The following is a 57,671-nucleotide window of genomic DNA, read 5'->3' as shown; positions in this document are numbered from 1 at the left end:
GGGCCCCGGACAGCCGCCGGACCCGCTCGTCGAAGTCCGCCCAGGTCCACGCCCGGTCACCGAAGACGAGCGCGGTGTCCGCCGGGCGTTCCCGCGCCCAGTGCGCCAAGAGCTCGCCGAACAGCCGGATCCGCGGGCGGACGTCTTCGGGCATGGGGTTCCCTTCGGGCCGGCACTGGACCATAGGCCGCTCTATGGTGGGCCGCGGCCCGGCGGGCGTCAATACCGCTGACCGGGAAGTTTTTGACCGGCCTGGCGGCATATCGCATGTTGTACATGATGTATGACCGCCCAGTCAGGAGGACCGGATGACGAGTCGGCGTGACTTCCTCAAGGCCGCGGGCACGGCGGGCGGGCTCCTGGCCGCCGGCGCGGTGTTCGGTCCGGCGGGCGCGGCTGCGGAACCCGGCGATGTGGACGGACACCGGCGACGACGGCACGGTCGTCAAGTCCGGCCGCGACACCGACGGCCGCCGCGTCGGCGTGCCGAGCGAGGACATCGTCATCGAAGACAACGACTACCACGGCCGCTGGGGCGCGATCACCGTCGGCAGCGAGATGTCCGGCGGGGTGCGCAACGTTTTCGCGCAGGACAACCGGATCCACGCGGGTTCGTCGTACAAGCCGTTCTACGGCGTGTACCTCAAGACGAACCCGGCCCGATCGTGCAACCGGTGATCCGTGACATCGGCCTGAGCGACATCCACCTCGACGACTCGCCGTTCGCGCTGAAGATCAGCGGCGCCGAGGAGAGCCCGCTGACGGGCTTCCGGCTGGCCGACAGCACGTTCACGAAGATCGACGCGCCGGCACCGCAGATCAGCAACGCCCGGGACGTGACGATCTCGAACGTGACGGTGAACGGCCGGCCGATCTAGGCGAACAACGCCAGCAGCCCTTCGGCCGAGCGCACCACCACGTGCGCCGCCGTCCGCTCCGCGTGCGGACGGTCGGGGCGCTCGGCCTCGTGGCGCCAGCGCCGCAACGCGTCCAGGCCGGCCTCGTAGATCTCGTTCGGATCGGTGTCCGGCTCCAGGCCGAGGCGGTCGGCCGGGGCCGTGCCCTGCGCGCCCAGCAACCGGACCGCCTCTTCGGCGGGCTCGCCGGACAGCGCCGTGCGGCCGCCGCGGATGTCGGCGATCAGCCGCAGTTCGCGGAAGTCGTGCGCGGCCGCGGCGAAGCGCTCCACCCGGGAGACCAGCCGGTCACCGCCCGGGCGGGGCTGGGCCGCCAGCAGCGACTCCAGGCGGATGATCGCCGTGCGGGCCTTCAACGCCTCCGCGCGGGCGACGAAACACCCGGCGAGCGTGTCACGCAGCTCGCCCAGGCCACTGCGGCGCACCAGCTCCGCCGAGAGCTTGACCCGGTCGTCGCAGCCGGTGCGGATCAGCGTGAGGGCCAGCCGGACGCCGAACATCCCGAACCGCACCACCAGCGACCGCCGCGTCTCGACCGGGATCGGACCGGGGAACGCCGGATCGGTGAACGAATCCACCGACAGCACGTGCCGTTCCAGTTCCTCCCGCGGCACCGCGGCGAACGCCGCCAAGAGGTCGAACTCGTCGTCGCGCAGCGACCGGCCACCGTACGCGAGCTGCCCGGCGACGGCGATCACGCCCAGAAATCCCGTGCACAGCGGGTCTTCCCGCCACGCCCGGCGCGCCAGCTGCTTCGCGGTGAGCAGCGCGTCGATCCGGCCCGCGCCGACCTCGTCGGCCCGCGACAGCACCAATACCGAGTTGACCGCGCTCTGCCGCGCGAACGCCGAGCCGCCCGGCGGGTGCGCCGCCGCGAGCTCGTCCGGCTCGAGGTGGCGGACCAGCCGCACCGTCGCGTCCGGGACGTCGTCGGCCGGGCCGGGGTCGTCCAGGAGAACGAGGTCGCGCAGCGCGCGCGTCGGCCATTCGCCCAGCGCGGCGGCGAGCGTCGTCTTCCCCGACGAAGGCGCCCCGGTGAACGCGACGCGCAGCGGCTGCTCCAGCCGGTTCAGGCAGTCGTGCAGCAGGGCCGAAGCCCGCGGGTCGTCCCGGTAGAGCCCGGCCGCGGCGTGCAGCAGGTCGCGGACGTCCTGGGTCACGCCGAAAGCTCCCGCCGCTGCTGCCGTCCGGCGATCGTGCCGAGTTCCCCCGCGCGCTGGTGCAGGCCGGCCAGCCGGTCGATCTCGCGGCGGATGTGCCCGGTCCGCCGCTCCCGCTCGGCGGTGCCGGCCAGGATCGTTTCCCGCTCGCGCGTCAGCTCGTCGGCGAGTTCCTCGGCCAGCCCGGTGAAGTGGTCGCGCAGCCGCCGCTGCACGACGCGGATCGCGTCGCGGCATTCCTTGCTGAACCGCAGGAAGACGTCGTCGACGTGCCGTTGCGCTGTCTGCTTGGCGACGGCCTGGCGCCGCTGCAGCCGCATCCCGCCTTCGTCCTTGATCGTCTTCGCGGCGAACGCCGCACCGGCGCCGATCGAAACCGGGTTGATCAGCGGCAACCCGGCCAGGCTGGTCACCAGGCCGAACATCAGCACGCCGCCGTACGACCCGCGCAGCCCGGTGAAGGCCTGCTGGCCGACCTTGAACTTCTCGATCTTCGGCCGCCGGACGTCGTCGAGGCGGTCCACGCCCGAGCTGTCGAGCCGCAGGTCGGGCAGCGCGCGGTCGTACTGGGCGCCGAAGCACGCCGCGACCGCTTGGGCGATCCACTCCGCCCGGTCGGCCAGCCACGTGTAGTTGGTGTCGACGGCCTCGGCCAGCGCGTTGTCCAGCCACGGCGCGAATTCGTCCCACACCTTGGCCGGATCGCCTTCGTCGAAGGTCTGGTCGATGGTGTTGACGATCTTGCGGGTCCGCTCGCGCAGGTCGTACTCGGCGTCGGACAGCAGGTCGGTGATTTCGTCGGACAGCAGGTTCTGCCACCGGGTGTTCTGCCGCCGCAGGTCGTCGGCGCGGCGCTGGGCCCGCTGCAGCAGGGCGGCCTGGCCGAGCCCGGCGTCCTGCCCCGCCGCGTCGACGCGGTCGCGCAGCGACTCCACCAGTTCGGCGGCGGCGGCGCGCACGCCCACCGCGGCGAGCAGCGCGCGGGACTGCTCGGGCGGCCGCGCGGCCTGCTCGGCGATCCAGCCGAGCAGCTCCGGGAAACCCGAGCGGGCGTTGAGTTCCGCGTCACCGGTCTTCGCGGCGGCTTGGCGCACGACGGCCGAGACCGGCAGGACGGGCGCGTCGATCCCCGCCTCGCCGAGCATGGCGCGGTCCCGTTCGGCGACCGCGCGCCACCCGGGAGAGGCGTCGATCTTCGTCAGCGCCAACACGACGTGCGGGCACCAGGTGCGCACGTGCCGCGCGAGCGCGAGTTCGGCGGCGCTCAGCGGGGCGGTCGCGTCGGAGACGAGGATCACCGCGTCCGCTTCGTCGAGCAGGTCGAGCGCGGCCGCGGTGCGCGGTGACCGCGGGTCACCGACCGGCGGGGTGTCGACCAGGACGAGGCCGGCCGAAAGGAGTTCGCGGGGCACTCCGACCTCGACGCGGCTGAGCGTGCCGGCGGGCCGGGCGCCGAGTTCGCCGGTGAGCCGTTCGACCGCGACGGGGATCCGTTCGCGGGACCGGCCGACCAGGGTCGCGGCGGGTTGCGGGGCGTAGGTGATTTCCGTGGGCACGGCGGGGGTCGCGGCGTCGCCGACCGCGCACACCGGCGCGTTCAACACGGCGTTGAGCAGGTAACCCTTGCCCTGTTTGGGGAAGCCGAGCACGCCGAGCCGGGTCTGCCCGGCCGGGGCGTCCCGGCGTCTGCGCAGGCGCTCGGCGAGATCGGCGCGGCCGTGCGTGCGGCACGCGTCCAGCGTCTCGTTGAGCACTTCGAGCCAAGCCGGTGCGGTCACGATGGACGAGTGTCCCCGGTTCACTCCCCGTACGCACACCGGGTGCCCGTCCCGCGGCTGCACCCAGACCGCGGGACGGGCACCGGTGACCGGTTCGGGGATCAGTGCCCGAGGTGGATGTCGTTGTGACCGAGGTCGCCGACGTGGATGTTGCCCAGCGCGTTGTGGCTGAGGTTGTCGGTGACACCCGACACCACGTCGTGCACCGCGTCGACACCGTTGCTGCTGCCGATTTCGCCGACCCCGTTGTGGTCGACCCCGGCCGCCCCGGTCACCGTGGTGACGGTGTTGTGGGTGATGTCGCCGACGCTGTGCTGGACAGTGCTCGTCAGGTCGCCACCGACGTGCTTGACGTCGAGGTCGCCCACGTTCTTGAGCGTGCCGGTGAAGTCGCCGATGTGGTTGGTGACGTCGGTCGCGCCGGTCACGGCGCCGGTGACGGCACCGGTCAGGTCGCCGGCGTGCACCGGCGCGGCAACGTGGCCCGTGACGCCCGTGACGACGTCGTCGACCTGGCCGACGACGTTGCCGCTCTCGACCGCGCCGGTGACGGCACTGCCCAGGCCGCCCAGCGCACCCGCGTCGATGCTCTGCGCCAGGTCGCCGCCCAGGCCGAGGGAGCTGGTGGTGTCGCCGGCGAGCGCGGTCACGCTCGCCACGGTGTTGGTGACGTCGGTGACGCTGGTCACCGAGTGGCCGAGACCGCCGAGACCCGGCAGGCCGAGGCCGCCCACGCCGGGGAGCTCACCGACGAGGTCGCCGGCGCCCGGGAGGTCACCGACGGCCGGCAGGCCGAGGCCCGCGGTGAGGGCGGTGAGCTGGTCGATCGCACCCTGGATGCCCGTGGCGTCGGTGCCGATCGGGGACAGGTCGCCGACGACGGGGAGGCCGCCCACGGCCGGGAGGCTGTCGACCGGCACGTAGTCGAGCACCAGCGGGATGACCTCGTGCACGTCGGCGGCGCTGACGTCGCCGAGACCGGCGGCAGCGAGGCAGCCCTGCGGGTCCGTCCCGAAGGCCGCCAGCGCGGTCGGGTCGTTGAGCAGGTTGAGGGCGAAATCGTGCAACGTCTGCACGGAGTCCATGGGGTGTTCTCCAAATCCGGTGGTTCGGGGGACAGCAGCGGCCGCAGGGACCGGTGCTCCGTCATCAAGGTATGGAGACCGTCCCCCAGTGCACATCGGGGATCACTCCGAGTTGCAGTCCGGTCAGCCGATAGGGGATCGATATGTCATCGTTAGGGAGTTAGGGGCTCATCCGCGCCGCGCTCAGTTGGGTTAAATCCCTCCAGACCCTTGCCTGACTAACCCGTTTGGGTGAGGATGCCCCGAGCCCTAGGGGGATGCCCGGCCGCCGATCGGCCGCCACGAGGTGAGGAGGAAGCGCCGTTGCCCTACGTCCTCGGGATCGATGTGACCCAGGGCCGGACCCACGCCGCGACCTGCCGCCGCCAAGGCCCCGGCTGGGGCGCCCCCGAACCCCTCTGGCTGGGGATGAGGTCCCCGGCCGCGGCGTCCGCGCTGTTCCTCGACGACGAGGGGTACCTGCTCACCGGCGACGCCGCCGCGCAGGCGGGCGCCCAGGTACCGTCCCGGCTCCTCACCGGCTTCCACCGGCGGATCGGCGACGACGTGCCGGTGCTCGTCGAAGGGGAGCCGTTCCCGCCCGAGACGCTCACCACGGTGCTCGTCGAAGGGATCGCCGAGCACGCCGCGAACCTGTTCGGCGGCGCCCCGCACCACCTGGTGCTGACCCACCCCGGCGACTGGGGCGGCTACCGCCGTGACGTGCTGCGCCGGGCACTGGCCGACGCCGGGTTCACCGCCGTCACGCTGGTCCCCGGCTCGGTCGCCGCGCTCGCCGCGCACCTGCCCGTCCCCGGCCCCGGCGCGCAGGTCGCGGGGGTGTGCGAGTTCGGCGCCGACGGCGTGAACGTCACCCTGGCCACGGCGTCCGGCGCGAGCGGCTGGCAGCTCGGCACCAGCGCCGAGGGCGTCGCCCCGGCGGCCGCGCTCAGCACGCTGTTCGCCCTCGCCGGCGCGGCCTCGACGTCCCCCAAGAGCCTCGCCGGGGTGGTGTTCTGCGGTGACGTCCCGCCGCACGCGCTGCCGGCCCGGCCGCCGTGCCCGGTGTTCGCGGGACCGGTTCCGCCGGCGACCGCCGCACTCGGCGCGGCCGCCCTCGCGGCGCTGCGCGCCGACCACCGGGAGACGCCGCAGGAACCCCCCGCCGTCGAAACCACCTTGCTCCCCAAGGTGGACACGCTCGGTGAGCTCGGCGAGCGGCCGCCCCGGCCGCCGGTCGAGATCACGCCGTTCGAGCTGCCCGAGCGCACCGGCCCGCTGAACCTGTTCCGGCGGCGGCGTCCGCTCGCCGCCGCGGTCCTGGTGCTCGCCGCGGCCGTCTCGGCCCTGGTGATCACCGTCACCGCCCGCGAAGCCACCGCCGGCTCCAGCACTCCCCCCGCCCCGAGCCCCTGCGCCCACCCCGGCGCCCCCTCCGGTGAAGGTCACTGTTGAACACACTGCTCACGCAGGTTCCCCCGCGGCACACCGTCCCCGTGCACCCGGCGGCGCGGCAGCTGCTCGACCGCGTCGCCGCCGATCCGGCCGCCCCGCTGCGGCTCGCCGTCGTCGCCCCCGGCGGGTACGGCAAGAGCGTGCTGCTCGCCGCGCTCGACCGCCGCTACCGAGCGGCCGGTGTCGAGGCCGTGCTGGTCGACGACGCCGACCGGCTCGGCGCGGGCCAGCTCGAGGAGCTGCTCACCGGCGCGGACGGGCCCATCGTCGTCGCGCACCGGCCGGCCGCGGTGGCGCCCGGCTGGACGCTGCTGCAGCTCGGCCCGCTCGGCGTCGAGGACGTCGCGGTGCTGATGGAAACCCTGACCGGGGAGCCCGCCGACCCGGCGGCCGCGGCCGAGCTGCACGCCCGCAGCGGCGGCGTGCCGCGGCTGGCCGAGCGCGCCCTGCTCGGGCGGCTGGAGGAGTTCCGGCCGGAGCTCGACGAGCTCGACGACGACGTGCTCCGCTACCTGATCGCGGCCGAGGCCGGGGCCGAGCGCAACCTCGACCTGCTGTGCGCGCTGCTCGACCGCGACCCCGACCAGCTGCCCGCGATCGTGGAGGGTGTCCGCGCGACCGGCCTGCTCGCCCCCGACGACACGCTGCTGCCGCTGGCCGCGGCCGCCGTCCGCGGCTTCGGGCCGCCCGCGCGCCGGCTGGCGACGGTGCAGCGGCTGGTCGAACTGCAGCTGGCGAACGGCCTCCCGGTGCTCGACCTGGCGCGCTCCCTGCTCGGCACGGGCAGTTCCGGCGCGACCACGGCGGCCGCGTTCGCCGCGGCGGCGGGGGAAGCGCTGCCGACCGACGCGCGGCTGGCGACGCAGCTGTTCGAAGCCGCCGCCGAAGCGGGCGACCGCTCTCCCGCCGTCACGGCGGGCTGGGCGCGCGCGGCCGCGTTGTCCGGCGACCTCGACACCGCACTGCGGCTCGGCGACGGGATGCTCGGCGCGGCCGATGCGGAAACCCGCGCGGTGGGCGCGGAAATCGCGGCGACCGTGCTGGCGCACCGCGGCGAACTGGCCCGCAGCGCCGAGCTGTACCACTGGGCCGGCCGCGCCGACGCTTTCTCGGCGACGGCCTTGGTCGGCACCGGCGACCTCGATGGCGCCCGGCGCCACCTCGACTCCCCGGCTCCCGGCGTCGCGCCGACGCTGTTCGCGGGCGCGGCGACCCGGATGGCCCGTGGCATCGTGGATTCGGTGTCCGGCTGCGCGACGGAGACGTTGTCCACGCTGCTCGGCGCGGCCGCGATGCTGGAGCCCGCGCTGGGCGGCACGCTGCTGCCGGACAGCCCGGCGGCCCTGGCCGCGCTCGCCGCCCTGCACACCGGGGAGCTGGCGCTGGCGGAGTCCGTGCTGACCCGGGCGCTGAACGGCCGGATCGGCGGGGACCTCCTGGCCGTGCGGCACCGGTTGCTGCTCGGCTGGGTCGCGATGACGGCGGGCGACCTGGCGACGGCCGCGCAACACCGCGACGCCGTCGCGGGCCGGCCGTTGGAGGCCCGTGACGAGCTGTTCTTCGCGACGCTGGAGCTCGGCTTGGCGCGGCGGGCCAGCGACCTCGTCGGGCTGCAGCGGTCGTGGAACCGGGCGTACCAGGCGTCGATGCGGCAGCAGGCGGACCTGTTCACGCTGCTGCCGCTGGGCGAGCTGGCGATCGCCGCGGCCCGCACCGGCGCGTTCGCCAAGCTGGCCGGCCAGTTCGAACGCGCCCACGGCCTGCTGGCCCGGCTCGGCGAGCCTCCACTGTGGACGGTATCGCTGGTCTGGCACGAGCTGCACGCGGCGATCACGCTGGAGGACGCGGACGCGGCCAAGGCGCACCTGGCGACGTTGCTGACGCACGCCCACTGCGGCCGCCACCCCCGCGCACTGGCCACGGCGGCCCAGGGCTGGCTGGCGGTACTGGGCGGGACGTTCGACCCGGACGCGATTTCCGCGGCGGCGGCCGAGCTGCACGACCTGGGACTCCGCTGGGACGCGGCCCGGCTGGCCGGCCAGGCGGCGATCCGCACGTCCGACCGCAAGGCGATGGTCCAGCTCCTGGAAGCGGCCCGCCAGTTCCAGGGCACGGCGGCCCGCCGCGACCCGGGCACGGCGGAACCGGCGTCGGGCACGGGCCTGGCGGCGTTGAGCGAGCGCGAACTGGAAGTGGCCCGGCTGGTCGTGGAGGGGCTGACGTACAAGCAGGCGGGCAGCAAGCTGTTCATCTCGGGCAAGACGGTGGAGCACCACATGGCCCGGATCCGCGGGAAGCTGGGCGCGGCGGACCGGCGGGAGCTGCTGGCCACACTGCGGGAACTGCTGGCGCGCCCGGACGCCCCGTAGGCGGCCCCCGCCCCTCGGCGGTTTCCAGGGGTGGTGGTGTTGAGTAGGTGTGTCATGCGTTCGGCGGGGCTCCGCCGGCGCCGGCGGAGTCGCTGCAGCCTGGGCTGCCTCGGCGCGCCGGCGTTTCGCGGTCCAGAGGTGAACCCGACCTGCCGGGCCGCTTCTCTGCTGCCTGTTCCTGCTTCCACCAGGGCAAAGCAGGCCACCCGCTCGGCGGTTAACGCTCGATCAAGCCGATCCGGACTACACACGACGCTGCTCAAGGCCCGATCTCGATCCCGGCTGGACAACAGGTAGCCCCTGAAAACTCAGGTGTCGCAACCACCCCTGGAAACGACCCCCGCCCTCCCAGGGCAGGGTTCCGGCAAAGTCTTTTGTGCTGTTTGGGTGGGTATTCCGAGCAGGGTGAGGGCTCGGGTGGTGTTGCGGGCGGTGTGGCGGAGTGCTTGGGCGATGTTGGTGTGTCCGGTTTGTCGGTGTGCGCTGGTGGCGAGGTTGCGCAGGCTGGCCATGACTTGGGGTGCGGTCCCGGTGCGGGTTCGGGGTTGGTCTTCTTTGTCGGTGACGTCGCGGACCCAGTGGAGTTTGTTTTCGATGTGCCAGTGGCTGCGGACGCACTGTCCGATATGGGCGGGGTGAGCGTAGCGGCCGGTGAGGCTGGTGATGCCGAGCGCTGCGTGGGCGGAGCGTTTCTGGCTGGTGTGGTGGGTGATGTAGCGCTCGATGAGGAACGCGTGCGTGGCATGGGGAAGTCGATGGCCGGGTAGCCGAGGAACTCGCCCAGGGGTGCGAGCTGGATAGTGCGGCGTTCGCTGCGGCCGTGCCCGCGGCCGCTGGTGCGGTGGGTGGGCATCTCGCGCCGGGGCAGGGTGTTGAGCAGGCCGTGGAGACGGTGTTGGTTCTCCTTGACGGTGAACACGTAGTCCGTGCCGCGTTGATGCAGGTAGCGGGCATGTTCGGCAGTGGTGTGCAGGGCGTCGGCGGTGACGACCTTCCCGGTCAGGTCGACCTGGTCGAGCAGTGGCTGGAACCAGCTGACTTCGCTGCTTCCGACCGGGACCTGGCGTTGACCGACCACCGTTGCCGTCTCGTGGGTGATCGCGGCAAGCAAGTGCACTCCGGCGCCTCCGGTGCGGGCGAAGGTGCCGCGCAAGGACTTGCCGTCCACCGCGATCGCTACCGGCGCGGTCTCGGCCAGGTCGGTGTTACTGGTGTCGTGCTCGGCAAGCCAGCTGCTGATCACGTCGTCGAGGATGTCGCCGTCGACCCGTCCGGCCACGCGCCGCACGGTGGCCTCATCGGGTGCCGTGTACCGGTGTTGGCGGGGATCGAAACGCGTGCCCAGCGCAGCGAGCACCGACTGTGGCGCGTCGGCGGCCCATTCACCGATCGCGGTGAACGATTGAGCTCCCGCCACTACGGCTGCGGCGGCGAGCGCCAGAATCGACCCGATCGAATGTCGCACACCACGTCGATCTCGTGGATCGGGCACGTCAGCGAGTTGTTTGCGCAGGTCAGCGGCCCAGCATGGATCGGCGCCGGAATCGATAACCGGGGCCAGACGATCAAGTACGACAGGGATCAGGCACGATTGCGCAGCGGGCACGGCTCTCTCACACGATCATGGGACCTAGACAATCACATGATCAACGAGGGCCGTGTCTGCCCAGCAACCAGGCCAAAAGACTTTGCCGGAACCCTGACCCTCCCAGGGGGGCGTCCCCAAGTCCAGTCTATCGGGGGTGGGCGACGAAAAGCCGGGAAAGACGCTGACCGGGCCTCGTTGTCCACATCACCGCCAGACTGTGGACAAGGCTCAAGCAGCCGCCGTCGTTGCTGTGAATGTGGCTGCTGGGCCCGTTCCGGTTGCCGTGATCGCCGCGACCGTGAACGTGTACGCCGTTGCCGGTTTCAGGTTGTCCACCACTCTCGTCATGCCCTTGACCGTCGGCTGGGTGACCAGCGCGTCGCGGCCCTCCACCGGGATCGTGCGGCCGTCGGACACCGTGATCACGTAGCCCAGGACCGGGGTGTCGCCCGTAGCGGCCGGCGGGTTCCAGCGGATCGACGCCGCCGTCGAGGCCGGCAACGCCCGCGCGCTCGTCGGGATGCCCGGCAACGCAGCCGGCTTCGGACCGGGGGTCACCGGCGCCGACGGCAGCGACGGCTCGCTCGTGCCGAACGCGTTGCGCGCCGCGACTGTCACCGTGTACGCCGTCCCGTCCGCCAAGCCCGGTACTTCGGCGTACGCGCGCTTCGCGAAGTCGGCCGCGGTCACCGTCGTCGAGAACGTGCGCCCACCACCCGACGCCGTCACGACGTAGGCCTTGACCGGCGCGTTGTTGAAGGCGAACGTCGGGTTCCAGGTCGCGTACAGCTTCCCCGCGACGGCGAACGTGCCGACCCGCGACGGCGCCTCCGCGGGGGCCCGCCCGCCGACCTGCCGGGACAGCAGCCCGCGGTAGGCCGGTTCGAGGCCCGCGTTCGCGACGATCGCGGCCGGGGCGTCCGCCGGGTGGGCGAGGAGCTGGTTCCCGCGGGTGATCGCGCCCTTGTCGGTCTTGTCGCGGTCGCCCTGCTCCCAGTAGTTGCCCTCGATCAGCGTCGGGTCGTTGTTGCCGAGGTCGTCACGGTAGTCGACGTGCACCGTGCCGACGTTGAAGTACGCCGTGCGGTACAGGACGTTGCCGCGGATCGTCTCGTAGGTGTTGCCGTTGTCGGTGTAGACGCCCTTCCCGAGCCCCCACTGGTCGTGGATGACGTTGCCGGTGACCTTCTCGCCGTCGGCCAGGGAGCTGCCGGTGATGCCCTGGGTGTAGACGCCACCGCCGTCGTCGAGCATCTGCATGTAGTCGAAGATCAGGTTGTCCGAGACGACGTTGTCGTGCGACAGGTTCGGCGTCGCGGGGCGCTTGATCTTGTCCGGCCAGCCGCCCCAGCCCACCGAGATCGCCGAATAGCCGACGTGGTCGATCTGGTTGTGGGAGAGGGTGTTCCGCACGGTGTAGCCGTTGACGATCGGCACGCCGCCGTGGAATTCACGCGGCAGGCCGTAGAGGTGGTTGTCGGTGACCCGGACGTCCCGCACGACGTCGGCATCGGTGTCCGTGGTCGGTTTGCCGACCCCGCCGACCTGCACGCCGTTGCCGGAGATGTCGGTGAAGACGTCGCCGCGCACCTGCGATTCCTTGGTGCCTTCGATGAGATCGAGCCCGGCCCCGCCGAGGTGGGCGAACACGCTGTCGCTGAATTCGACGTGCCAGCCGTGGGAGACGGAGACGTTGGCGGGTTCCCGCGTCCACGACGCGTACGGGCAGGTGCCACCGGGGACGAACTGGCAGAGGCCCTGCACGGCCCAGCCGTCGGCGCCGGTGATCGTGTAACCCGCCTGGATCTCCGAGAAGCCCTCGGTCGACGACGGCGTCAGCCACGTCGCGTAGGAGTAGCGCAGCCCGCGGAAGGCGACGTCGTGGATCCCCCGGGCGTCGAGGAGTTTCTCCAGCACCGGCATTTCGACGTCCGCCCGGCGCAGGTCCTGGCCGGGCTTCGGCAGGTAGTAGACGACGTGGGCGGATCGGTCGAGGTACCACTCGCCCGGGGTGTCGAGCAGTTCGAAGGCGTTCTCGGCGTAGGTCGGGTGCCGTCCGTTGGTGAGGTCGGCCGGCCCGACCATGTTCACGCTGCGGCCGGGGATGTCGGGGAACAGCACGCGTTTCGTCGAGTTGTCCCAGCACGGCTGGGCCATCGTGATGGTCGTGCCTTCGGCGGCGGCGAGCGGGCAGCGCGGCTCGGTCCACTGGCCGAGGCCGTCGCGCTGGACGTTCCACAGCGCCTCGCCCGAGACGTACACGAACTCCACGTCCTTCGGGTTGCGCCAGTGCGCGAGCGTGTCCGCACTCGCGGTGTAGCCGTCGGCGGTGGCTTTGACGGTCACCGGCAGCGGCCCGCGGGCCCGCTGTTCACGGACGCCGTCGACGTAGAGCTGCCGGGTGTTGTCCAGCCCCGCCGGAGCAGGCGCGGCGAACAGCCCGGGACGGCCCACCACCGGCCGCCAGCCGGTGACCCGCACGCCGCCGTTCAGTTCGGTGTCGCCGCTGCCCTGCCAGATGACGCGGTGGCCGTTGCCGCCGGAATCCCCCGCGTCGAGCCGCAACGGCGCGGCCAGCCGGAAGACGCCGGGCGCGAGGTGCACGGTGAGGTCCCGGGTCAGGTGCGGAGCCCGTTGCCGCACGAGGTCGCGGGCCCGGTCGAGGGTCCGGACGGGATGACCGGCGGTACCGGAAGCCTGATCGGATCCGCCGGGCGAGACGTAGACGTCGACGTTGCGGCCGGCGGCCTCGGGATCGGCCGCGGCCACCGGGCCGGTCGTGGCGAGCAGTGCGCCCGCACCCAGGAGAGCGGCCACCGCAGTGCGCCGTCGCGTCGAGCCCCAGTTGGTCAGCATGAGAGGAAACATAGGATCTCTTGCCGACGATGTCGACAATTTCCCGTTCAGCGGGGCACGAGGTTACCTATTCATCGGATGCCTGCGCGGCCCGGTTGATCAGTCGCGGCTGGGACCGAACCGTTCCGTACGGATGCGGTGCGGGTCGTGGCCGAGGGCGACCAGGATGTCCGCGACCGTCTCCACAAACCCCGTCGGGCCGCAGACGAAGCAGGACGCGCCGAACTCCGCCGGCCAGCCCGCCGTGTTGAGCGTGGCCACGTCGATGCGCCGGGGAATGCCCGAGCGGCCGTCGGGCAGCTCGCGCGTGTAGACGTACGTGACGTCCACGCCCGCCACCGGCGTGCGCAACTCGTCGGCGTAGTACAGCTCGGCGGGGGTGCGCAGCGAGTAGATCAGCTTGAACGGCGTGCGGACACCCGCCGCGCGGCGGGCGCGGATCATCGCCATCAGGGGCACGATCCCCGAGCCGCCCGCCACGAGCAGCACCGGGGCCGGGTCCGCCGGCCGCCAGGCGAACCAGCCGCCGATCGGGCCACGGATCTCGACGGGGTCACCGATCGCGTACCGGCCGGCGAGGTGCTCGGACACCTCGCCGTCGGCGACACGCTGCACCGTCAGCTCGACCCGATCGCCGTCGGCGGGCGCAGCGAGCGAATAGCTGCGCTGCGCGCGATAGCCGTCCGCGGCTGTGAGCCGGACGTCGACGTGCTGCCCCGCGAGGTGCCCGGGCCAGCCCGGCAGGTCGAAGACGAGCGTGCGCGCCGTCGGTGTCTCGTCGCGGAAGCCGGCCAGGCGGGCGACCCGCCAGGCTAGTCGCCCTGATACCGCTGTTCGCGCCATGGATCCCCGTAGTCGTGGTAGCCCGCGTTTTCCCAGAAGCCCGGTTCGTCCCGGCTCTTGAGCTCCAGCCCGCGCACCCACTTCGCGGACTTCCAGAAGTACAGGTGCGGCACGAGCAGCCGCGCCGGGCCGCCGTGCTCCGGAGTCAGCGGCTTGCCGCCGTATTCGTAGGCGATCCAGGCCTGGCCGTCGAGCAGGTCGGCCAGCGGCAGGTTCGTCGTGTACCCGCCGTAGGCGTGCACCATGACGTAGTCGGCCTCGGTGCCGAGCCCGCCCACCAGCGTGTCGATCGAGACGCCCCGCCACCGGGTGTCCAGTTTGGACCACTGGGTGACGCAGTGGATGTCCACTGTGGGCTTCTCGCTGGGCAGGGCCATCAGTTCGGCCCAGTTCCAGGTGTGCTTGTCCCCCGTCTCGGTGGTGACGGTGAACTCCCACGTCTCGGTGCGCACGCGCGGGGTGGGGCCCGCCGACAGCACCGGGAAGTCTTCGGCCAGGTACTGCCCGGGCGGCAGACGCGGGTTGCCGCTGCGCGCCCGGCCGTGGAAACCCGGTGTCACGACACCCATGCGGCTCTCCCTTCCCGATCGCGACGAGCCTACGCCCGGACCCGCAGCCCCAGCGACGTGACGAGCACCGCAGCCTGTTCGGGTGACACGATCGCGCCGGCCAGCTCGGCGTTCAGCGGGTCGAGCGCCGAGAGGTCACTGCCCCGCAGCTCGGCGCGCGCCAGCTTGACGGCGTGCAACATCGCCCCGGACAGGTCGACGTCGGCGAACACCGCGCCGGCGCAGTCCGCCCCGGTGAGGTCGGCCTCCCGCATCCGCACCCCCTGGAAGGTGACCGAGCGCAGATCGGCGCCCGCCAGCCCGGCGAACGACCAGTCCCCGCCGGTGACCCGCAACGGCCGCAGCCCGCACTCGGTGAACGTGGCGCCGACGAGCTTGCACCCGGTGAACTCGGCGTCGAAGAAGTTGCACCGCTTGAAGGCGCAGCCGGTGTACGCCGAGTCCGTGTGCCGCGACGCGTTGAAGCGCACGTTGCCGAACACGCAGTCGGTGAACACGGAGTTCCGCGTGACCGCCTCCGAGAAGTCGACTTCGTGGAACTCGCACCGCACGTAGTGCCGCCCGGTGATCTCCTCTCCGTACCAGTCGTCGCGGGAGAACCGCTGCTCCTCGACGGGATTTTGCGTGGCCTCGGACATGTCGCCAGGCTAGCGGCAGATCCGACGCCCGGAGGGGCGGCGATGATCCTGGGCACGTTGGTGTGGAACACCGCCGAGGGCCAGTGGTCGCCGACGCGGTCGAGGTGACCAAGCTGCGCACCGGCGGCGCCACGGACCTGCCCGCCCCGGCCGAGGCGAGCCGCCTCGCCCTCCTCGGCACCGGTGTCCAGGCCGCCGACCGAGTGCGCCCGGTGCGCCGTGCGGCGGTGTTCGGCTGCGACCGCACACAGGCGGACCGGTTGAGCGCCGAGTTCCCGCAGATGGCGGTGCGGGTGACTCAGAGCGGAAGTGAGCAGGTTTTCGGCCACTCACCAACCGTGCCGGAGCGGTGCCGGAGAGCAACAGAAGCGGCCAAACGGCGCAATCTTGGGTCTGAAGCGTTTGATCAGTCACCCAATCCGGGAATTTTCGCGACATGTCTCCTTGGCGAACCACCACCAGACGGAACACGGCCGTGCGGGTCATCACGGCGATCGGCGCGCTTTTCGCGGGGATCGAAGTTCTCTACATGATCATGGTGCTTGCCGGTGCCAATGCCGGTAACGCCTTCTTCCAGTTCATCAAGTCACTGGCGGTTCCTCTCGCGTTGTTCTTCCCGGGCTTGTTCCCGGTGGACAGCCCCAGCCTGGCCGTGATCCTCGACTTCGGCCTGGCCGCGGTGTTCTGGCTGGTCGTGACCGGCATCATCGCCCGCTTCGCGGGCCGGTGACCGGAGGCGATCCGCTGACCCATCCGGGAACCACCCGCCGTCGCCGCCGCCGGTGTCCTTGGGCGACACTGGACGGATGAGCGACGGCAGGTGGTTCGACGGCTGGTCGCCCTGGCCCGAGCTGGCCGGCTTGGCCGCGGCCGGGCGTTCGCTGATTCCGAACGTCCCGGTCACGCCGGCCGCTTTGGTGCGCACGGTCACCGAGCAGCTCGTCGGGCGGAGGCTGACCACGAAGGTGGGCGACCGCGAAGTCGGCCTCACCCTCGCCGAACTCGATTACCCGGCCGACAGCCTCCGGCTGGCCACCGGACGGATCGGCGACGTTCGGATCGTCGCCGAGGACGTCGACTGGCCGGAGCCCGAAGCCGAAGACGGCGGCGAGCCCGGCAGCATCCCGTTGCGCCGCGTCACCGTGCTCGCCGAAGACGTGCGCCTCCGCTCGCTGCCCATGCCGGCCGCCAAGCCCGCGCGGGTACAGCTGGCGATCGCGGTCTCCGCCGACGTGCTGCAGGATCGGGTGGCGAAGGCCCGCCCCGGGATCGTCGCGACCCCCGCCGGCAACGGGCTGCTGCAGATCCACTGGGCCAAGCGGCCGCACTGGGGCCACCTGACCCTCCGCCCCCAGGTTGCGGACGACGCCGTGGTGCTCGTGCCGCAGACCCTCCACATCGGACAGCGGCAGCTGCGGCCGCCCCGCCGCTTCCGCCCCATCGAGTTTCCCCTGCCGGAACTCCCGCCCGGCTTGAAACTGACGAAAGTGGAGCCGCGGCACGACGAGCTCGTGTTGCACACCGTGGCGAAGGAATGGCCGGAACGCCTTTCCCGCATTCCCCTGACGGATCTGCTGAGCTGGCTGACCACCGCAGCCATGACGCTGACCCTGCCGATTCTCGGTGCGCTTCCATAGTTTCTCCTCCTTCGCTGCCATGAGCCGGAAGTGGCTCACAACAGCCAAGTTACTCGAACGCGCGTTCGATCTCATCACTCACACGGGTACACCGTGAAATACCTTGGCCCGTCAGGGAAAGAAGCAGTCCACACTAGACAGAGACGGGAAACCAAGTCCCCGAAGCCCATTCCACGTCGCCCCAGGCTTCGCGCTCGTCCGCCCGCGGATCGAGCACCAGGTCCGAGTCCTCCCGGAAAACCAGCACCGGCCGCAGTTCGGGGCCGTACAACGGCCATTCGGGGCCATCGGCGGACGCGACACCGTCCCGGACGAACCCCACCCAGCAGCGGTGGATGAGCAACGCCGCCCGCTCGCGCGCCGGATTCACGGCGGTCGCCTGCGCGGACAGCGGAAGGGGAACCTTCCACGCCATCGTGGTTTCGGTGCCGTGGCCGCCGTCGAGCTGCGCGGGCACACCGGGCGCGGCGATGTCGATCCGGTAGCGGTACACGGGAGCGTGCGCGGATTGGGCGTCGGCGAGCCGCTGCGTCGGAATGCCGTACCGTTCGTCACCCATCGCGGCGATCTTCGCGGCTTTCAGATCGGGAACGCGGCGTAGGTACGTCTCGAGAAGCCGCGAAGTGCCTTCGCCGCCGAGGATGCCGGAAAGGACGTCCTGAGCGGGAGCGGTCGCGACGTCGTCGCCGAGCATCATCGCGTACGTGCTGCCTTCGTTGCTGTTGCAGCCGACCAGCAGCGGAATCCCCGCCGCGCTCCCCCGCCGGATCGGCTCGATCGGCACCTCGGGCAGCACCCGCGGGTGCAGTGTCGGGCGCCAGAGCCACAGCGCCTGGAAGCCGCTCAGGATCCGTTCCTGCGCCTCGACGAACTCCTTCGCCGACAGCGCGCGCAACGCAGAGAGGTCGTGGCAGCCCACTTCGTCGAGCAGCCGCCGCGCCAGCGCCGTCCCGGCCTCCGGCGTCGCCACGTGGTCGGCGCCGCCGCTGCTGCTGATCGCCTGCGCGAACAGACCCGCGCCCAGCGGGCTGCCCATCAGGTTCCCGATGCTCTTGGCCCCCGCCGAAACGCCGTACAGGGTGATGCGCGCGGGGTCCCCGCCGAACGCGGAGATGTTGCGGCGCACCCACTTCAGCGCCTCGATCTGATCCAGCAGGCCGCACACGCCCGCGTCCGCTTCGGACTCGCCGAAGATCCCGGCGAGGTGCAGGAAGCCGAGCGAGCCGAGCCGGTAGTTGATCGTGACTACGACGATCCCGGCGCGCGCGAACTCCTCGCCGTCGCCCAGCTGCTCGCCGTGGCCGACGCGGTAGCCGCCGCCGTGCAGCCAGAACAGCACCGGCCACCCGCCCTCCGGCGGCGGCCCTTCGGGGGTGCAGACGTTGAGGTACAGGCAGTCTTCGTCGCACACGGCAGCGGGGTTCATCGGGTCCGGCGCCTGCATCGCGTGCGGCCCGTACTCGGTCGCCACGTGCACCCCGCCGGACAGCGACGGCGGCTGCGGCGCCTTCCACCGCAGCTCGCCGACCGGCGGACGCGCGTACGGGATCCCGCGCCAGACGCGGACGCCGTCGTTCGCCAGCCCGACCAGCGCCCCGAGTTCGGTCGTGACCGTCGGGACGGAAGCCATCAGAGCGAGGCCTGCTCGACCGTCGGCAGGCAGACCTCGAACCGGGTGTTCCCCGGCTCGGATTCGACGCGCAGGTCGCCCTGGTGCCGTTCGACGACGATCTTCCACGAGATGTCCAGGCCCAGCCCGGTGCCCTCGCCGACCGGCTTGGTCGTGAAGAACGGCTCGAAGATCCGCGGCTTGATGTCCGCGGGGATGCCGGGGCCGGTGTCACCGATCTCGACGCGGATCTGGTCGTCGACGCGCCACGTCCGCAGCGTCAGCGTGCCATCGCCGGCCATCGCGCCGAGGGCGTTGTCGATGACGTTCGTCCAGACCTGGTTCAGCTCGGCCGGGTACGCCGGGATCTTCGGCAGAGTGCGGTCGTATTCCTTGACGACGCGGACGCCGTCGCCGATCTTGCCGGACAGCATCACGAGCGTGGAGTCGAGGCCGTCGTGGACGTCGACCCACTGGTGCGGCGCCCGGTCCATCTGCGAGTACTGCTTGGCCTTGCCGACCAGCGCGGAGATGCGGGTCGTGGAGTCCTCGATCTCGCCCATCAGCATCTCGGTCTCGAGCGCGTAGGCGAGCCAGCGGACGGCGCCGTCCATGAAGGTGTCGCCGACCTGCTCCAGCACGTTGTCCAGGTCCGCCGTGGTCAGCCCGGCGCGGACGTAGATGTCGGCGAGGTCCCAGCCGCCGTCGATGCCGTGGTCGTCGAACCAGTCGCCGATCTCGTCCTCGCGGTCCGACTGCTGCATCGCGGTCAGCTTCTCCGCCTGCACGACCTGCTTGACCAGGCGTTCCTGGACGTCGATGAGCTGGTAGAGCAGCTCCGGGTCGATGTCCTTCTTGGCCAGGAAGGCGAGCTTGTGCCGCATGCCGGCGACGCGTTCGCGCAGGGCGGACGTCGCCCGGACCGCGGCCGCGGCCGGGTTGTTCAGCTCGTGCGTCAGGCCCGCCGACAGCTCGCCCAGCGCCAGCAGGCGACGCCGTGAGCCGATCACGGTGTCGCTGTTGCGCCAGCCGAGGTACATGCCTTCCAGCAGGTGCGTCGCCATCGGGAACCACTTGCGGAACTCGGTGGAGAACTCCTTCGACGGCAGCGTGAGCAGCGTCAGATCGCTCAGCGCCTGCACCGACGCCCCGTAGCGGTGTTCGGCTTCCTGGTGCACGAAGAACTGCGTCGCGCCGAAGTAGGCGCCGTGCTGGTCGGAGCGGTTGGTCTCGACCTCGGTGCCGCTGACCAGGCGCGTCATCCGGACCGCGCCGTTCAGGATCACGTAGAAGCAGGTCGCTTCGTCACCCTCGCGGATGACGAAGGTGTCGCCTGAGTACTGCTCGATCGCGCCGTTGGCGGCGACCCAGTCGAGCTGCGTCTCGGAAAGGTGTTCGAACAGGAAGAGCCCGCGAAGCTCCTCCCGCGGCAGTGCGCTCATTGTTCCTCCAGGTACCGGTGTACCAGCGTCACGGCCATCGCGCCCTCGCCGACCGCGGAGGCCACCCGCTTGACCGACTGGGAGCGCACGTCACCGGCCACGAACACGCCCGGGATCGACGACTCGAGGTAGTGCGGGTCACGGTCGAGCGGCCAGCCCGCCGGCCGCTGCCCGGCGGTCAGCAGGTCGGGGCCGGTGCGGACGAAGCCGTGGTCGTCGCGGTGGATCGCGTCGCCCAGCCAGTCGGTGCGCGGGGCGGCGCCGATGAAGATGAACAGGTGCCCGGTCTCGACCGTCTCGGTGACGCCGTTCTCGCACAGCGTGAGCCGCTCGAGGTGTCCGTCGCCGTGCACCTGCTTGACCGTGGTGTGCGTCCGGACGTGGATGTTCCCGATGCCGGCGATCTGCTCGATCAGGTAGTGCGACATCGACGCCTCCAGCGACGAGCCGCGCACCAGGATCGTGACGTCGCTGGCGTGCCGGGAGAAGAACACCGCGGCCTGCCCGGCGGAGTTCGCGCCGCCGACGATGTAGACGTGCTCGCCCTTGCACTCGGGGGCCTCGGTCGCGGCCGAGCCGTAGTAGACGCCGCGGCCGGAGAGCTCCTCGATGCCGTCGGCCTCCAGCGCGCGGTAGTTGACGCCGCTGGCGAGGATCACCGAGTGCGCGGCGATCTCGCTGCCGTCGCCGAAGGTGATCACCCGCGACGAGCCGCGGGCTTCCAGGCCGACGACGTCGCGCGCGGTCAGCACCTCGGCGCCGAACTTCTGCGCCTGGCGCCGGGCCCGGTCGGTCAGCTGCGCGCCCGAGACGCCGTCGGGGAAGCCGAGATAGTTCTCGATGCGCGAACTCGTGCCGGCCTGGCCGCCGGTGGCCTTCTTCTCGACGAGCACCGTGCGCAGGCCTTCGGACGCGCCGTACACCGCGGCGCCGAGGCCGGCGGGGCCACCGCCGATGACGACGAGGTCGTAGAACTCCTGCGCCGGCCGGGTCGACAAACCGACGGCGTCGGCGATCTCGCTGCCGGTCGGCTGCTTGAGGACGGTGCCGTCCGGCGTGACGATCACCGGGATGTCGGCCTCGGTGGCCTCGGCGGCCTGCAGCAGGCGCTTGCCCTCGTCCTCCTCGACGGAGTACCAGCGGTACGGCACGGCGTTGCGCGCGAGGAAGTCGCGCATGTGGAACGACGGCGACGAGTACTTGTGGCCGAGGAGCTTGACCTCCTCGACCGGCTTGTCGCCGACCGCCTTCCACGTCTCGACCAGCGCGTCGATCACCGGGTAGAGCTTCTCCTCCGGCGGGTCCCACGGCTTGAGCAGGTAGTGGTCGACGTCGACGACGTTGATCGCCTGGATCGCGGCGTCGGTGTCGGCGTAGGCGGTCAGCAGGGCGCGGCGGGCGTGCGGGAACAGGTCCATCGCCTTCTCCAGGAAGGCGATGCCGTCCATCTGCGGCATCCGGTAGTCGGCGAGGATGGCCGCGACGGCGTCACCGCGCAGCTTGATCTCGCGCAGGGCGTCGAGGGCGTCCTGGCCGGAGTCGGCGCGGATGACGCGGTAGTCCTTCCCGTAGCGCCGGCGCAGGTCACGGGCGACCGAGCGGGACACGGCGGGATCGTCGTCGACGGTCATCAGGATCGGCTGGCTCACGAGATGCAGCCTACGGCTCCCGGTGCCCGGCCGGGGAGGACCGCCGTTTCGGCACCTGGACCCGCTCCAGGTCCTCGGCCACCACGATCTCGCCGTCGAACTCGGCCTCGGCTTCCTCCAGGAACCGCGCGGGATCGGGGTAGCGCTGCGAGAAGTGGGTCAGCACGAGCTGCCGGACGCCCGACTCGGCCGCGACACGCGCGGCCTGCTGCGCGGTCAGGTGCCCGAAGTCACGGGCCAGGTGGGTGTCCTCGGCGAGGAACGTCGCCTCGATCACGAGCATGTCGGCGTCTTCGGCGAGCGCGTACACCGCGTCGCACAGCCGGGTGTCCATCACGAACGCGAACCGCTGGCCGCGCCGCGGCTCGCTGACGTCCGCGAGGCGGGTGTCCCCGAGCCGGCCCTCCCGCTGCAGCCGTCCGACGTCCGGGCCCTGGATGCCGCGCTCGCGCAGCCGCTCGGGCAGCATGGTCCGGCCGTCCGGCTCGACCAGGCGGTAGCCGAACGCCTCGACCGGGTGGCTCAGGCGCCGCGCCTCGAGGGTGGCCTTCCCGGTGGCGATCGGACCGTCCGCGTCGATCGGGTGTTCCCGCAGGTCAGCCTGCTCGTAGAACGCCGTCGCGTGCCGCATCCGCTCGAAGTAGTGCGCGCCGGACGCCGGGAAGTGGGCGTGCACCGGGTGCTGCACCTTGTCCAGCGAGAGCCGCTGGATCACCCCGGGCAGGCCGAGGCTGTGGTCGCCGTGGAAGTGCGTGACGCAGAGGCGCGTGATGTCCGTGGCGGCGACGCCGGCCCGCAGCATCTGCCGCTGGGTGCCCTCGCCGGGGTCGAAGAGGATGCCTTCGCCGTCCCAGCGCAGGAGGTAGCCGTTCTGGTTGCGGTGGCGCGTGGGCACCTGACTCGCGGTGCCCAGCACCACCAGTTCTCGGGTCGACACCCCCGAACGGTACTCAGGCGGCGAGCTTCCGCAGCCGGAAGGCCAGCACCAGCAGCATGATCCCGTACAGCAGCGCGTAGATCCCGACGAGCAGCGCGATGCCGTACGCGCCGGCGATCGGGTTGACCACGATGAGGATGCCGGCGAGCACGGAGATCGCGCCGGCCGCGATGAGGAACGCCTCGCCGTGGATCTGCTTGCGCAGCCGGATCGCCGCGGCGATCTCGGCGATGCCCGTGACGATCGCCCACAGGCCGACCAGCAGGGCCAGCAGCAGCACGGTGATCCCCGGCCAGACCAGCACGAGGACGCCGGCGACGATGCCGAGCGCGCCGAGGATCCCGTAGGCGACGCGGTGGCCGGTGTCGCCCGGGCGGAACGCCTGCACCAGGCCGCCGATGCCGTCGATGATCGCGTACACGCCGTACAGGACCGCCAGGACGAGCACGGTGGCGCCGGGCCAGATCAGCGCGAAGAGGCCGAAGAGCACGGCGAACGCACCGCGGACGGCGGCGATCGGCCAGGCCTTGCGGGGTTCGACGACGGTGAACGCTGCGAAAGAGGTCATCTGCCGCTCCCGGATCGATGGGGACCCCAGTATCGCGACGACTACCCCGGACGGCGCCCCGGACACCCCGTTCGGGCGTATCCACAAAGGACCGGCGTGCGCCGCGGCCGCCACCACGGCGCACGCCGGTTGCTCAGGGGTAACTCACCAGGTTGACGGCCTTGGTGCTCGACGGCGTCGCCGGGCCGGTGTTGTTGATCACGTGCGTGATCGTGCCCTGGTAGTTGAGCGACACGGTCACCATGTCGTGGAACCGGACACCCGGCGTGTTCGGCGCCTCGTACGCGTGAGCACTGGCCACGGACGGGTTGGTGCTGAAGTAGCAGTAGCTGCCCAGCCCCCACGCCTCGTGGCTGGTCACGTTCGGGCCCACCTTGTAGGCGGAGAAGCCCTGCGTGGCCCCGTTCATCCAGCTCGACTGGTTCGGCACGTCGTAGGGCATCTCGTTCTGGAAGAAGTAGGTCCGGCCGCCGTTGCCGTTCCAGACGACCTGCGTCTTCTGGTAGTGCTCGACGAAGAGGCCGTACATCGTGACGTTGTTGCCGTTCACGACGAGCCCGGTGTCGGCGGTGTTGGTGGTCCAGCCGACGTATTCGTTGCGCTCGGCGTGATCGGCGCGCCAGATCCACAGGTGGTCGCCGATCACGTTGCCGCTGTTGACCACCAGGCTGTTCGTCGCCTTGCCGACGGCGGCGCCGCCGATCCGGAAGAACACGTCGTGCAGCGACGTCGGGTTCGCAGCATGGTTCGCGGCCGACCCGGCCGGGCCGACCTGCATGAGCGTGTTCGAGCTGGTGGTCCCGGCGTCGATCAGCAGGCCGGCGACCTTGACGCCGTCGACGTCGTCGACGGTCATCGCGGTGATGCCGTTGTCGGGGATCATCGTGGCGATGCCGAGGCCGAGCACGACGGTGTCCGGACGGGTGACGCGCAGCGTCTGGTTCAGGTGGTAGACACCCGGCGTGACCAGCAGGTTCTTGCCCGCGGCGAGCGCGGCGTTCAGGTCCGCGGCGGTGGCACCGGGCTTGGCGATGGAGAACTGGTCGATGGGCAGCGACGTCCCCGGCGCGGTGCCGTTCGCCCAGCTGGTGCCGGACGCGCTGGTCTTGAGGCCCGGCACGAAGACCTGGTAGCTGCCGGCGTTGTCGACGTAGAGGAACGGCTTCTCGCGCACGACCGGCGTCTGGCCGACCGTGGTGTAGGGCGGCGCCGGGAAGGTGTTGGCGGGCGCGCCCTGGACCCCGGCGAAGACCATGTTCCAGTTCGAGCCGGCCCAGCTGCCGAACTGCGAGTTGCGGGAGATCCACTGCTGCTGCGAGCCGGAACGGACCTGGCCGTCGACCTTCGTGTCGGAGATCCAGCCGCCGCTGGCCCAGCCGCCGTCGTCGAGCTGCAGGTCACCGCGGACGTGCATGCGGCGGTAGGGCGCGGCCTGGCTGACGGCCCACCGGTCGGCGCCCCCGTTCGGGTTCACGGACAGGTTCTCCGCGCCGCGCCAGAAGTTCTGCGTCGCGTTCTGCGGCGGGAACCAGTCGGCCTCGACGTGCACGGCGCCGTTGATCGTGACGGCGTCGGGGCTCAGCCCGAGGCCCAGCACCTGCGTGTAGAAGCCGACGTTGACGTCGTTGGCGTAGGTGCCCGGCTTGAACATCACGGCGTAGCGCTGGCTGCCGAACTGGTTGCGTTCCTGCTGGCTGAAGATGCTGTTGAGCCGGCTCTGGATGGTCGAGCTCGGCATCGACGGGTCGAAGATCACGACGTTCGGGCCGAAGTCCGGCTGGCCTGGCTGACTCGTGTTCACGGGGGTCAGCATGAAGGACTGGGCGGCGGTGCCGTTGCAGGTGTACTGCTGCAGCTGCACGGAATCCGCGGCGGAGGCCCCGGGGACGTCGAGGCACTTCCCGCTGTTGCGGCTGACGAAGTGGTAGCGGCCATTCCCCTCGTCGACGGCCTGCCACTGCTGGTTGGCCCCGTTCGAGTAGGTCCAGAGCTGGACGAGCCCGCCATCGGCGGCGGAGACACCCGTGACGTCCCAGGCGGCGGCCGGGTTGGCCCGGGCGTTGACCCGGAAGTAGCCGTCACCGGTGGGCTGGAACTGCCACTGCTGGGAGCCGGTCGAGTTGCAGGTGTACTGCTGCACGACGGTCCCGTCGGCGGTCCCGGCGGCCCGGGCATCGACGCACTTGCCGCTGTTGGCGGCGGCCACGGTGTACCAGCCATCGGGAACGACGGCCGCGTCCGCCGTCATCGTCGTGCTTCCGACCAGGACTGACACCGCTGCGAGCAGCGTCATCACCCGCCGTCTCGTCTTCATCGAGACCTCCTCTGCCGCGTCCGCGGCGTTCATCGAGCAGGAAACGGCAGAGGCGTGCCCGGTCTCGGAGACGCGGCGTAACGGGCGGGGACCTCGGCGTCACAACCGCGCAAAATGTAACGGCGGCCACAGTGAGGCGTCAATACAGGACTAAAAATAAGGTGTGAAGCTGCTGGTCAGGGGGTTATGGGGTGGGCGGCGGTACTGTGGGGACCCCCGTGCCGAGGGGGTCTTGGCGGGGTGTAATGTATGGGCATACGAGATGCGGAGTTCACCTTCGCCTCGGGGCTATGGCGCAGCTGGTAGCGCACCTCACTGGCAGTGAGGGGGTCAGGGGTTCGAGTCCCCTTAGCTCCACAGTGACGAAACACCGCCCACCGGATCCAATGGTTCAGGTAGGGCGGTTTTTTCGTTGAGCCGGATCTTGAGTTTCGTCAAGAAGAAGTTCAGCTACCCGCCGGTAGCTGGGGCAAAACTGGGGCACCGCGTCGACGGCGACGAAATGGGGTCACGAAAAGTGCCCCAGTAGCGTCCCCCGGACAGGTGGACGCCAAAGGTTCTTTGACATGACGCCTTCGCGGCGTTGGCCGCGGACGGTGCCGTACGTGACCGGTGTGTCCGCGTCAGAGCCGGAGAGCGCGGGGGCGGGGGCTGCTTGCGCGGTCGGTGCGACGGCGAACAGGGCCCCGATCTCCAAGGCTGGGACGGCGAGCTTCTTCCTCATGGACATGCGAAAGCCCTTCAAAAGGGGGGCGGGTGTCGCGCCCATTCTTGTGGACTCACCACCGCATGCAGATTACATAATGTGATGATCGCTGGCTGTGTGTGTTCAGGGGGTCCGGCGAGGTCGAGCCCGAAGGGCGGCCTGCATGCGCAAGAAGGTGGTACCGAGCCACAGCAGCTCGCCGGATCCACTGCGGCGGAAACCAGCTGCTCGGCAAGGGCGAGCACGAGGTCGGCGACCGTGTGGGCAGGGCGAGCGGCTGCTGCCCGAGATGCAGATGGACCTGGCCCCGCACGTGCGTAAGTTCGTCGACGGTGAGGCTCGTGATCCGGGACGGGGTCTGTCCGTACGGCAGGACGAGTAGGCCCGCGACGCGGTCGGGCACGGCGACGGCGGCGTCCTGCAGCGCTGTGGCGCTGTGGCGCTGTGGCGCGAAGAGCTAACGCGCGGCCAGATACCAGATGCCCAGAGCGATGACTCCGGCTAACGCAAGTCCGACAACGATGCCTCGCATGACCCAGGTCAGCCGGTCAGGTATCTGTCCGCCGGCCATGGCAGCTGCCGTCTCAGCCGCCTCGCGAATATCTTGTGCCGTCTCGTTGACCTGCGCGGCGGTTCTGCCCAGATGGCTGGCGAGCCTTGACGCTGAATGGTTTCGATTCCACGCAGGGCATCTCTGAGGTCATCAGCTGCGCCTGACACCGCGTTGGCGGCAGAGCGCATCTCCGTGGCGTGATCGGGAACTCGAGCGACTTCATCGCAGGACTGAGCGAATCTGTGCCCATGTTCCTCGAGGTATGACAGCTTTTCCGTAGCTCGCTGCAGCATGCCAACCCAGTCAGGGAGTCCACTCAGTTCAGACGATGACCGTGCCAACATGGGCGCATAGTCAGGTAGTTCGCTCAGCTCGGAGGACGACCTGGCGAGCATGGGAGCGTAGTCAGAAAGGCTGTAATTGAGTGATCTGGATGACTCGTGCAGCATGGGTGCGTAGTCGGCGACGCCGCGTAAAGCGTCCGCTGAGTCGGCGAGTGACGCGATGGCCGTTGGATCAAGGTGCGGACGCTTGAATGTCTCCTTGACTAAGAGCGTGTCTTACGTGGTGATCGATGCTTCGTGAGCCATGATCTTGGTCGTGGTTGATCGGTTGTCGTCGCGGTTGGTGCCGGACGAGTTGTGGGCACTAGTGGAGCCGTTGATCCCGGAGTTCCGGCCGCGTCCGCAAGGCGGTGGCACGGCCCCGGTGGACGCTCGTGCGGTGTTCACCGCGATCGTGTACGTGCTGACCAGTGGCTGCGCGTGGCGGGATCTGCCACCGTCGTTCGGAGTGCCGTTCCAGACTGCGCACCGCCGCTTCGGCCAGTGGACCAAAGATGGGCTCTGGCGCCGGTTGCACCATGCGGTGCTGGACGAACTCGGCAGCCAGGGCCTCATCGACTGGAGCCGCGCGATCGTGGACGGAGCCTGCGTGAGAGCCAAAAAGGGGGCTCTCTGACCGGCCCGAGCCCGTGGATCGCGGCAAGCCCGGCTCGAAGATCCACGCCTTGTCCGATTGCGCCGGGCTGCCGCTGGCAGTCGCGGTCTCCGCCGCGAACACGAACGACTCGGCCGCGCTCAAGCCGCTGGTGATGGCGATCCCGGCGATCCGTTCCGCCGCGGCCCGCGGCGGCGCAAGCCGGCCAAGCTGCACGCCGACAAGGCCTACGACCAACCCGAGTTGCGGCGCTGGGTCCGCGACCGCGGTATCAAGGTCCGGATCGCCCGCAAAGGCATCGAATCCAAGGACAAGCTCGGCAAGCATCGCTGGGTGATCGAACGAACCATGGCCTGGTTCACCGGCTACCGCCGCCTCACCTTGCGCTACGAACGCAAAGCCGAACCCTTCCTCGCCTTCCTCATCCTCGGAGCCAGCCTCACCTGCTACAAGAGACTCCGCAAACTCACCACATGAGACACACTCTAAGGTGCGGAGCAGTCCCGCGCTCTCTCGCGAGACTTTGTCGACCTTGCCGATCGCGCCCATGAGTTCGTCTTTGGTTTCGATGATGATGCCGCTCAGCGTCGATCCCAGAATCTCAGTCAAGCGATCCTCGGTAAGCATGCGGAGGTCATCGACCATCTGACCCTCGCGCGCCGTTTTCCACTGGGTGAGGGTGGTGATCGAGTACCGGACACCGGTGGGCATGTTGTCGACAAGCTTGTGGTGATACGTGCAAAGAAGAAGCAGGTTTGCGAAGGCGCGTCGCTCGTCGTCACTCATCGATGCGTCGTAGCGAGGTCCGCCCTTCTTGGCAGCACGTACGTGTGCAATCTGCACCAGAACGATCGGTGTCCCGTCGTCGGCCATCCGGACGACCTTCTCCTCACAGTCAGGCTCATAGCACCTGCCCATGCTGAGTGTGAAGAGCGCCTTTCTCGTAGCCTCGCTGTAGTTCCGCGCATCCATGCCGGTCCTCCACCACGCCCTCGTCACACTGCCAGGTCTTCCCGCAGACAGGGTACGAGTGGGCACCGACAATTTCTGAAGCAAAGGCACGTATGGCGAGGTAAAACGCCTGCAGGAGACGTCGAGCGCTGGTCCAGCGGATGCCTTCTCCGGGTCCCGGCTGCACGACACGAGCGCGCCCATTCCTCTCACCAACTGGCAGTGAGAGGGTCATGGGTTCGAGTCCCTTAGCTCCACAGATGAAGCCCCAGCGGCACCCCCTAGACACTGCAAAAACCCCAGGTCAGCGGCCGTGTGGGATGTACCGCTGGTGTCGGCTTTTCGTCAAAAAGTCGTCTGTTTCCCAAAGGTATGGGATGGTCGGAGAAGTCAGCGCGGGGAGCGCAGGCCGCCGAGAGTGACCGTGACAAGCCGGTCGACTGCGGCTTCGGACGGTGAGTTGCTGGCGGCGTTGAGGGAGTGCAGGCAGTAGGCGGGCGGGGACGTCGCTGCGGAGTTCGCCGCCTTGGACAGCATCTGTTACGAGGCTGGTGACGAGGTCGTGGAGTTGCTGCTGGGCGTCGGCAGGGGCGACACCGCCGCCGCGGAACTATGGCGACCCGCCGGATTCGCCCGCGACCACGGCCTTCGTCAGCGCGCTGCGCCAGGCCGTCCAGCAGACCCGACCAGGCGAGCCGACCCCGCCCACGTAGGGTCCCGCACCATCCCCGACGTCCGCTCAGCGGAGCGTTCCGATGTGGCGTCCGGCTCCGGTCACCGGGATGCTCCGGCCGTCGCTGAAACGGATCAGTGCGGGGCCGTCGGTGGTGACGTCGTAGTGGATCCCGACGCGATTCAGGCAGGTTGCTCCGACGTCGATCGTGATGGTCGCGATGTTCGACAGTGATCCGCTCAGGCGGGGCGCCTGGACCAGTGGTGTCGATCGGACGATCTCCGCGCCTTGGGATACCCATGGCACCGGGTCGCTGCCGGCGCCGCTGGTCGCCGTGGTGACCGGCAGGTTGCCGCCGCATCCCTGCGTGGTCAGGTCGACATCGCCGTATCCCTTGTGGACGGTGGTGAGGCCGGAGATCCAGTAGGCGCGATCGTGCCGCAACCCGTACGCGGGGTTGTCGAATTCAGGGTTGTAGCGGTACGTGACCTGGGGCGGGTTGACGGTCATGGCCAGGGTGGAGCTGTAGCGCGATTCCTTGCGCCAGTCGTCGAAAGTCGCATACGTGAAGTGATCCGCGCTGGGGTGGAACCACCACTAGTACCGATAGCCGGTGGTGGCGAATGCCTGCTGCATGGCGATCGCGCTGGGTGCCCAGACCAGTGCGTCAGCACCGGAATAGAGCATCCCGCCGGGCACCCAGCGCAGGTTCCGGACATAGTCGATGGGGTTGGCGTCGGCACCGGCCACCGGACAGAGGCCGGCGAGGGGCGTGCCGTTGAGGCAGTCGGTGTAGCCGACCCAGTCGATGAATCCGGCGAACCGGTCGGGGTGCAGCTCGGCGAGGCGGTAGGTGCCGTATCCGCCCATTGAGTAGCCGGAGATGATCTCCTGCCGGGTGTCGACCTGGTAGGCGGCTTCGGTGTCGTTGAGGGCGTCGAGGACGTCTCGTTCCGACGGCCCGGAGTACCAGCCGGCCAGGCCGCGGCCGAGTGGAGTGAGCAAGATCCGGTTGTGGCCTTCCCCGAATTCCTGTTGCACGCCTGGTGTTCCGAGCAAGGAATTCATGGTGGCGCAGTAGCCGGGTCACGCCCGATTTGAGGTCGACGACGGGGATGACGTATCCGAACGTGCTGATGTCGCCGTCGTGGAGTGCCGCGGCTTGCTTGTCTTCGAACCACGGGCCGCGCTCGTCGGTACCGCGGAACGCTACGTCCAGCACGGTTCCGTCGGACTGGGCTGTGATCCCGATGGTGTCCACTGTGACGCCGGGCATGTCAGCGCCGAATGCGGCAGCTACATCCCAGCCGCGGCTGGAAACGCGTGCGCCGGGCAGGCTGCCACCCCCGGTCGCTGGATCGTTGTCCGTGTCGATAGCGATCACGGCGACCGTTGACGACGCGTCGAACAGCGCGTTGAGCGCGAACGTGACGGTCAGCCGGTTGTTCTTGACCGACGCGCGCAGCTCGCGAAGGTCCGCGGTGTCCTCCTGACCGACTGGATAGCGCTGATCACCGGTGGGGGCAGTGGCCGGCTGGCCAGGCACAGGACACGTCGAGGAACCAGCTGTTCCGGTGTCAGCGCCGTAGTCGTCGTACACGTAGTCGCGGTAAACGAGGTCGCTCTTGCAGAGGTTCGTCGTTCCTGCGATCCACGATCCGCTGTCGCAGCCGGCGGCTGTGTCGCCGACCGACGCTTGGGCGACCGGATAGGTGGGTACGGTGAGCATCCCGACCGACACGGCCATCGCCAGCGCGGCCCAGCGCCGCAAATTCGCTGCTTTCATCGGTTGCTTCCTGTGGACTCTGGCCCGTCAGGTTGGCGCGCCGCAGAACGGCCACGGCCTCCTCGCGCCAGCTCCGGGCCGCTGTCATGACCTTGGTGAACCCGGGCGAAAGGTGGATGTGACCGTGGTGAAGGGAAAAGGTCGCCGGCACGCCTGCTTCGGTGAGCCGCTCGGCGTAGCGTTCGCCGTCGTCGCGCAACGGGTCGTACTCGGCGGACATGATGTGGGCCGGCGGCAGGCCGGACACGAGCAGCGGTGAGACGTACGGATTCGTCGCCTCCTCGGGCGAGGCGAGGTAGTAGCGCACACACATCTCGGCGGCGGCGAGGGTGAGTCCGTAGCCGGTGGCGAACCGCTGATGGGACGGCTGACCGAGGGTGAGGTCAAGCGCCGGAACTTCGAGCAGCTGGAATGCGATCCGCGAGCCGCTCTCGTCGCGGACCTTGAGCCCGAGCGCCGCGGCCAGGTTGGCACCGGCGGAGCCGCCGCCGATCGTGATCAGGTCGCACCGGCAGGTCCTTGGCGCCGCCGCCGTAGACGGTGAGGCGGACGCCGATGGGGATGACGGCGAACGCGTTGAAGTCGGGGATGATCCACTGGTCGGCGAGCGAGCCGGTGAAGCAGCCGGTGCCGCCGGGGCGGACCGCGCGCAGGGTGTCGGGCAGAGCCTGTCCGCCGACCAGCTCCAGGGCGGCATCCGCCCCACCGGGATACAGCTCCCGTGCGCGGACACCAGGTGCTGCCTCCGCACCATCCGCCCGATCGGCGCCTCATCGGCCAGCAGGTGCTCCTGGCCGAGGGTGCGCGGGCGCAGCCGGTCGGCCAGAGGACGGGAGAGTTCGTCGATGGCCGGCCCGGTGGTGTCGGTCATACCGGTGCCGCCGAGGTCGGGACCGTCGCTGTCGAACAGGGCGAGCGCGGGTTCGGAGTGGTCATGGGGCGGGCTTTCGGGTGGGCGATGGTGGTCGGGGTGGGCAGTCAGGTCCGCGCGGCGGGGCGTCGGCTGCGGGGCGCCGAGTCGAGTGCCAGGTCGTAGGAGTCGGTGACCAGGGCTTCGACCAGGGCCGCGGTGATACCCCGATCGGCGCCCACGGAGATCCAGTGCGTCTTGTCGAGATAGCGTCCGGCGGTGATCGACGGGTACTCGTCCTGCAACCGCCGCCCGTGTTCCGGCTCCGCCTTGACCGTGATGATCCGCTCAGCGGGATCGTCCGTGACGATCAGGAAGACCTTCCCGGCAACCTTGTAGACGTCCAACTTCTCGGTGAAGGGGCGGCTGCTGCCGGAGCCGGGCAGCGCCTCGGCCGCGCGGCGTGCCGTCTGCTGCAGGCGCACCCCGGTGAGGGTCATCGCGGGGCCCGGTCTCCTTGGGCGTACGTTGCCGGGTCCACCGGCTGCTGTGCTTTCGGGAGCCCCACGACCACCAGCCGGTAGGAGTCGGTCACCAGTTCCTCGACCAGGCCGCGGTCGAGGGAGTCGCCGCCGTGCAGGGTGATCCAGTGCTTCTTGTTCATGTGGTAGCCGGGGGTGATCTCGGCGTGCTGCTCGCGCAGCGCCGCCGCCTCGTCGGGGGCGGCCTTGAGGATCACCAACGGTTCCCCGGTGACGTCGGTCATCAGCATGAAGACCTTGCCGCGCACCTTGTACACGTCCCACTCCGGGCCGAAGGGGTGCTCCAGTTCGGTGCCGGGCAGGCCCTCGGCGCACTCGGCGCCCATCTGCTGCAGCTTCTTGCCGTTCATGACGTTCAGCTCCTTGCTCCGCGTACGACGGGACTCCACCATCGGCAGGCCGCCTGTTCCGTTTCCCAGCTGGTCTTTCGCAGGCGCTCACACGAGGATTCCCGCTGCTTGCGGCGTAGGGGCACATCCACGGTCTGGCGGCGCCTCACGGTCAGGAGGCGATCTTCTCCGTCACGGTCTGGGAGAACGCCGAGTTGGAGTGCACGATGCGCCACCGGCCGTCGATCAGGCGGTACCCCTCGGTGACGTTCCAGGCGTCGGGCTGCTTCTCCTTCTTCCATGCTGACGCTCATGCCATGTCCCTTTCGCAGGTGCGGTGGCCGGCCGTATCCACCGGGCGTGTGATCTGGTCATCCGGGTCGTCGGTGACGGTCAAGAACACCTTGCCCGCCACCTTGTCCACGTCCAGGTGCTCGGTGAACGGGTAACCGTGATCCGTCCCGGGCAGCGCGAGGGCCGTGGCGCGCGCGGCGTCTTGGAGTCGGTCGCCGGCCGCGCTCACCTGGCCGCCCGCGTGCCGCTGCCGTAGGTGTGCGGGTCGACGCCCTCCTCGCCTCCAGCGTGATCCAGTGCTTCTTGTTCATGTGGTAGCCGGGGGTGATGCGGCTGTTCCGCTCCCGCAGGGCGAGGGCCTCGCCGGGGGGCAGCCTTGAGGATCACGACGGGGGCTCCCCTGGACCTCGGTCATCAGCATGAACACCTTGCCGCGGACCTTGAAGACCTCCCAGTCGGGGCCGAAGGGAGGCAGAGTCGCGGAGACACGCCCCCCATCCTTCCCGCGAAACTGATCAAGACGGCAGTAGGCTGCGGACACGTGATGGTCGATAAGCGACACCCCGGGTCGAGCAAACCGGTAGCGGTTCCGCTGTACGGTTTCCAGCCCCCGGTCGGTACTCCGTACGGCCTTGAGGTGAGCACCGTCGAGGACTTCTTCGCCCAGCACGACGACTGGCCGTGGAATCCACCCCATCCGGTCCGCGTCACCTTCCATTACCTGATCCTGGTCACCGAGGGTGAGTTGCGGCACGACGTCGACCACGTCACGCGAATCATCGCGCCCCGCCAGTGGCTGTGGGTGCGTCCCGGGCACGCGCTGTGCTTCCATCCGCCCGGCACGGCCCGCGGCCCGTTCATCCTGTTCGAACCGGACGTGCTGCGGCCCGACCTCGCCGGTCTCCTGGCCCCGCTCATCGCGCACGAGGCCCCTGTCCTGCTCAGCCCGCACCCTGACGACACCGTCTGGCTCCAGCAGACGGCACTCCAGCTCTTGGACGAACACCGCGCGCTGGGGCGCCGGCCCCTCGCCATCCACCACGCCCTGCGGCGCAGCCTGCTCGAATCGCTGCTGCTGCGCCTGGCCAACTCCCCAGGCGTCGCCCCCATCGGCAAGGCCACGGCCGGCACCGGCCGCGCCGACTGGTACGGGCGCTTCCTGGACGCCCTGGAGCTGCACTTTCGCGAGCTGCACCAAGCTGCGGACTACGCCGAACTGCTCGGCTGCTCGGTCCGCACCCTCAGCCGCGCCGCCCAGAACGCCACCGGCAAGGGAGTACGCGAACTCATCGACGAGCGGCGCCTCCTCGAAGCCCGGCGCCTGCTGGGAGCCGCCCGGTGGGACGCCCGGACGGTGGCCGTCCACCTCGGCTTCACCGACCCCGCGAACTTCGGCCGCTTCTTCCGCGACCGCACCGGCCTCACCCCGGCCGCCTTCGCGGCCCGCGACACCACGACCGAGCCGTGAGCAGAGCGCGGCGGCGGCCCGCGGCCCCTGACCGTACGGGACTGCCGATCGATTCGGAGGTCCGCTCGAGCTGGGGTCAAACCCAAGTGGGGACATGCTCTTCGGCGTAGCGGGCGCCGAATCCGACGGTCGGGAGGATCTCGTGGATCGCGGCAAGATCGGCCCCGGTGAGCGGTCCACCGGATCGGGCCTACGTGCCTTCATCGCAGGGTGACGGCGCCGCCTCCTCGAAGCCCGGCGCTCAAGCATCAAGAGCCCGCCGGATGAACTCCTCACGGGTCGCATTGGAAGCGCGCGACACAGCCGCATGATCCACCGTTTGCTGTAGCGGTCCCACACGCCTCCGCGGTCCACCATGCGACTGCTGTGCGTCTCGAAGCGGTCATCGAGCATGGGGCAGATCAGAACCTGGTGGCTGAGCTCGGGAAAGGCGCGGTCACGGGCGAGCAGCGCGGCCCCCGCCGCGAGGCCGCCACCGCCACTGACTCCGGCGATCAGGAGCCGCTCGGGGTCGATACCGAGCTCGGCCGCGTTCTTCGCCATCCACACCAGCCCCGCGTAGCAGTCCTCGACCGGCGCGGGATCGGGGTGATCCGGCGCCAGCCGGTACTCGACCGACACGACGACCGCATTCCCATCGATCACCTGGGGCAGGAGATGACTCACGTGGTCCCGGCGTCCTCCCATGATCATCCCGCCACCGTGGAGGCTGAGAATGCCTCCCTTGGGGCCCCGGTCCTCGGCGGGGTTGAGGATCAGCAGAGTGATGTCCGGCGCGCCTTCCGGCCCTGGTACCTGGCGCTCCTCCACCCGCACTCTGCCGCCCGCCGTCAGAGCCTCCGAATCCTGGCACCGAAAAAGTCTGCTGCTGTCTGGTCTGTCATCTGTTCTCTCCTCCGGAAACAACGGGCCGCGGCGACGCTCGTCGCCCAGGTCTCAGTCGTCCAGGACGACGACGTGCTTGCCCGGCGTGGTGCCGGACTCGAGGTCGGCCTGGGCGTCACGGACCTGTTCCAGGCCGTGGTAGACCTTCGCGATCGGGACTGTGAGGCGCCCTGCGGCGATGGCCTGGAGCTGGTGGGCGAAGACGTCGGCCGGGAGGTCGGCGGCCTGACCGCCATAGGACGTCAGCCGCACCCCGAAGGGGATCATGAACGGGGTGAAGTCGGGGATCGTCCACTGGCCCGCCAGTGCTCCGGTGAAGCAGACGATGCCGTGTCGGCGGACGGCGTTGAGGGTGTCGGCGAGCACTGAGCAGCCCACCAGTTCCAGTGCGGCGTCGACGCCGTCCGGCACCAGCTCGCGCGCTTGTTCGGCGATAGTGCCGTTGTCGACGAGGGAATGGTCGACGCCCGCGGCCCGCAGTTCCCCTGCCCTCTCCGGGCTGCGGGTGGTGGACAGCACGGTGGCTCCGAGGTCCTTCGCGATCGTGGCCGCGCTCAGCCCGACCGTGGAGGTGCCGCCGCGGATCAGCAGCGTCTGCCCGGCCTTGAGGTCCAAGCCGGTGGTCAGCGATCCGTAGGCGGTCTGGAACATCTCCGGCAGCGCACCGACGACCTCCCACGGCAGGCCGGTCTCGAACGGGATGACCTGCCCCGCGGGCACCGTCACGTACTGGGCGTACGCGCCGTCGTAGGAGCGGCCCATGCCGCCCATCATCGTGGCCACCTGCTGTCCTGGCCGCAGTCCGCTGTCCTTGTCGGCTTCATCGACCACGCCGACGCCTTCGATGCCGGGGATGCGCGGGTAGGTGACGTCCGGGCTCGACTCGCCCTTGCGGGTGGTGACCTCGGACTCGTTGACGCCGAACGCTTTCACCTTGATCCGCACCCAGCCGGGCTTGCGCACGGGCACCGGCACATCCTTCATCTCGAGTGCGTCCAGGCCACCGGTCCGGGTGACGACGACGGCTCGCATCGTCGCCGGTGTGGCGTCGCCGGTCGTGGTCGGTTGATTCATGTCGAGTTCCTCGTCGTGTTCGTGGTGGCCTGTGACCGTCAGGGGCGGTCGATGTTCGCCCATAGGTCGAGGGACTGCTGGTAGTGGGCGGTGGCCTCGAAGGGCGGGTGGCCGACCCTTTCCGAGGTGGGCCGGTCCGTGACGGCGGGCCACAGACGGGTCTGCTCGCCGGTGGCGAAGTCGAGCACGAGGTCGCGGATACGCGTGTCGCGCTCGGCCTGATCCGCGCTGCGGCCCGGCTGTTCCTGGCCGACCAGGGCGTACATCTCGGAGCCGTGCACGGCGGGCGCGCCCTCGGCGGGCCCGATCGTGAGGAGATGGGCGTTGCCGCCCGCGGCGGCGTGAGTCAGGGCGGCGCGGGCGGCGGGGAGGGCGAAGATGTAGTCGGTCAGGAGCGCGGCACGGACCTCGGCCGGGGTGCGGCCGCCCTGGTCGTAGGCGTCGACGATCTTCTTCGCGCGGGAGCGGGGGATGCGCCAGCCCGCGACTTCGTCGGTGATGCGGTCGACGGTGTGCGGGTCGAACCGGTCGAGGTCGTTGGCCACCCACCAGCCCATGTCGTCGCTGGCGAAGCTCAGGAGTACGTCGATGTCCCGGTGCGAGCCCGAGGCCAGGACGTCCATGGGGTGGGCGTGCAGCACTGCGCCGGGCTGGCCGGTGTCCAGGACGACGCCGAGGCTCCGGCAGTCCATCCCACCGCGGACTCCGAGGTCGGTCGGGGTGACCTGGTGCAGGGCGGTCACCAGGGAGGCCGGATCGAGGTCGATCAGCTTCTCGGGGTTGCTCGCGACGCCCAGTTCGGTGACGAACCGCTCCGCGAGTTCCTCGGCCCACCAGGCGGGCTGGAGCCGGGAGGGCCCGGCGGAGAACCCGGCGAGCCGCCGGTAGAGGCCGTCCGCGGAGGACGCACCGAGCAGCCCGAAGGTGGAATAGGCGCCGGCGCTGTGGCCGAAGACGGTGACCTGGCCGGGGTCGCCGCCGAAGGAGGCGATGTTCCGCTGGATCCAGGTGAGCGCGGCGATGACGTCCTGCAGGCCGAGGTTACTGGCCTCGGCGAGCCGCCCGCCGTACTGCGAGAGCGAGACCGCACCCAGCGCGCCGAGCCGGTAGTTGATCGACACCCCCACCACCCGCCCTGTCGTGGCGAGTCCGGCGGCGTTCGAGGTGATCTGTGTGTTCGCGCCGTACTCGAATCCGCCGCCATGGATGTACACGGCCACCGGCAGTGCCTTGCCGGCCGGCTTCTCGGGGGCCCACACGTTCAGGTTCAGGCAATCCTCGCCGGTCCCGCTGTCCGCTTCGAGCCAGTCGCCGTTGTCGGGCTGGACGGGGGCGACACCCTTGCGGTCGTAGGGGCGGTCCGGGTCGAAGCCCGCGACCACGGGGCGGCGGTATCGCTCGGCGGTGGCGTACGGGATTCCCCACCAGGACCGCACCCCTGGTGCGGTAGGGGCCGTGGGTGCGGAGGCGGTCATGACGTGTCCTTCCGGCGCGGTTCGGGTGTTCGCGCGGGGTGTCGGCGGCTGGTTGCTTGTGCTCGATCATTTCCCGGGATTCGGCAAATGGCCCTGCCGTCATCGGTCATCTGGTGGTCATCAGGTGACATTCTTCGCTGCCCCTCTTCTTCTCGTAGCCCGAGCTCGGTGGGTTCACCCGTTCGAGCTGTTGATGTCTGCGCACGACCTGCCCGGCACCGGCGAACCCCACGACGACCGCGTCGCCGACACCGGCCCACGAACCCCTTCAGGGCTTCTTGCCCATACCGCACCAGAGCAGATCGGTCAGCGCGGCGGTCTGCTCCCGCCAGTCCTCGCCGGGGTCGAGGTAGAGCAGCCCGGCCAGCCCCCGCAAGACCGTCTCCGGACTCAAGCCGTCGCGGACGGTCCCGGCGTCGGCGTTCGCCTTCAGCAGGGTCGAGACCGCGCCGACCATCGCGTGGTACGCGCTCGCGGGCAATTCCCCGCGGACGGACGTCTCGACACGCAGGGCGTCGGCCAGGCCGCGCTTGGTCATCATGTAGTGCGCGAGGTGGTCGATGGTCCAGAGCTGCCCGGTCGGCCCGCCGGTGGCGACGGTCTTGAAGAGGTTGTTCTGGTGCGTCCGGTTCAGGTATTCGCAGTCCTGCGGCGAAAACGTCGGCCCGGATTGGGCGCACCGTTTCGGCGGACGCAGTCGGCAGTAGGACGCCGAGCAACGCCTCACCGGCGCAAGCGGCGGCATCGACGTCGACCACGCCGAGGGTGGCGTCATCGCCAAGGCGGCCGACGGCCCCATCCGGATCTGCTGGGTGGCGCGCAGCCGACAGAGCCGAAGAACCCCTCCGGGGGACATCGAGATCGGCATCGGCGAGGGCACCGCGGTCGGAGGAGGTAAGGGGACGGTGCACAACGCGCTGACCGCGCAGCCGGGCCTCGGCGAGGCCGACGACGGGCTCGAGGTCTTCGCCCGCACGCGGCAAGCCGATCGGCGAGGTCCAGGCAGCGCCGGTGAAATCCGAGCCGGCCACCGACCTCGGGCGATCAGTGGATCGCCGCCTGGAGTTGGGCGGCGCGTGACTGGGCACCGGGAAGGTCCGGGGTGCAGAACTCCGTCACCATCGCCAGGAGCCGGCTGGACGCCGCACCCTGCGAAGCGGTCACGTCCGGACTCGACTCGACCGTGATCCGGCGGGCGCCGGCCTCGTCGCTCATGCTCCACGTGCTGTACCCGGGCACGTCCCCGCCGTGCCCCCAGACGTCGGGCGCGCCGGGACCGCAGATCGCGGCCAGGGAGATGCGCATCAGCCCCAGTCCGTAACCGAGCACGCCGCCCTGGCCGGGCCACGGCACCGTGGTCTTCATCTGCGCGAGCAGGTCGGCCGGCAGCAACTCGCCGCCGAGCAGCGCGTGGAAGAAACGGTTCAGGTCGGCCGCGCTCGAGATGACGTTCCCCGCGCCGAAGTAGCGGCTCAGGTTGTAGACGGTCACGTCGGTCAGCCCGTGCGGGGCCGGGTAGAGCTGCTCGTAACCGCGCAGGGCGGCGTGCGGCACCAGGGGGAAGTCCCTCGGCAGAAAAGTGTCGGCCAGGTGCAGCGGACCGGTGATCCAGTCGCCGAGCACCTGCTCCAACCGCCGGCCGGTCAGCTTTTCCACCAGCAGGGCCAGCACGTTGTAGCCGGTGTTGGAGTACGACCAGCTCGTGCCCGGCGGGAACAGCAGCGGCTGCACGGTGCTGTCGTGGATGGCCTCGACCTCATCGAAGTGCACGAAGCGTTCGGTGTCTATCTCCGGGAGGGACAGCCAGGTGTACTGCGGCGCCAAGTCCCGCGGCAGGCCACTGGTGTGCTGGAGCAGCTGCCGGACGGTGATCGGCTCCGGGTAGGGCAGCAGGCCGGGCAGGTACTTCGAGATCGGGTCGTCCAGCCGCACCCTGCCTTTCGCGGCGAGCTTCAGGACGAGTGTCGCCGTGAACGTCTTGGACACGCTGCCGATACGGAACCGCCCGCCGGTGTCCGGCTTCGCCCCCGTGGTGACGTCCCCGACCCCGGCCCGCCCCCGCCAGTGACCGGCCGGATCCACCGCTGCCGCGATCATTCCCACGTTCCCGGCCTCCACAGCCGTGTCCAGCGCTGCCTGACGTGGATCCGTTCCCGCGGCGGCGGTGCCGGTACCGGCGAGCAGGAGCACGGCACAAGCAGCGGACACGACCAGTCGACGCATGGTTCCCCCCGGAGTGTGTGCAACCCCTACAACGGTAGCGCGGTCCGACCATCGACGTAAGGGATTCCGCGCCCGGTGCCGCGCGGCCGGCACGTCAGAGGGACGGTTGTTCGCGTCGCGCCGGCGCAGACACGCGTGCCCCTCTCGCACAACTCCTCTGACCTGCGGGTCAACCAGTTGTCGACGGATTGTCGGCGGCCCCTGCCACAGTCGTTTTCCCATCGGCAGCAACATTCAGGAGGAAACCAGCATGACCATCATCGATCCGACCGTGGCGAACGTCCGGGCCCGCGGCCACACCAAGCTCCGACTGCTGCAGGTGATGATCGCTGCAGCGGCCGTCTTCGGCGCCGTCGGCCTGACGGCGGCGCCGGCGTCTGCAGAGCAGACGTGCACGGGCAGACCGGACAGCAACCTGTGCCTGGCGATCAACGGGCTCGGCAACGGGACCTTCGCCGTCCACGTCGGCATCTACGTGCACATGACCCGGGAGTACGTCGATGACGCGGGAGACCCGCTCTTCGCCTCGATACGCGGCGACGTCTTCCAGTTCCTCTTCTCCATGCCGCTCACCGACGTGGGGGCAAGTTCCGAATCCGGGCTCTCCGCCGAATTCGACCTGGCCGTGCCCGGCAGCTGGCTCAACGAGGACAACGGGACGGACGAGATCCGCGCCTTCGTCTCCCTGATCGACACCGACACCAACACCATCCGGAAAACCTCTCGAACCAGATCGTCGGCAACTGGGCCTAGACCGGCGACCAGCCATCCGGCTCCGCGCCGGCGTCGTGGCCTTATCCTGCTAGCCCCACCCTGATTGCGGGGGCCTGCCGGATCGATCATGCGACAGCGGACTCCTAGCCTCGACCGATGATCAAATTTATCCTGGTCGTAACAATGTCGGCCGGCCTCATCGGGCTGGTCACGACCGCGGCTTCCCCTGCGCAGGCCGGCCCAGCCGGAAGGGGGGAGCTGCTCTCGGCCGTGCCGATCACGGGCCTGACGCCGGCCCAGGTGACCGAACTGCTCGCCGGGCACGGAATCGACACCGGATCGGTCCGTCACGGGGTGGACGCCTACCGGCTGGAGTATCGGACCACCGGCGCGGACGGGCGGCTGGTCACCGCCAGTGGTGCCGTGGCCCTGCCCCGTGGTGGCGGGCATCGGCTCCCGACGGTCGGCTTCCAGCACGGAACCATCGCCGCCAAGGCGGAAGCCGGTTCGGTGAACTCGGATAACAACAGGCTCGCCCCCATCACGTTCACGGCGGCCGGCTACGCCACCGTCGCCCCCGACTACCTCGGTCTGGGCACCGGCGACGGCCCGCATCCCTACCTCGACCTCCCGACGGAAACCAGCGCGTCGGTGGACATGCTGCGTGCAGCGGACACCTTCGTGCGCCGGACGGGCCGGACGCTGGACCGCCGGATGCTGCTCACTGGGTTCTCCCAAGGTGGACCGGCCGCCATGGCACTCGGCCGCGCCCTGCAGGAGGGCGCCGATCCACGCTTCTCCGTCCGCGCCATCGCCGGTGTCAGCGGCATCTACGACCTGTTCGGCACCCAGTTCCCCCGAGCTCTGGACGGAACGATCGTGCCCAAACTCGCCACGATCTCCACCGCCTACTACCTGACGGCCATGAACCGGCTGTACACCATCTACGGCCAGCCTTCCCGAGCATTCCGCGCGCCGTACGACACGGTCGTGGAAGGCCTCTTCGACGGCATGCACTCAGGGCTCGACATCGCCGCGAATCTGCCCAACACCCCAGCGGACCTGCTCACCGACTGGGCAGTCCAGCAACTGCGGCGCCCGACCGGCCCCATGCTGCACGCGGCGCGGGCCAGTGACGGGTCGTGTACCGGGTGGACACCACGTGCCGCCGTCCGGCTGTTCGCCGCTACCGGAGGCGACGAACTGGTCCCGATCGGCAACTCCACCCAGTGCCAGGAAGCATTCCAGGGCCGGGGTGTCACGACGCCTATCACCGATCTGGGCCGCGTGGACCACAACACTTCCGCGAAACGGGCCTATCCGTTGATGCTCGACTTCTTCGCCAGCCAGCGGTGACCAGAAAAGTCCACTGAGGACTTTGGGGCAGCGCGCCCTTTCGTATACGTAGCGGGTTGCGCTGTCCGGCGCCGAGGTCTTTCCCGTTCAGGCGTGGTAGGCGCAGCCGTCGTCCGTGGCCGTGTAGATGCAGAACTGCTCCCAGGGGTAGGCCTGCGAGATCATCGGCGTCCAGTCCGGGTGCCTGGTCACGGGGTTCTTGGCGTAGATGATCTTCCGGACCCGGTTGCCGTTCGCATCCCAGACCCCGCCGGCGATCGTCGGATACTGCCCGAGACCACCGTCTTGGGGGGCCCAGGAGATTCTGGTCCAGAAGGAGTGACAGCTCGGCGACCAGCGCAGCTCGCCGCGAATGAGCGAAGCGGTCAGCTCCTTCTTCGTGACCGCGTCCCGGCCGCAGCCGGTCGCCTCCGGGTCCTTGCCGTTGCAGGCCGCATAGGTGCATGCAGGTGCCGCTTGGGCCTCGACCGCGGCAAGACCGGTCATCGAGACCGCCAGCGCGGCGGCCAAGGCGAAACGTCGGCTGAGTTTCATCGATGCTTTCCCCCTCTAGTCGGTTTCCGGCTGACGATCGGCCGAAATCCCGGCGACCACAAGAGACGCTCCCCATGCACTGGTCTTCGCAACGGCCGATCGACACCATGGTTGGCGATGTCGGCCAGCCGGTAGTGGAATGCTCGCAGCGACCGCTTCTCGAACGCTGTACGGCCGGAGAGGACTCACATAGCGTCGATTCACCCAATCAGCCCTGTCTTTGATCAATTATTTCTGGTAGTGCCCACGTCGGCTGATACGGTTTTGCCATGCCAGAGGGGAGCTGGGATATTCGGGTTCTGGGACCGCTGTGGGTGGGTTGGCAAGGCGTCGAAACAGACCTGGGCTCCCCGCAGGCGCGTGCCATGTTCGCGGTACTGCTGCTGTCCGCGAATCAGCCGGTGACCTGGGAAAGAATCGCCGATGAGCTGTGGGACGAGCACCCGCCGGCTACGGCGAAGACACAAATCCACGGTTTGATCTCGCGGGTGCGCCGCGCACTGCCGCGGCCGTTGATCACCACCCGGGGCTCGGGCTACGTGCTCGAGCTGCCCGCGGAAGCACTGGACATCCAGCGCTTCACGGCGCTCACCGCGACGGCTCGCGAGCTGATCGCGGAGGAGCAACTCGAACAGGGCACCCGGCTGATGAACGACGCGCTCGGACTGTGGCGCGGCCCGGCGCTGCCCGACATTCCCGTGCCGTCCGCGCGGGTGGCCGCCGACCGATGGGATGAGCTGCGGCTGGCCGTGATCGAGGACCGGGTCGAGGCGGACCTGCGGCTGGGCCGCACCCACGGGCTCGTCAACGAGCTGACCGAGGTAATCGCCGCACATCCGCTGCGAGAACGGCCACGCGCGCAGTTGATGACGGTACTGGCGCGTTGCGGGCGGATACCGGAGGCGCTGGAGGTCTACCTGGATCTGCGTCGGACCATGGTCACCGAACTCGGTGTCGAGCCGTCACCGGCGCTGCGCGCACTGCACGCCGGTGTCCTGCGTGGCGAACCGACGCTGCGGCCCGCGGTCACCGCCCCTCGCGAGGTGAACCGGCCACGGCAGCTGCCGGTGGATCTCGCCGACTTCACCGGCCGAGCCGGCCTGCTGGCCGAGCTGGCGGCCGACTTGCGCGCGCCGGGCCGGCGCGAGCCGCTGGTGCTGACCATCTCCGGCGTCGGCGGGCTGGGCAAGACGACGTTCGCGGTGCGGCTGGCACACCAAGTCCGCGACGCGTATCCGGACGGCCAGCTGTTCGCGACGCTGGGCGACTCCGGTGCCGCGACGGTGCTTCCCCGCTTCCTGCGCGCCCTGGGCGTCGCGGACGACATGGTGCCATCCGACGAGGACGAATGCTCCGCGCTGCTGCGTGACCTGCTCGTCGACAGCAAGGTGCTGATGGTGCTGGACAACGTCCAACACGAACGCCAGGTCCGGCCACTGCTGCCCGCCGCGCCCGGCTGCGCGGTACTCGTCACCAGCAGGCACACGCTCAGCGGGCTGGAGAATGGCAGGCGCGTCCGGCTCGACCTGCTCAGCGACGAGGACGCGGCCAGTCTGCTCAGCACGATCACCGGTGCGCGGCACGCGCCCGACGAGTCGCTGGTGGCGCACTGCGGCGGTCTGCCGCTGGCACTGCGGGTCGCGGGCGCACTGCTCGCCGAACGTCCACATTGGAACGCCGCGGACCTGGCCGAACGGTTGACGGCCGAGCGGACCCGGCTGGACTGGCTGGCGGTCGGCGACCTCGCCGTCCGCGCCAGCTTCGCGATCAGCTATCGCCAACTGCCCGCCACGCACCGGATCCTGTTCCGCAGGCTGGGCTCGCTGTGCGTGCCGACCTTCGGCGCGTGGCTGGCCGCCGCGGTGCTGGGGATCGATGCGCGCGCGGCCGAGCGGATGCTGGAGGACCTCGTCGGCTGCCACCTCGTGGAACCCGTCGGCCGGGCGGCGGGCACGGCCCGCTACCGGCTGCACGACCTGTTGCGGTGCTTCGCGGTCGAGAAGGCTCAGGAGGAACCGGAGCATGAACGTCGGCAGACCATCACCAGGGCGCTCGGCGGATGGCTTTACCTCAGCGAACAGGCGGCGACCCGGCTGCCGCGCAGCGTGCTGACCCCGGCGCCCGGCGACGCGACCCGGTGGCAGGCCGGCAGCGAGCCGATCACCGACCCCACGGAGTGGTTCGAGGCCGAACTGCCCGCGCTGCACGCCGCCATCAAGATCGCCGTAGCCGAGGGGATGACCGACCACAGCTGGGAACTGGCCATCATGTGCCAGCAGTACTTCGACCACAGCGGCCGCAACGACGTGTGGTTCCAGTTCACCACCGAAGCGCTCACCGGGGTTCCCGGCGGCCGCGGCCGGGCCGCGCTGCTGCTCGGGCTCGGGCAGTTGCACATTTACTGGGACCGGTTCCCGGAGGCGTTCGCCGCGCTGTGGGAGTCGTTGGCGATCAGCGAAGAGATCGGCGACGTGCCGGGGATCGCGCGTGCGCTCGGCGGCCTGGCCACCACCTACCGCGTGACCGGGCAAGCCGACGCGGCGCTGGAGCTCAACGCGCGCGCGACCGTGTTGGCGGTCGAGACCGGCGACCGCCACCTCGAGATCCAGCTCCGCGCGGGCGCGGCGGCCCTGCACCTGGCCGAGGGCAGGCCCGAGCGGGCCTGGACGCTGCTGGAAGAGGCGTTGGACCGAGCCATGACGCTGGGTGACGACCACCGCACTGCCGCCGTGTTGACCCGCTGCGGCGAGTTCAACCTCAAGCAGAACGCGCCGGCGGAGGCGTTGCGGCAGTTGACGCGGGCACTGGAGATCGTGGAAGGCCGGCGCGATCGGCGCTGCACCGCGCGGGTGCGGCTCCAGCTGGGCCGGGCCCACGCGATGCTCGGCGACCTCGCGACGGCGACCGACGTGCTGGCCGCCGCCTGCTCCCTGTTCGTCGAACTCGGCGACGGGCAGAACGAGGCCAACTGCGCGTTCGAGCTGGCCCACGCCGCCCATGGTCAGCCATCAGGCTGAGGTTTCTGACTGATGCCGATCGGCGCTTTCGCACGACCAGGTCCCGGCCCGCAGGCCGGGGCGGCCGGGGCCGCTCCCGCCGCGCGAGAGAACCAGGTCCACAGGGCGAACATATGACGGTCGAGGAGGTACGTGGCCTGACTCCCTCGGCCACCGGCGTCACGATTTGGCTTCCAGCACAGTTTGTGTCGCCTGGGCGGCCCTGTCGGCCCCTTCGTAGTCAGGCTCCGGTATCGGACCCTTTTTCTTTCCGGTTGCAGGCAGCGTAATCAGCAGCACAGCTGCTCCGAGGAGGGTGATGGCCGCGATCCAGCCCGCGCCGACGTGCATAGCATGGATGAACGCATCATCAGCAGCCCGCACAAGAGCCGGCTGATGGATAGCGGTGGCGACGTGGCGGGCCTGTTCGGCGGAAACTCGCGCCTGCTCCTGCACCGGACCGGGTGCACCCTCCAGCGAAGGTTCGATCGCACGCCGGTACACGATCGACATGATCGTGCCGCCTACCGCGATGCCGATCACGCTGCCGGTTTGCCGCACGGTGTTGGTGACGGCCGATCCTGCACCGGCCTGTGCCAGCGGCAGGTTGCTGATCAATGCGGCCGTGACGGGGCCGATCACCATGCCGATCGAGAGACCCTGGACCAGCAACAGGATCTCGATCCAGGCGAGTGGAGTTTGCAGTCCGAGGACCCCGTACCCGCCCATGGTCAGCGCAGCCACGGTCAACGCCGGCACGGTGACCACGCGCAGCGACAGGCGGCGAACCAGGCGCGTGGCCAGGGGCGCCCCCGCGAGCGCGCCGGCCGCGGTCGGGATATTGACCAAACCCGCCTTCATGGGCGAAAATCCGAGCGCGCCCTGCAGGTAGAACGCGTTATAGAAGGTGATGGCGGCCACCGCGAAGAGCAGCAATCCGAGCGCCGCGTTGCCGCCACCGAATGTGCGTTGCGCGAGTAGTCGCGGATCAAAGCTGGGCACCTTGACACGCAGTTCGGCGAGCACGAAGAGGGCCAGCAGAACCAGGCCGGCAACGATCGGCGCCCAGACGTCGGTACGACTCCACGCAGCCACCTGCCCCGCCCGGATCAACCCGTAGGCCAACCCCACGAGCCCACCGATCGACAGCAACATTCCGGCGGGGTCCAGTGGCCGCAGCGTGGGGCTGCGGAAATTCGGAACCAGCACGGCGAGCCCGACCAGCGCCAACGCCGCGACCGGGACGTTGATCAGGAAGACCGAGCCCCACCGGAAATGATCGAGCAGGAACCCCGCCAGCACCGGACCGGCAGCCATTCCGACACCGGCCGACGTCGAGAAGATGCCGATCGCGGCAGCCCGCGCGGGGCCGGTGAAGGTCCACATGAGGATGGCCAACATGGCGGGCGTGATCAACGCGCTGCCCACCCCCATCGCAGCTCGAGCGGCAATCAATTGGCCCGCATCGCCCGCGTACGCCGCCCACAGCGAGGACCCGGCGAAGATCACCAATCCACCGGAAAACACGGTCCGGTGACCGAACCGGTCGCCCAATGCGCCTGCGGTGAACATCAACGTGGCGAAGGCCAGGGTGTACGAACCGGTCGCCCATTGCAGCTCACCGGGATCGGCCCCCAGTCCACGGACCGGGTCGGCAAGGGTCTCCAGCGTGGTACTCAGGACGGTATTGTCCAGCCAGATCAGCAGTGAACACAACATAAGAACGGAAAGAATCAACTGCTGCCTGAGCTTCGGCAACATTGCAGGCGCGGTCATGAACACCTTCGGATATCGAGCGGCGGGAACCCGAACGACCATAAGCAGACTCCACGACGCTGTCAAGCTCGGAGATTCTTGTCAAAACTGTTGCGGTCGAACGAATTGTGTGCCCTCTGTCAGACTTGCGTAATAAACAATGTTGTGCCCTCGGCCGAATTTCCGAGTTGAAGGTTTTATTACCTTCGAGGGCAAGCCGCGCCGCCCGCCGGACATCGCGAAAGCAGGTGCGCCGGGCTACGCTCGGACCGAACTCTCGTCGAAAACAAGCGCGGACCCGAGGGAGCCACCGACGTGGTCGAGACGCACGACATCGTTCGCCCGCCCGCCGAGCTCAGTGCGGCCCTCGCGGCCATCGGCAGCGCGACGGCCAGCGCCGAGCTCAGCCGCATGGGCATCCGCAGCGCGTTCATCCGTGGCCCGGTTTCGGTGACCCCCGGCGTGCGCGTGGCCGGCCCGGCGCTGACGTTGCAGTTCCTGCCGAAGCGGGAGGACCGCTACCCCGCCGACGAGTACGCCGAACCGGAGAAGCAGCTGCACCGGCACGTCATGTACCACGCCCAGCCCGGCGACCTGATCGTCGTCGACGCGCGCGGCGACATGAGCAGCGGCGTGTTCGGCGAGATGATGCTGACCTACTTCAAGGGCCGCGGCGGCGCCGGCGTGGTGGTCGACGGGTGCCTGCGCGACATCGGCGAGGCCAAGCAGCTCGGCCTCGGGCTGTGGATCCGGGGCGCCACACCGAACTTCCACGCCCAGACCGACATCGTCCCGGCCGCCGTCAACGTGCCGGTGGCGTGCGGTGGCACGCTCGTCGAGCCGGGCGACATCATTGTCGCCGACGACGACGGGGCGGTCGTGGTGCCGGTCAAGCTCGCACCCACCCTGGTGGCCGTCGCTCAGGAGCACGCGGAATGGGAGGAGTTCTCCCGCATCCGGCTGGCCGAGGGCGGCGACATGCGGCTGTACTACCCGCTGTCGGACGAGGCCCGGCCCGAGTACGAGCGGTGGCGCGCCGAGCGGGGCCCGGCCTGACGGGCTCCACAGCCGGTCGTGGCTCGGCTCCTCCTCCCAAGCCCGCTCATCCCTTCACCGCGCCCGCGGTGAGGCCCTCGGTCAGGAACCGCTGCCCGAACCCGTACATGAGCACGACCGGGATGCTGATCAGCAGCGAGGCCGCGGCCAGCTGCCCCTGCGGCACGACGTCACCGAAGATCATCGACTGCATGCCGACGGGCAGCGTCTTGTAGTCGTCCTTGGTGATGAACACGAAGGCGAACAGGAACTCGTTCCACGCGTTGGTGAGCGTGAACAGCGCGACCGCGAGCAGGCCCGGCTTGGCCAGCGGCAGCACGATCCGAATGAACGCCCCGAACCGCGTGCAGCCGTCGACCAGCGCCGCCTCCTCGAGGTCGGCCGGGATCGACTTGAAGTAGCCGACGAGCAGCCACGTCGCGAACGGCAGGGTGAACGTCGGGTAGGCGAGCACGAGCGACCACAACGAGTCGTTGAGCCCGATCCCGCTCATCAGCTGGTACAGCGGGATGAACAGCAGCGCGCCCGGCATCACGTAGGTGAGCAGGATCGTCACCGTGAAGCTCTCCGAACCCCGGAACTTCAGCCGCGCCAGCGCGTAGCCGGCCAGCGCCGCGCAGACCACGGCGATCACGGTGGACGCCACCGACACCAGGATCGTGTTGACGTACCAGGTGCCGAACGCCCGCCCGGTGAACAGGTTGGTGAACTGCTCGGTGCTCCACGGGGTCGGCCAGAGGTCGTCGGTGCGCGCGACGATCTGGTCGTCGGACTTGAAGGCCGTGACCGTCATCCAGTAGAGCGGAGCGAGCACGAAGCCCAGCAGACCCACGAGCGCGACCCCGGTTCCGGTGCCGCCGACCAGGCGTGCGGCCAGCCGCTTGCTCCGCGCGGCGAGCGCGGAGACGACCCGTCCGACGGCGGCCGCGAGCACCACGAACACGCCCAGCACGAGCGCGGCCTTCCACACGATCTGCGGCGACGCCCAGACCAGCACGAGCACCGAGACCACGACGATCCCCCAGGGCAGCGCCCGGCGCTGAGCGGGAGTCAGCCGCCTGCGCCCCAGGTCGCCCGCGCCCGGCAGGTCGCTGCGTCGCATCATCCGCACGAGGATCACCACGAGGATGCCGATGATCGGCAACATCACCAGCGTGACCGCGGCGCCGGCGCCCAGCTGCAGCTGCTGGATGGCCTTCGAGTAGGCCACCATCACGTACGGGGCGGTGGCGTCCCCCGGGCCGCCCTGGGTCATCAGCCAGATCAGGTCGAAGTTGTTGAACGTCCAGATCGACGACAGCAGCACCGTCACGATCATGACGTGGCGCAGCCCCGGCAGCGTGATGTGCACGAAGCGCTGCCACGGCGAGGCGCCGTCCACCATCGCCGCCTCGTGGAGACCGCTGTCGATGGCCTTGAGCCCGGCGAGGAACGTCACCGTGAAGAACGGGATGCCCTTCCAGACGTTGACCAGGATGACCGCCGGCATCGCGAGCGCGGGATCGGACAGCCACTCCGCGGGCCACCGGTCGACGAGCCCGATCGCGGCGAGGCCGGGCCCGATCCCGGAGTCGGTGAGCAGGACGTTGACGCTGCCGAAGATGGGATCGAGCAAAGACCGCCAGGTGAAGGCCGTGACGACCGTGGGCACCACCCACGGCAGCAGGATCACCCCGGCGATGATCGCCCGGCCGCGGCGCATGTGGTGCAGCATCAACGCCGCGACGAGACCGAAGGTCACCTTGAAGATCTCGGCGTACGCGGTGAAGACGAACGAGTTGAGCACGCCCTTGTGGAACAGGGCGTCATCGATGAGAGCGGTGTAGTTGTCCAGCCCGGCGAAGACCGTCTCCGCTCCGTGGCGCTCCGTGGCGCTGGTGAAGACCGAGCTGACGATCGGAACCAGGATCAGGCCGGCGACCAGCAGAAGCGTCGGCCCGATGAACACCGCGGCGAGCCGCCAGTCGCGCCCGAGCCGCCGCTGCGTCGGTGTGAGGGAGGACGACCCGCGCGGCGCCGGACGGGCCGGCGCCGGCGGTGTCGCCTTCGAACGCAGGACGGTCACTGCCGGTAGCCCTGCTGCTCGAAGATCTGCACGATCCGCGTGTGGGTCGCGGCCACGGCGTCGGCCGGCCGGGTGCCCTGGATGACCGACTGCATCATGTCGGTCAGCAGGTAGGCGGCGAGGGCGGCCTGCTCGCCGGGGCTCGGCGCCTGGGGGAACGCGTAGCCGGTCCTGGTCGTCATCGGGAGCTGCGCACGGGTCTGCTCCCGCAGCGCGGGGAAGGCCGGGTCACCGCTGGTGTAGTACGGGTCGGAGTCCCACACCTTGTCCCACGACGGGTTGACCAGGCACGGTGCTCCCTTCGCGACACCGAGCAGCGCGCTCCCACCGACCATGAACTTCGCCACCAGCTTGGCGAGACCGGGGTTCTTCGCCCCCTTGAACACGACGAACGAGTTGGACTCGCCGTACGCGAGCGGCCGGTCGATCGCCGGTCCGCTGGCGCCGTTGAACGGGTGTGTGTTGGCGTAGACCGGATTCTTCTTGGTCTTCGAGTCGGCGTAGACGCTGTACTGGTTGAGCGTGAGCCCCAGGATCCCGGCCAGCCAGTTCTCGTTGTTGCTCGAGTCGGTCCAGCTGCCGATCCCGGGTGGCAGCATCGGCGTGTACTTCGGGTTCGTGTAGATGTCGCCGATGAACGTGACGGCGGCGACGGTCTCCGGCGAGTTGAACACCACCTTCGTGCCGGTGTTGTCCGCGATCGCCCCGCCGTAGGTGTTGATGACGTTCTGGATGAAGCCGTTGGCGTCGCCGGAGCGGTTCACCGTGAGGCCCCAGCCGAAGCGCCGCTTCGCCGGGTCGGAGACCGCCAATGCGTTGTCGCGCAACTCTTCCCACGTGTAGTGGAGCTTGAGCGGAAGCCCCTTCTCCTGGTACCAGTCCTTGCGCAGGTACATTCCGGACGCGATGAAGTGGTACGGGATCGCGAACCAACGCCCGTCGAACACACAGAATTTGGTCGACGCCGTTGCGGGCTCCCCGTAAAGCGCTTTCATCTCGTTGACCACATCGGTGACGTCGGTGAGGGCGCCGAGGTTGTGGAGCTGGCCGACGAACCGCCGGTCGCTCATGAAGGCCAGATCGCGGTTGGTGCCCGCCTTCACCTCGGCGTCCATCTTCGCGACCATGTCGCCGGCGTCACCGGAAACCAGGTCGTTGCGGACGGTGGTGCCGGTGGCCTGCGCGAACACCTGCAGCGACCGGTCCAGCGCCTTGTTGGCGGCCTCCGCGTACAGCTTCTGGGAAAGCATCCCCACCGAGCCGCCGCGGAGCGCGGCCGCCTGGTCGAGCAGCGCCTTGGGCACCTGGACGTCGACCTCCGGCGCGGGGGCGGGGCCGTCCCCGCACGCGGCGAGACCGAGCACGCCCAGCGCGCTCATCCCGAGAAACGTGCGTCTCGACCAGTCCGTTTTCTCTGCCATGACCACTCCTCTCGCGTCCGGGCGAGCGGACGCGTACCGCGGGGCGACGTTGCCACCGGCGGGACAGCGAGGCGGGCGCCGCGCTGCGGGTCGTTCATGCGGCGAAGGACGCCGAACTGCTGTCGTGGGGGTGGTGGCGCCGAAGGTGCCGCGCGGTGCCGATCAGCCCCGGCCGGCTCGGCGGGATCGCCGGTGCTGCCATGCCTCGTCCGTCCTCGTCATCGGTTCCGGAACTCGGTCGTGCCGTGCGCTAACGCCGCCGTGCGGCCCGCTTGCTTCGTTGCTCCTTCTCCGCGAGGAGCGTGGAGTAGTTGTTGCTCAGGTGCCTGCGCATCGCCGCGCGGGCACCGGCCGGATCGCGCGCCACGAGCGCCTCGTAGATCTCCGTGTGCTCGGCGGTGGCGCGGCGCAGCCCGGCCGGCGCCTCGTTGGTGAGGCGCCGGCTGGCCGTGCCGAGCCAGCGGGCGGAGTACATGATCCGGTCGAGGATGCGGTTGTCGGCCGCCCGGCAGATCTCCATGTGGAACTCGTGGTCAACTTCGAGGTAGGCCTCGGGATCCGCTTCGAGCGCCGCCATGCGCCCGATCTCGTCCCCGAGCCGGGCCAGCGCTTCGTCGGTGATGCTGGCCGCAGCCATCGCGGCGAGTTCGGGTTCGAGCAGCACGCGCATTCGGTGCAGCTCCTGCAGCAGCTCGTCGACGATCTCCGTGGGCAGCCACTCGATCAGCAACGGGCTCAGGTAGTCCCACTCCGCGCGGGGGCGCACGACGACGCGGCGGCCCTGCGCGACGTCGACGATGTCGAGCGAGGCGAGGATCTTGAGCGTCTCCCGCGCCACCACGCGGGACACCCCGAACTCCTGGGAGATCTCGAGCTCGGACGGGGCCCGGCCGTCCTCGATGTCACCGTTGACGATGCGCCGGGTCAGGTGGGCCGCCACCTGCACCGGGAGGGTCCGGACCTTGACAGCGTCCGGAGACTCTTGTCTCCTTGGCATGTCATCAGCTTATAGGACAAGTTGGACATCGCGACAGTCCTTCATCCGCACGACCCGGCGGCGGGAGAGCAATGCGGATCGTCAACGTCACGACGGCCGTGGTCGCGTACCACGGTCAGGCCACGCTGGTGCGGATCGACACCGACGAGGGCCTCAGCGGGTTCGGCGAGGCCAATCCCGACGCCGGCGCGGGTGCCGTCGTCGGAATGATCGGCTTCCTGACGCCCCTCCTGATCGGCGAGGACCCGCGCAACGTCGAGCGGTGCTGGGAGAAACTGCGCCGCAGCAGGGTTTTCGCGGGCCCCCAGGGCGGGGTGTTCGTGATCGCCCTGTCCGGGATCGAGCTCGCGCTGTGGGACCTCGCGGGCAAGGCCGCGGGCCAGCCGGTCCACCGGCTGCTCGGCGGCAAGTTCCGCGACCGGATCCGCCTCTACGCCGACTGCGGCGACGGCGACGACCCGGCGGGCTCGATCGCCGGGTGCGTCGACCGGGCCCAGCGGATGGTCGCCGAAGGCTTCACCGCCATCAAGTTCGACGTCGACGACCTGCACCACCCGGCCAAGTTCGACGCCTTCAACCACACGATCAACGCCGCCGAGCTGCGCTCGATGGTCGAGCGCGTGGCAGCCGTCCGGGAGGCGATCGGACCGGACGTCGATCTGGCCATCGACCTCCACGCCCGCTACGACGTGCCGAGCGCGTGCCGGATCTCGTGGGAGCTCGAGCCGTTCCACCTGATGTGGCTCGAGGAGCCGCTGCCGGCGGAGAACGTCGACGCGCTGGTGCGGGTGCGCGCGCAGACCCGCACGCCGATCTGCGCGGGTGAGAACCTCTACCTGCGGTGGGGATTCCGCGAGCTGCTCGAACGCGGCGCCGTGGACGTCATCGAGCCGGACGTGCCGAAGTGCGGTGGCCTCGCCGAGGCCAAGAAGATCGCCAACCTCGCGGAGCTGCACTACATTCCCTTCGCACCGCACCTGGTGTCGACGCCGCTGGGCACGATGGCCACGTCACACCAGTGCGGAGCGATTTCCAACTTCTTCGTCCAGGAATGGCACGCCCTCGAGGAGCGCGCGGTGTGGGACAGCTACGTCCACGCCCCCGACGGAAGCGGCTCGATCGTCAAGGACGGCTACATCACGCTGCCCGACACTCCCGGCATCGGCGTGGAGCTCGACATGGACGGCGTCCGGGCCCACGCCGTCGCGGGCTACGGAGTGTTCGAGTAGCGAGCAGTGGCATCGTCATCCGGCTTTGCCCCGCTTTGCCCGGCGTTTTTGCGCTGATTGGCGTTGAAGCGCGCTTTCTTCTGACGATTCCCGCACGTGTTCATGTCACACCATCTGCGGGTGCGGCTTTGACTGGTGTCGAAAAAAGCGGCTTGGCAGGTCGGCGATGCGCACAAGGCCAGTTTTCCGTCTCGTTCGCCGGCGATGATGCTGATCGCGTCGGCGGCGATCACGCCCAGGGCATCTTCCACGGAGGAAGCCGAGCTGAGCCGCCATTGCCGATGGCCCTCGGGCGTCAGGATGGCCGCGGCCCGCCCCTGCGTGCTGCGGTCATTGATGACTTGGACAGCAGACGCGGGGAGAGCGTCTTGGATGGCGGCCGCTGTCGCGGCGGCGTGGATCGATTCCCTCAGTTCCCGAGCGAGTTCGAGCTGGGCGGTGGTGCAGGAGTCCACGGCGAGGCCGTTCACCGCCAGCCAGTCGACGAGCCGGTGCGGCGTGGGAATGCGCTCCACCGGGTGGCCACGACGCTCCGACAGAGTCCCCGTGAAGCTGGTCGCCAGCACCGTACCGAGACGGAATTCAGGGAACTCGGCACGCATGGAACCACCTTAGCAGGTTGCGTTCGGACGCGACGGCCTGGTAGAACCGTCTAAGCCGGTTCACTACAGGTCGTAGCCGGTTCCGCGATGCGAGGAGGTCTCATGCCCCGTTCCACCAGCGACGTGCAAGCATTCGAAGGCCACGCAGCTGAAGCCGGCCTCGACGATCTGCGCGCGCGATTGGCGGCGGCGCGGCTGCCGGAAGCCGAGACGGTCCACCGCGCCGCGCCCGGCCCTCGCCGATGGGAACAGGGCGTTCCCCTGGCCGACCTCCGCGAGGTCGTGGACTACTGGCGCACCGGGTACGACTGGCGGTCGTTCGAAGAGCGCCTCAACCGCATCGGCCAGTTCCGCACGACCATCGACGGTCTGGGAATCCACTTCCTGCACCGCCGATCCGCGCGCGCGGACGCCACTCCGTTGATCTTGACGCACGGCTGGCCGGGCAGCATTGCCGAGTTCATCGACGTGCTGGACGAGCTGGCAGATCCGAAAGACGCGGACGCGCCGGCGTTCCACATCGTGGCCCCTTCGCTACCGGGCTTTGGTTACAGCGACAAGCCGGCCACGACCGGATGGGGAACCGAAAAGATCGCGGCCGCATGGGTGGAACTGATGGGAAGGCTCGGCTACCGCAGGTTCGCCGCCCACGGCGGCGACTGGGGCGGCAACATCACCACGGTCCTCGGCGGCCGGTTCCCGGCGCACGTCCTCGGCATCCACACAACGTTCGCGGAGGGACCGCCCGGGTTGACGACGGACGGACTGACGGCGATCGAACGCCAGTGGGCCGAGGAAACCCGGGATTTCTGGCGCCACCGCGCGGCGTACGCGAAGCAGCAGGCCACCCGGCCGCAGACCATCGGCTACTCCCTCGTCGACTCACCGGTCGGGCTTCTCGCCTGGATCCTCGACAAGTTCGCCGAGTGGACGGACACCGAAGACAGCCCGTTCGAGACGATTTCCCGGGACCGCATTCTCGACGACGTCACCCTGTATTGGCTGACGCGGACCGGCGCATCGGCAGCCCGCATTTACTACGAAAGCCACAACTCGCTCGACCCCGAACTCCGGGTCGACGTCCCGTCGGCGATCACCATGTATCCCCGCGACATCGAGAAGTGCCCCCGCCCCTGGGCCCAGGAGCGGTACCGGCAGATCGTCCGATGGCGGTCACCCGAAGCCGGCGGGCATTTCCCGTCGCTGGAGGTTCCCGGGTATTTCGTCAAGGATCTGCAAGAAGGCCTCGCGGCGGTGCTGGCCGCCAACCGGTGAAGTCACCGCCGGCTGCTGCGGCTTTCGATCTTCAAGGCCCCCCTGGTGACGGCGCGGATGTGGTCACTCGCGAGGAGGTCGTGCGGATAACCGAGTTCGATCGCGCTGGCCTCGTCGAGGCGGGCCAGTTGGGCGGCGGTCAGGTCGACCTCCAGTGCGGCCAGGTTGCCCGTCAGCTGCTCGGCGGTGCGGGCACCGACGATCGACGCCGTCACGCCCGGGTTGTGCAGCGTCCAGGCCAGCCCGACCTGCGCGGGTGTGCGGTCCAGTTCCGCCGCGACCTCCTTCACCACGTCGGCGATGGCGAGGTTGCGTTCGGTGACCATGCCCAGGCTGGCGTTGAAGCTCTTGCGAGTGCTTCCCCCGGCGTCGGCCGCGGCCAGGTCGGCGCGGCTGTACTTGCCGGTGAGCAGGCCGCCCGCCAGCGGTGAGTACGGGGTCACGCCCAGCCCCATCGCCCGCGCCATCGGCAGCAGGTCACGCTCCGCGGCCCGGTTGACGAGGTTGTACTCGATCTGCAAACCCACCAGCGGCGACCAGCCGCGCAGGTCGGCGATCGCCTGCATGCGCGAGATCTCCCAGGCCGGGACGTTGGACATCGCGACGTACAGGACCTTGCCCTGCCGGACCAGGTCGTCCATGCCGCGCAGGATCTCCTCGACCGGCGTCGTGAAGTCCCACACGTGCAGGTAGAGCAGGTCCAGGTAGTCCGTGTTCAGCCGCCGCAGGCTGCTTTCCACCGACGCGGACAAGCTCTTGCGGTGACTTCCCGTGGAGTTCGGGTCACCGGGCCGGCGCAGCGTCGTGTACTTCGTCGCCAGCACCAGGCTCTCGCGGTTGTCGCGGGTGAACTCGCCGAGCTGACGCTCCGAGCTGCCGTTGGTGTAGGTGTTGGCGGTGTCGATGAAGTTACCGCCGCGCTCGACGTAGATGTCGAACAGCTTGCGGGCCTCGGCCTTTTCGGCGCCCCAGCCGGACTCGGTGCCGAAGGTCGCCGTGCCCAGCGCGAGCGGCGAGACCCGCAGCCCGGAGCGGCCCAGCAGCCGGTAGGTGTCGAGGGTGAGCGGCATTTTGTGGTTCCTCCTGCGCTTGTTTTCCCGTCGACAGCGAGTCTGCGATCGCGGCGAGCCGGGGGTAAGGGAGGGAACTTCCTGGGAACACGAGTCCTACCCAGGCGGTTGCACCACCCATGACGACCTCCACGGTGGACCGGAACCAGGAGCTGGCCGCGTTCCTGCGGAGCCGGCGTGAGCGCCTGGACCCCGGCGACTTCGGCCTGCCGGCGCGCAGGCAGGCGCGGCGGACCCCCGGGCTGCGCCGTGAAGAGGTCGCCGAACTGGCCGGGGTCAGCGTCGACTACATCGTGCGGCTGGAGCAGGCCCGGGGGCTCCGCCCCTCGGCGGCGGTGGTGGAGGCGCTGGCCCGGGCGCTGCGCCTGGCCGCCGACGAGCGCAGCTACCTGTTCGACCTGGCCCAGCAGCGGCCCCGGGACGCCGACGAGCTCGTCACCGTCGCGGCGCCGCCGCTGGT

43 protein-coding genes, 1 tRNA gene and 5 pseudogenes (2 of these 49 only partly in view) are annotated in these 57,671 nt (G+C 69.7%); 16 read left to right on the top strand and 33 right to left on the bottom strand.

All coding sequences use genetic code 11. The features are described from left to right. Positions 1-154, bottom strand: the start of a protein-coding gene (locus tag AB0M80_RS31265) for a long-chain fatty acid--CoA ligase (RefSeq protein ID WP_364572095.1). 1,400 nt of this gene lie to the left of the window's left edge; only the first 154 of its 1,554 coding nucleotides appear in the window; the start codon lies at positions 152-154; the stop codon falls past the left edge of the window. 154 nt (positions 155-308) lie between these two features. Here AB0M80_RS31265 and AB0M80_RS31260 point away from each other — a divergent pair. Continuing rightward, positions 309-356, top strand: a pseudogene (locus tag AB0M80_RS31260) (twin-arginine translocation signal domain-containing protein); the annotation flags it as partial. A gap of 318 nt (positions 357-674) precedes the next feature. Beyond that, a complete protein-coding gene (locus tag AB0M80_RS31255) occupies positions 675-878 on the top strand; it encodes a hypothetical protein (RefSeq protein WP_364572192.1) in 204 nt (67 codons plus the stop codon). Here AB0M80_RS31255 and AB0M80_RS31250 read toward each other — a convergent pair. From AB0M80_RS31250 to AB0M80_RS31240, 3 genes are all read right to left on the bottom strand, one after another. Further along, positions 875-2,077 carry a GTPase gene (locus AB0M80_RS31250; protein WP_364572093.1) on the bottom strand — a complete coding sequence of 401 codons (1,203 nt, stop codon included), beginning with the start codon at positions 2,075-2,077 and terminating at the stop codon, positions 875-877. The genes AB0M80_RS31255 and AB0M80_RS31250 overlap by 4 nt on opposite strands. Continuing rightward, positions 2,074-3,855: a dynamin family protein gene (locus AB0M80_RS31245; RefSeq protein WP_364572091.1), complete on the bottom strand. Its 1,782-nt coding sequence runs from the start codon at positions 3,853-3,855 to the stop codon at positions 2,074-2,076. The genes AB0M80_RS31250 and AB0M80_RS31245 overlap by 4 nt, the downstream gene beginning before the upstream one ends. 101 nt (positions 3,856-3,956) lie before the next feature. Beyond that, complete coding sequence (locus AB0M80_RS31240) at positions 3,957-4,940, bottom strand: IniB N-terminal domain-containing protein (protein ID WP_364572089.1); 984 nt, start codon at positions 4,938-4,940, stop codon at positions 3,957-3,959. Between the two features lie 303 nt (positions 4,941-5,243). On the opposite strand from AB0M80_RS31240, the gene AB0M80_RS31235 reads away from it, so the two are divergent. Beyond that, positions 5,244-6,374 (top strand): molecular chaperone DnaK, encoded by a 1,131-nt coding sequence (locus AB0M80_RS31235; protein ID WP_364572087.1) that lies wholly within the window; start codon positions 5,244-5,246, stop codon positions 6,372-6,374. Next, positions 6,371-8,743, top strand: a complete 2,373-nt coding sequence (locus AB0M80_RS31230) for a LuxR C-terminal-related transcriptional regulator (protein ID WP_364572085.1) — start codon at positions 6,371-6,373, stop codon at positions 8,741-8,743. Before AB0M80_RS31235 ends, AB0M80_RS31230 begins: the two co-directional genes overlap by 4 nt. 386 nt (positions 8,744-9,129) lie before the next feature. Here AB0M80_RS31230 and AB0M80_RS31225 read toward each other — a convergent pair. The 5 genes and pseudogenes from AB0M80_RS31225 to AB0M80_RS31205 all read right to left on the bottom strand — a co-directional run. After that, positions 9,130-10,208: pseudogene (locus AB0M80_RS31225) on the bottom strand (ISAs1 family transposase); the annotation flags it as partial. 351 nt (positions 10,209-10,559) lie between these two features. Further along, positions 10,560-13,187 (bottom strand): fibronectin type III domain-containing protein, encoded by a 2,628-nt coding sequence (locus AB0M80_RS31220; RefSeq protein WP_364572084.1) that lies wholly within the window; start codon positions 13,185-13,187, stop codon positions 10,560-10,562. 99 nt (positions 13,188-13,286) lie between these two features. Continuing rightward, positions 13,287-14,030 (bottom strand): ferredoxin reductase, encoded by a 744-nt coding sequence (locus tag AB0M80_RS31215; protein WP_364572082.1) that lies wholly within the window; start codon positions 14,028-14,030, stop codon positions 13,287-13,289. Next, positions 14,000-14,599: a sulfite oxidase-like oxidoreductase gene (locus tag AB0M80_RS31210; protein WP_364572080.1), complete on the bottom strand. Its 600-nt coding sequence runs from the start codon at positions 14,597-14,599 to the stop codon at positions 14,000-14,002. The genes AB0M80_RS31215 and AB0M80_RS31210 overlap by 31 nt, the downstream gene beginning before the upstream one ends. 29 nt (positions 14,600-14,628) lie before the next feature. Next, positions 14,629-15,237, bottom strand: coding sequence for a pentapeptide repeat-containing protein (locus tag AB0M80_RS31205; protein WP_364572078.1), 609 nt, complete (start codon positions 15,235-15,237; stop codon positions 14,629-14,631). A gap of 475 nt (positions 15,238-15,712) precedes the next feature. Here AB0M80_RS31205 and AB0M80_RS31200 point away from each other — a divergent pair, with 475 nt between their 5' ends. Further along, positions 15,713-15,967, top strand: coding sequence for a hypothetical protein (locus AB0M80_RS31200; RefSeq protein WP_364572076.1), 255 nt, complete (start codon positions 15,713-15,715; stop codon positions 15,965-15,967). A 76-nt stretch (positions 15,968-16,043) separates the two neighbouring features. Next, a complete protein-coding gene (locus tag AB0M80_RS31195) occupies positions 16,044-16,874 on the top strand; it encodes a hypothetical protein (protein ID WP_364572074.1) in 831 nt (276 codons plus the stop codon). Positions 16,875-17,007: 133 nt separating this feature from the next. Here AB0M80_RS31195 and AB0M80_RS31190 read toward each other — a convergent pair whose 3' ends face one another. The 6 genes from AB0M80_RS31190 to AB0M80_RS31165 all read right to left on the bottom strand — a co-directional run bounded on the left by AB0M80_RS31190 (position 17,008) and on the right by AB0M80_RS31165 (position 25,393). Further along, positions 17,008-18,504, bottom strand: coding sequence for a carboxylesterase family protein (locus AB0M80_RS31190; RefSeq protein ID WP_364572072.1), 1,497 nt, complete (start codon positions 18,502-18,504; stop codon positions 17,008-17,010). Then, positions 18,504-19,925, bottom strand: a complete 1,422-nt coding sequence (locus tag AB0M80_RS31185; protein ID WP_364572070.1) for an ATP-binding protein — start codon at positions 19,923-19,925, stop codon at positions 18,504-18,506. The genes AB0M80_RS31190 and AB0M80_RS31185 overlap by 1 nt, the downstream gene beginning before the upstream one ends. Continuing rightward, the gene (locus tag AB0M80_RS31180; RefSeq protein WP_364572068.1) at positions 19,922-21,574 is read right to left on the bottom strand and encodes an FAD-dependent oxidoreductase; all 1,653 of its coding nucleotides are present in this window, start codon (positions 21,572-21,574) and stop codon (positions 19,922-19,924) included. The genes AB0M80_RS31185 and AB0M80_RS31180 overlap by 4 nt, the downstream gene beginning before the upstream one ends. A gap of 10 nt (positions 21,575-21,584) precedes the next feature. Next, positions 21,585-22,511: a ribonuclease Z gene (locus AB0M80_RS31175; RefSeq protein ID WP_364572066.1), complete on the bottom strand. Its 927-nt coding sequence runs from the start codon at positions 22,509-22,511 to the stop codon at positions 21,585-21,587. Positions 22,512-22,524: 13 nt separating this feature from the next. After that, entirely contained in the window at positions 22,525-23,079 is a 555-nt protein-coding gene (locus AB0M80_RS31170) for a DUF308 domain-containing protein (protein ID WP_364572064.1), read from the bottom strand. A gap of 133 nt (positions 23,080-23,212) precedes the next feature. Further along, complete coding sequence (locus tag AB0M80_RS31165) at positions 23,213-25,393, bottom strand: RICIN domain-containing protein (RefSeq protein ID WP_364572062.1); 2,181 nt, start codon at positions 25,391-25,393, stop codon at positions 23,213-23,215. Between the two features lie 284 nt (positions 25,394-25,677). Between AB0M80_RS31165 and AB0M80_RS31160 the strand changes: the two genes are divergently transcribed. Together AB0M80_RS31160 and AB0M80_RS31155 are read left to right on the top strand one after the other, a co-directional pair. After that, positions 25,678-25,750: transfer RNA gene (locus tag AB0M80_RS31160), tRNA-Ala, on the top strand. Positions 25,751-27,252: 1,502 nt separating this feature from the next. Continuing rightward, positions 27,253-28,068, top strand: a pseudogene (locus AB0M80_RS31155) (IS5 family transposase). 1,213 nt (positions 28,069-29,281) lie between these two features. Here AB0M80_RS31155 and AB0M80_RS31150 read toward each other — a convergent pair. The 6 genes from AB0M80_RS31150 to AB0M80_RS31125 form a co-directional block, all read right to left on the bottom strand. Next, the gene (locus tag AB0M80_RS31150; protein ID WP_364572060.1) at positions 29,282-29,725 is read right to left on the bottom strand and encodes a hypothetical protein; all 444 of its coding nucleotides are present in this window, start codon (positions 29,723-29,725) and stop codon (positions 29,282-29,284) included. 87 nt (positions 29,726-29,812) lie between these two features. Further along, positions 29,813-30,220 (bottom strand): prolyl oligopeptidase family serine peptidase, encoded by a 408-nt coding sequence (locus AB0M80_RS31145; protein WP_364572058.1) that lies wholly within the window; start codon positions 30,218-30,220, stop codon positions 29,813-29,815. Positions 30,221-30,792: 572 nt separating this feature from the next. After that, complete coding sequence (locus tag AB0M80_RS31140) at positions 30,793-31,872, bottom strand: alpha/beta hydrolase fold domain-containing protein (protein ID WP_364572056.1); 1,080 nt, start codon at positions 31,870-31,872, stop codon at positions 30,793-30,795. Between the two features lie 107 nt (positions 31,873-31,979). Then, positions 31,980-32,351 carry an MmcQ/YjbR family DNA-binding protein gene (locus AB0M80_RS31135; protein ID WP_364572054.1) on the bottom strand — a complete coding sequence of 124 codons (372 nt, stop codon included), beginning with the start codon at positions 32,349-32,351 and terminating at the stop codon, positions 31,980-31,982. Continuing rightward, positions 32,348-32,743: an MmcQ/YjbR family DNA-binding protein gene (locus AB0M80_RS31130; protein ID WP_364572052.1), complete on the bottom strand. Its 396-nt coding sequence runs from the start codon at positions 32,741-32,743 to the stop codon at positions 32,348-32,350. Before AB0M80_RS31130 ends, AB0M80_RS31135 begins: the two co-directional genes overlap by 4 nt. A 289-nt stretch (positions 32,744-33,032) precedes the next feature. After that, positions 33,033-33,245: a hypothetical protein gene (locus AB0M80_RS31125; RefSeq protein ID WP_364572050.1), complete on the bottom strand. Its 213-nt coding sequence runs from the start codon at positions 33,243-33,245 to the stop codon at positions 33,033-33,035. 408 nt (positions 33,246-33,653) lie between these two features. On the opposite strand from AB0M80_RS31125, the gene AB0M80_RS31120 reads away from it, so the two are divergent. Then, on the top strand, positions 33,654-34,484 hold the full coding sequence (locus AB0M80_RS31120) for an AraC family transcriptional regulator (RefSeq protein ID WP_364572048.1): 831 nt from the start codon (positions 33,654-33,656) through the stop codon (positions 34,482-34,484). A 309-nt stretch (positions 34,485-34,793) separates the two neighbouring features. Here AB0M80_RS31120 and AB0M80_RS31115 read toward each other — a convergent pair. The 5 genes and pseudogenes from AB0M80_RS31115 to AB0M80_RS31095 all read right to left on the bottom strand — a co-directional run. After that, a pseudogene (locus AB0M80_RS31115) lies at positions 34,794-35,294 on the bottom strand (alpha/beta hydrolase fold domain-containing protein); the annotation flags it as partial. A 126-nt stretch (positions 35,295-35,420) separates the two neighbouring features. Next, positions 35,421-36,443 carry a zinc-binding dehydrogenase gene (locus AB0M80_RS31110; protein WP_364572046.1) on the bottom strand — a complete coding sequence of 341 codons (1,023 nt, stop codon included), beginning with the start codon at positions 36,441-36,443 and terminating at the stop codon, positions 35,421-35,423. Positions 36,444-36,481: 38 nt separating this feature from the next. Continuing rightward, a pseudogene (locus AB0M80_RS31105) lies at positions 36,482-37,924 on the bottom strand (carboxylesterase family protein); the annotation flags it as partial. 262 nt (positions 37,925-38,186) lie between these two features. After that, positions 38,187-38,717 carry a hypothetical protein gene (locus AB0M80_RS31100; RefSeq protein WP_364572044.1) on the bottom strand — a complete coding sequence of 177 codons (531 nt, stop codon included), beginning with the start codon at positions 38,715-38,717 and terminating at the stop codon, positions 38,187-38,189. A gap of 245 nt (positions 38,718-38,962) precedes the next feature. Beyond that, positions 38,963-40,141, bottom strand: a complete 1,179-nt coding sequence (locus AB0M80_RS31095) for a serine hydrolase domain-containing protein (protein WP_364572042.1) — start codon at positions 40,139-40,141, stop codon at positions 38,963-38,965. A 250-nt stretch (positions 40,142-40,391) separates the two neighbouring features. Between AB0M80_RS31095 and AB0M80_RS31090 the strand changes: the two genes are divergently transcribed. Both AB0M80_RS31090 and AB0M80_RS31085 read left to right on the top strand, forming a co-directional pair. After that, positions 40,392-40,958 carry a hypothetical protein gene (locus AB0M80_RS31090; RefSeq protein ID WP_364572041.1) on the top strand — a complete coding sequence of 189 codons (567 nt, stop codon included), beginning with the start codon at positions 40,392-40,394 and terminating at the stop codon, positions 40,956-40,958. Between the two features lie 53 nt (positions 40,959-41,011). Further along, positions 41,012-42,211: a lipase gene (locus AB0M80_RS31085; RefSeq protein WP_364572039.1), complete on the top strand. Its 1,200-nt coding sequence runs from the start codon at positions 41,012-41,014 to the stop codon at positions 42,209-42,211. An 87-nt stretch (positions 42,212-42,298) separates the two neighbouring features. On the opposite strand, the gene AB0M80_RS31080 is transcribed toward AB0M80_RS31085, so the two are convergent. Continuing rightward, positions 42,299-42,745, bottom strand: coding sequence for a DUF2690 domain-containing protein (locus AB0M80_RS31080; RefSeq protein WP_364572037.1), 447 nt, complete (start codon positions 42,743-42,745; stop codon positions 42,299-42,301). Between the two features lie 269 nt (positions 42,746-43,014). Here AB0M80_RS31080 and AB0M80_RS31075 point away from each other — a divergent pair, with 269 nt between their 5' ends. Continuing rightward, positions 43,015-45,762: a BTAD domain-containing putative transcriptional regulator gene (locus AB0M80_RS31075; RefSeq protein ID WP_364572035.1), complete on the top strand. Its 2,748-nt coding sequence runs from the start codon at positions 43,015-43,017 to the stop codon at positions 45,760-45,762. A 159-nt stretch (positions 45,763-45,921) separates the two neighbouring features. Here the strand turns inward: AB0M80_RS31075 and AB0M80_RS31070 are convergent, their stop codons facing one another. Further along, positions 45,922-47,517 carry an MFS transporter gene (locus tag AB0M80_RS31070; protein WP_364572033.1) on the bottom strand — a complete coding sequence of 532 codons (1,596 nt, stop codon included), beginning with the start codon at positions 47,515-47,517 and terminating at the stop codon, positions 45,922-45,924. Positions 47,518-47,811: 294 nt separating this feature from the next. Here AB0M80_RS31070 and AB0M80_RS31065 point away from each other — a divergent pair, with 294 nt between their 5' ends. After that, positions 47,812-48,552, top strand: a complete 741-nt coding sequence (locus AB0M80_RS31065) for a ribonuclease activity regulator RraA (RefSeq protein WP_364572031.1) — start codon at positions 47,812-47,814, stop codon at positions 48,550-48,552. A gap of 46 nt (positions 48,553-48,598) precedes the next feature. Here the strand turns inward: AB0M80_RS31065 and AB0M80_RS31060 are convergent, their stop codons facing one another. The 3 genes from AB0M80_RS31060 to AB0M80_RS31050 all read right to left on the bottom strand — a co-directional run bounded on the left by AB0M80_RS31060 (position 48,599) and on the right by AB0M80_RS31050 (position 53,035). After that, positions 48,599-50,617: an ABC transporter permease subunit gene (locus AB0M80_RS31060; protein WP_364572029.1), complete on the bottom strand. Its 2,019-nt coding sequence runs from the start codon at positions 50,615-50,617 to the stop codon at positions 48,599-48,601. Beyond that, positions 50,614-52,038, bottom strand: coding sequence for an extracellular solute-binding protein (locus AB0M80_RS31055; RefSeq protein ID WP_364572027.1), 1,425 nt, complete (start codon positions 52,036-52,038; stop codon positions 50,614-50,616). Before AB0M80_RS31055 ends, AB0M80_RS31060 begins: the two co-directional genes overlap by 4 nt. 250 nt (positions 52,039-52,288) lie before the next feature. Beyond that, positions 52,289-53,035 carry an FCD domain-containing protein gene (locus AB0M80_RS31050; RefSeq protein WP_364572025.1) on the bottom strand — a complete coding sequence of 249 codons (747 nt, stop codon included), beginning with the start codon at positions 53,033-53,035 and terminating at the stop codon, positions 52,289-52,291. Positions 53,036-53,106: 71 nt separating this feature from the next. Between AB0M80_RS31050 and AB0M80_RS31045 the strand changes: the two genes are divergently transcribed. Further along, complete coding sequence (locus tag AB0M80_RS31045) at positions 53,107-54,264, top strand: mandelate racemase/muconate lactonizing enzyme family protein (RefSeq protein WP_364572023.1); 1,158 nt, start codon at positions 53,107-53,109, stop codon at positions 54,262-54,264. Here AB0M80_RS31045 and AB0M80_RS31040 read toward each other — a convergent pair. After that, positions 54,246-54,866, bottom strand: a complete 621-nt coding sequence (locus AB0M80_RS31040; protein WP_364572021.1) for a CGNR zinc finger domain-containing protein — start codon at positions 54,864-54,866, stop codon at positions 54,246-54,248. The two genes, AB0M80_RS31045 and AB0M80_RS31040, sit on opposite strands and share 19 nt — an antisense overlap. Before the next feature lie 102 nt (positions 54,867-54,968). On the opposite strand from AB0M80_RS31040, the gene AB0M80_RS31035 reads away from it, so the two are divergent. Then, on the top strand, positions 54,969-56,141 hold the full coding sequence (locus AB0M80_RS31035) for an epoxide hydrolase family protein (RefSeq protein WP_364572019.1): 1,173 nt from the start codon (positions 54,969-54,971) through the stop codon (positions 56,139-56,141). A 2-nt stretch (positions 56,142-56,143) separates the two neighbouring features. Here AB0M80_RS31035 and AB0M80_RS31030 read toward each other — a convergent pair whose 3' ends face one another. Further along, positions 56,144-57,211 (bottom strand): aldo/keto reductase, encoded by a 1,068-nt coding sequence (locus AB0M80_RS31030; RefSeq protein ID WP_364572017.1) that lies wholly within the window; start codon positions 57,209-57,211, stop codon positions 56,144-56,146. Positions 57,212-57,330: 119 nt separating this feature from the next. On the opposite strand from AB0M80_RS31030, the gene AB0M80_RS31025 reads away from it, so the two are divergent. Next, a protein-coding gene (locus tag AB0M80_RS31025) for a helix-turn-helix transcriptional regulator (protein ID WP_364572015.1) crosses the window boundary here: on the top strand, positions 57,331-57,671 show its start. It continues 493 nt past the right edge of the window; 341 of the gene's 834 nt are visible here — the first part of the coding sequence; its start codon is at positions 57,331-57,333; its stop codon lies off the right edge, out of view.

Source organism: Amycolatopsis sp. NPDC051045, assembly GCF_040682955.1.
Taxonomy (GTDB): domain Bacteria; phylum Actinomycetota; class Actinomycetes; order Mycobacteriales; family Pseudonocardiaceae; genus Amycolatopsis.
This window is presented reverse-complemented; position numbering and strand designations above follow the sequence as displayed.

What these genes read in the sequence shown, in the direction of transcription:
- AB0M80_RS31030 (WP_364572017.1), bottom strand. Translation starts at nt 57,211, where the DNA reads ATGCCGCTCACCCTCGACACCTACCGGCTGCTGGGCCGCTCCGGGCTG.
- AB0M80_RS31050 (WP_364572025.1), bottom strand. Translation starts at nt 53,035, where the DNA reads ATGCCAAGGAGACAAGAGTCTCCGGACGCTGTCAAGGTCCGGACCCTC.
- AB0M80_RS31190 (WP_364572072.1), bottom strand. Translation starts at nt 18,504, where the DNA reads ATGGCTTCCGTCCCGACGGTCACGACCGAACTCGGGGCGCTGGTCGGG.
- AB0M80_RS31220 (WP_364572084.1), bottom strand. Translation starts at nt 13,187, where the DNA reads ATGCTGACCAACTGGGGCTCGACGCGACGGCGCACTGCGGTGGCCGCT.
- AB0M80_RS31215 (WP_364572082.1), bottom strand. Translation starts at nt 14,030, where the DNA reads ATGGCGCGAACAGCGGTATCAGGGCGACTAGCCTGGCGGGTCGCCCGC.
- AB0M80_RS31150 (WP_364572060.1), bottom strand. Translation starts at nt 29,725, where the DNA reads ATGACCGTCAACCCGCCCCAGGTCACGTACCGCTACAACCCTGAATTC.
- AB0M80_RS31035 (WP_364572019.1), top strand. Translation starts at nt 54,969, where the DNA reads ATGCCCCGTTCCACCAGCGACGTGCAAGCATTCGAAGGCCACGCAGCT.
- AB0M80_RS31130 (WP_364572052.1), bottom strand. Translation starts at nt 32,743, where the DNA reads ATGAACGGCAAGAAGCTGCAGCAGATGGGCGCCGAGTGCGCCGAGGGC.
- AB0M80_RS31070 (WP_364572033.1), bottom strand. Translation starts at nt 47,517, where the DNA reads ATGACCGCGCCTGCAATGTTGCCGAAGCTCAGGCAGCAGTTGATTCTT.
- AB0M80_RS31205 (WP_364572078.1), bottom strand. Translation starts at nt 15,237, where the DNA reads ATGTCCGAGGCCACGCAAAATCCCGTCGAGGAGCAGCGGTTCTCCCGC.
- AB0M80_RS31195 (WP_364572074.1), top strand. Translation starts at nt 16,044, where the DNA reads ATGAGCGACGGCAGGTGGTTCGACGGCTGGTCGCCCTGGCCCGAGCTG.
- AB0M80_RS31040 (WP_364572021.1), bottom strand. Translation starts at nt 54,866, where the DNA reads ATGCGTGCCGAGTTCCCTGAATTCCGTCTCGGTACGGTGCTGGCGACC.
- AB0M80_RS31090 (WP_364572041.1), top strand. Translation starts at nt 40,392, where the DNA reads ATGACCATCATCGATCCGACCGTGGCGAACGTCCGGGCCCGCGGCCAC.
- AB0M80_RS31075 (WP_364572035.1), top strand. Translation starts at nt 43,015, where the DNA reads ATGCCAGAGGGGAGCTGGGATATTCGGGTTCTGGGACCGCTGTGGGTG.
- AB0M80_RS31080 (WP_364572037.1), bottom strand. Translation starts at nt 42,745, where the DNA reads ATGAAACTCAGCCGACGTTTCGCCTTGGCCGCCGCGCTGGCGGTCTCG.
- AB0M80_RS31210 (WP_364572080.1), bottom strand. Translation starts at nt 14,599, where the DNA reads ATGGGTGTCGTGACACCGGGTTTCCACGGCCGGGCGCGCAGCGGCAAC.
- AB0M80_RS31085 (WP_364572039.1), top strand. Translation starts at nt 41,012, where the DNA reads ATGATCAAATTTATCCTGGTCGTAACAATGTCGGCCGGCCTCATCGGG.
- AB0M80_RS31140 (WP_364572056.1), bottom strand. Translation starts at nt 31,872, where the DNA reads ATGACCGACACCACCGGGCCGGCCATCGACGAACTCTCCCGTCCTCTG.
- AB0M80_RS31185 (WP_364572070.1), bottom strand. Translation starts at nt 19,925, where the DNA reads ATGAGCGCACTGCCGCGGGAGGAGCTTCGCGGGCTCTTCCTGTTCGAA.
- AB0M80_RS31165 (WP_364572062.1), bottom strand. Translation starts at nt 25,393, where the DNA reads ATGAAGACGAGACGGCGGGTGATGACGCTGCTCGCAGCGGTGTCAGTC.
- AB0M80_RS31045 (WP_364572023.1), top strand. Translation starts at nt 53,107, where the DNA reads ATGCGGATCGTCAACGTCACGACGGCCGTGGTCGCGTACCACGGTCAG.
- AB0M80_RS31095 (WP_364572042.1), bottom strand. Translation starts at nt 40,141, where the DNA reads ATGCGTCGACTGGTCGTGTCCGCTGCTTGTGCCGTGCTCCTGCTCGCC.
- AB0M80_RS31135 (WP_364572054.1), bottom strand. Translation starts at nt 32,351, where the DNA reads ATGACCCTCACCGGGGTGCGCCTGCAGCAGACGGCACGCCGCGCGGCC.
- AB0M80_RS31055 (WP_364572027.1), bottom strand. Translation starts at nt 52,038, where the DNA reads ATGGCAGAGAAAACGGACTGGTCGAGACGCACGTTTCTCGGGATGAGC.
- AB0M80_RS31100 (WP_364572044.1), bottom strand. Translation starts at nt 38,717, where the DNA reads ATGGGGCCGTCGGCCGCCTTGGCGATGACGCCACCCTCGGCGTGGTCG.
- AB0M80_RS31170 (WP_364572064.1), bottom strand. Translation starts at nt 23,079, where the DNA reads ATGACCTCTTTCGCAGCGTTCACCGTCGTCGAACCCCGCAAGGCCTGG.
- AB0M80_RS31240 (WP_364572089.1), bottom strand. Translation starts at nt 4,940, where the DNA reads ATGGACTCCGTGCAGACGTTGCACGATTTCGCCCTCAACCTGCTCAAC.
- AB0M80_RS31110 (WP_364572046.1), bottom strand. Translation starts at nt 36,443, where the DNA reads ATGAATCAACCGACCACGACCGGCGACGCCACACCGGCGACGATGCGA.